General features: G+C 60.9%; 62 protein-coding genes and 3 tRNA genes (2 of these 65 only partly in view). 31 read left to right on the forward strand and 34 right to left on the reverse strand.

All coding sequences use genetic code 11. From position 1 onward, the window contains the following. The 4 genes from BLS27_RS10265 to BLS27_RS10280 form a co-directional block, all read right to left on the reverse strand. Positions 1 to 1,217: the 5' portion of an SLC13 family permease gene (locus BLS27_RS10265; protein WP_090344538.1), read on the reverse strand. It extends 613 nt beyond the left edge of the window; 1,217 of the gene's 1,830 nt are visible here — the first part of the coding sequence; it begins with the start codon at positions 1,215 to 1,217; the stop codon falls past the left edge of the window. Positions 1,218 to 1,358: 141 nt separating this feature from the next. After that, positions 1,359 to 1,751 carry a glycine zipper domain-containing protein gene (locus tag BLS27_RS10270; protein WP_043211693.1) on the reverse strand — a complete coding sequence of 131 codons (393 nt, stop codon included), beginning with the start codon at positions 1,749 to 1,751 and terminating at the stop codon, positions 1,359 to 1,361. 79 nt (positions 1,752 to 1,830) lie between these two features. Continuing rightward, positions 1,831 to 2,049 carry a hypothetical protein gene (locus BLS27_RS10275; RefSeq protein ID WP_232092072.1) on the reverse strand — a complete coding sequence of 73 codons (219 nt, stop codon included), beginning with the start codon at positions 2,047 to 2,049 and terminating at the stop codon, positions 1,831 to 1,833. 163 nt (positions 2,050 to 2,212) lie between these two features. Further along, on the reverse strand, positions 2,213 to 2,503 hold the full coding sequence (locus BLS27_RS10280) for an RcnB family protein (protein WP_090344541.1): 291 nt from the start codon (positions 2,501 to 2,503) through the stop codon (positions 2,213 to 2,215). A gap of 116 nt (positions 2,504 to 2,619) precedes the next feature. On the opposite strand from BLS27_RS10280, the gene BLS27_RS10285 reads away from it, so the two are divergent. Beyond that, the gene (locus BLS27_RS10285) at positions 2,620 to 2,970 is read left to right on the forward strand and encodes a hypothetical protein (RefSeq protein WP_090344543.1); all 351 of its coding nucleotides are present in this window, start codon (positions 2,620 to 2,622) and stop codon (positions 2,968 to 2,970) included. Here the strand turns inward: BLS27_RS10285 and BLS27_RS10290 are convergent, their stop codons facing one another. The 6 genes from BLS27_RS10290 to BLS27_RS10315 all read right to left on the reverse strand — a co-directional run bounded on the left by BLS27_RS10290 (position 2,971) and on the right by BLS27_RS10315 (position 8,026). Further along, positions 2,971 to 3,669 (reverse strand): YoaK family protein, encoded by a 699-nt coding sequence (locus BLS27_RS10290; protein ID WP_090344546.1) that lies wholly within the window; start codon positions 3,667 to 3,669, stop codon positions 2,971 to 2,973. It lies immediately after the preceding gene. 15 nt (positions 3,670 to 3,684) lie between these two features. Beyond that, a complete protein-coding gene (locus tag BLS27_RS10295) occupies positions 3,685 to 4,758 on the reverse strand; it encodes a helix-turn-helix domain-containing protein (protein WP_090344549.1) in 1,074 nt (357 codons plus the stop codon). A 132-nt stretch (positions 4,759 to 4,890) separates the two neighbouring features. After that, the gene (locus BLS27_RS10300; protein ID WP_043211707.1) at positions 4,891 to 5,658 is read right to left on the reverse strand and encodes an SDR family oxidoreductase; all 768 of its coding nucleotides are present in this window, start codon (positions 5,656 to 5,658) and stop codon (positions 4,891 to 4,893) included. Between the two features lie 18 nt (positions 5,659 to 5,676). Then, on the reverse strand, positions 5,677 to 6,744 hold the full coding sequence (locus BLS27_RS10305) for a phosphotransferase family protein (protein WP_090344551.1): 1,068 nt from the start codon (positions 6,742 to 6,744) through the stop codon (positions 5,677 to 5,679). 198 nt (positions 6,745 to 6,942) lie between these two features. Then, the gene (locus BLS27_RS10310) at positions 6,943 to 7,260 is read right to left on the reverse strand and encodes an SCP2 sterol-binding domain-containing protein (RefSeq protein ID WP_043211712.1); all 318 of its coding nucleotides are present in this window, start codon (positions 7,258 to 7,260) and stop codon (positions 6,943 to 6,945) included. Between the two features lie 55 nt (positions 7,261 to 7,315). Beyond that, positions 7,316 to 8,026: a histidine phosphatase family protein gene (locus BLS27_RS10315; RefSeq protein ID WP_090344552.1), complete on the reverse strand. Its 711-nt coding sequence runs from the start codon at positions 8,024 to 8,026 to the stop codon at positions 7,316 to 7,318. A 195-nt stretch (positions 8,027 to 8,221) separates the two neighbouring features. Between BLS27_RS10315 and sohB the strand changes: the two genes are divergently transcribed. Together sohB and BLS27_RS10325 are read left to right on the forward strand one after the other, a co-directional pair. Then, entirely contained in the window at positions 8,222 to 9,241 is a 1,020-nt protein-coding gene (gene sohB, locus BLS27_RS10320) for a protease SohB (protein ID WP_090344554.1), read from the forward strand. Positions 9,242 to 9,395: 154 nt separating this feature from the next. Continuing rightward, a tRNA-Cys gene (locus tag BLS27_RS10325) sits at positions 9,396 to 9,469 on the forward strand. A gap of 416 nt (positions 9,470 to 9,885) precedes the next feature. Here the strand turns inward: BLS27_RS10325 and BLS27_RS23980 are convergent. Beyond that, on the reverse strand, positions 9,886 to 10,863 hold the full coding sequence (locus tag BLS27_RS23980; protein ID WP_090344555.1) for a fimbrial protein: 978 nt from the start codon (positions 10,861 to 10,863) through the stop codon (positions 9,886 to 9,888). Between the two features lie 861 nt (positions 10,864 to 11,724). Between BLS27_RS23980 and BLS27_RS10340 the strand changes: the two genes are divergently transcribed. Continuing rightward, on the forward strand, positions 11,725 to 12,054 hold the full coding sequence (locus BLS27_RS10340) for a hypothetical protein (RefSeq protein ID WP_090344558.1): 330 nt from the start codon (positions 11,725 to 11,727) through the stop codon (positions 12,052 to 12,054). Positions 12,055 to 12,262: 208 nt separating this feature from the next. Here BLS27_RS10340 and BLS27_RS10345 read toward each other — a convergent pair whose 3' ends face one another. Continuing rightward, complete coding sequence (locus BLS27_RS10345; protein ID WP_139205749.1) at positions 12,263 to 12,853, reverse strand: hypothetical protein; 591 nt, start codon at positions 12,851 to 12,853, stop codon at positions 12,263 to 12,265. A gap of 305 nt (positions 12,854 to 13,158) precedes the next feature. Then, positions 13,159 to 13,833, reverse strand: coding sequence for a polysaccharide lyase family 7 protein (locus BLS27_RS10350; RefSeq protein WP_090344561.1), 675 nt, complete (start codon positions 13,831 to 13,833; stop codon positions 13,159 to 13,161). A gap of 249 nt (positions 13,834 to 14,082) precedes the next feature. Here BLS27_RS10350 and BLS27_RS10355 point away from each other — a divergent pair, with 249 nt between their 5' ends. Continuing rightward, positions 14,083 to 14,271: a hypothetical protein gene (locus BLS27_RS10355; RefSeq protein ID WP_043211724.1), complete on the forward strand. Its 189-nt coding sequence runs from the start codon at positions 14,083 to 14,085 to the stop codon at positions 14,269 to 14,271. 24 nt (positions 14,272 to 14,295) lie between these two features. On the opposite strand, the gene BLS27_RS10360 is transcribed toward BLS27_RS10355, so the two are convergent. The 3 genes from BLS27_RS10360 to BLS27_RS10370 form a co-directional block, all read right to left on the reverse strand. Next, the gene (locus tag BLS27_RS10360) at positions 14,296 to 14,709 is read right to left on the reverse strand and encodes a DoxX family protein (protein WP_043211726.1); all 414 of its coding nucleotides are present in this window, start codon (positions 14,707 to 14,709) and stop codon (positions 14,296 to 14,298) included. 101 nt (positions 14,710 to 14,810) lie between these two features. Beyond that, positions 14,811 to 14,895: transfer RNA gene (locus BLS27_RS10365), tRNA-Leu, on the reverse strand. Positions 14,896 to 15,002: 107 nt separating this feature from the next. Continuing rightward, the gene (locus tag BLS27_RS10370) at positions 15,003 to 15,215 is read right to left on the reverse strand and encodes a hypothetical protein (RefSeq protein WP_090344564.1); all 213 of its coding nucleotides are present in this window, start codon (positions 15,213 to 15,215) and stop codon (positions 15,003 to 15,005) included. 215 nt (positions 15,216 to 15,430) lie between these two features. Between BLS27_RS10370 and BLS27_RS10375 the strand changes: the two genes are divergently transcribed. From BLS27_RS10375 to BLS27_RS10385, 3 genes are read left to right on the forward strand one after another with little or no spacing between them, the layout of a single operon-like run. Further along, on the forward strand, positions 15,431 to 16,588 hold the full coding sequence (locus BLS27_RS10375) for a two-component system sensor histidine kinase NtrB (RefSeq protein ID WP_043211728.1): 1,158 nt from the start codon (positions 15,431 to 15,433) through the stop codon (positions 16,586 to 16,588). Between the two features lie 9 nt (positions 16,589 to 16,597). Continuing rightward, the gene (locus BLS27_RS10380) at positions 16,598 to 18,043 is read left to right on the forward strand and encodes an ATPase domain-containing protein (RefSeq protein WP_090344566.1); all 1,446 of its coding nucleotides are present in this window, start codon (positions 16,598 to 16,600) and stop codon (positions 18,041 to 18,043) included. A 12-nt stretch (positions 18,044 to 18,055) separates the two neighbouring features. Further along, positions 18,056 to 18,415: a response regulator gene (locus tag BLS27_RS10385; protein ID WP_043211733.1), complete on the forward strand. Its 360-nt coding sequence runs from the start codon at positions 18,056 to 18,058 to the stop codon at positions 18,413 to 18,415. A 66-nt stretch (positions 18,416 to 18,481) separates the two neighbouring features. Here BLS27_RS10385 and csrA read toward each other — a convergent pair whose 3' ends face one another. The 8 genes from csrA to BLS27_RS10425 form a co-directional block, all read right to left on the reverse strand. Then, positions 18,482 to 18,679, reverse strand: a complete 198-nt coding sequence (gene csrA, locus BLS27_RS10390; RefSeq protein ID WP_043211735.1) for a carbon storage regulator CsrA — start codon at positions 18,677 to 18,679, stop codon at positions 18,482 to 18,484. A 262-nt stretch (positions 18,680 to 18,941) separates the two neighbouring features. Beyond that, positions 18,942 to 19,952 (reverse strand): DNA topoisomerase IB, encoded by a 1,011-nt coding sequence (locus tag BLS27_RS10395; protein ID WP_043211737.1) that lies wholly within the window; start codon positions 19,950 to 19,952, stop codon positions 18,942 to 18,944. Positions 19,953 to 20,009: 57 nt separating this feature from the next. Further along, positions 20,010 to 21,101 carry a molybdenum ABC transporter ATP-binding protein gene (modC, locus tag BLS27_RS10400; RefSeq protein ID WP_090344570.1) on the reverse strand — a complete coding sequence of 364 codons (1,092 nt, stop codon included), beginning with the start codon at positions 21,099 to 21,101 and terminating at the stop codon, positions 20,010 to 20,012. Between the two features lies 1 nt (position 21,102). Further along, complete coding sequence (gene modB, locus BLS27_RS10405; protein WP_043211743.1) at positions 21,103 to 21,783, reverse strand: molybdate ABC transporter permease subunit; 681 nt, start codon at positions 21,781 to 21,783, stop codon at positions 21,103 to 21,105. Then, positions 21,783 to 22,541, reverse strand: a complete 759-nt coding sequence (gene modA / locus BLS27_RS10410; protein ID WP_043211745.1) for a molybdate ABC transporter substrate-binding protein — start codon at positions 22,539 to 22,541, stop codon at positions 21,783 to 21,785. The genes modB and modA overlap by 1 nt, the downstream gene beginning before the upstream one ends. Before the next feature lie 121 nt (positions 22,542 to 22,662). Next, entirely contained in the window at positions 22,663 to 23,736 is a 1,074-nt protein-coding gene (locus tag BLS27_RS10415; RefSeq protein ID WP_090344573.1) for an NAD(P)H-dependent flavin oxidoreductase, read from the reverse strand. 30 nt (positions 23,737 to 23,766) lie between these two features. Continuing rightward, entirely contained in the window at positions 23,767 to 23,937 is a 171-nt protein-coding gene (locus BLS27_RS23810; RefSeq protein ID WP_090344575.1) for a hypothetical protein, read from the reverse strand. Between the two features lie 8 nt (positions 23,938 to 23,945). Next, positions 23,946 to 24,248: a DUF1883 domain-containing protein gene (locus tag BLS27_RS10425; RefSeq protein ID WP_043211751.1), complete on the reverse strand. Its 303-nt coding sequence runs from the start codon at positions 24,246 to 24,248 to the stop codon at positions 23,946 to 23,948. A 163-nt stretch (positions 24,249 to 24,411) separates the two neighbouring features. On the opposite strand from BLS27_RS10425, the gene BLS27_RS10430 reads away from it, so the two are divergent. From BLS27_RS10430 to BLS27_RS10475, 10 genes are all read left to right on the forward strand, one after another. Next, complete coding sequence (locus BLS27_RS10430) at positions 24,412 to 24,771, forward strand: hypothetical protein (RefSeq protein ID WP_090344578.1); 360 nt, start codon at positions 24,412 to 24,414, stop codon at positions 24,769 to 24,771. A 129-nt stretch (positions 24,772 to 24,900) separates the two neighbouring features. Continuing rightward, the gene (locus tag BLS27_RS10435; RefSeq protein ID WP_090344580.1) at positions 24,901 to 25,566 is read left to right on the forward strand and encodes a c-type cytochrome; all 666 of its coding nucleotides are present in this window, start codon (positions 24,901 to 24,903) and stop codon (positions 25,564 to 25,566) included. Beyond that, complete coding sequence (locus BLS27_RS10440; RefSeq protein ID WP_090344582.1) at positions 25,563 to 26,477, forward strand: c-type cytochrome; 915 nt, start codon at positions 25,563 to 25,565, stop codon at positions 26,475 to 26,477. Before BLS27_RS10435 ends, BLS27_RS10440 begins: the two co-directional genes overlap by 4 nt. A gap of 94 nt (positions 26,478 to 26,571) precedes the next feature. Then, positions 26,572 to 27,933 (forward strand): UDP-glucose dehydrogenase family protein, encoded by a 1,362-nt coding sequence (locus BLS27_RS10445; RefSeq protein WP_090344853.1) that lies wholly within the window; start codon positions 26,572 to 26,574, stop codon positions 27,931 to 27,933. Between the two features lie 48 nt (positions 27,934 to 27,981). Then, on the forward strand, positions 27,982 to 28,821 hold the full coding sequence (galU, locus tag BLS27_RS10450; RefSeq protein WP_043211760.1) for a UTP--glucose-1-phosphate uridylyltransferase GalU: 840 nt from the start codon (positions 27,982 to 27,984) through the stop codon (positions 28,819 to 28,821). Positions 28,822 to 28,918: 97 nt separating this feature from the next. Further along, positions 28,919 to 30,274, forward strand: coding sequence for a glutathione-disulfide reductase (gene gorA, locus BLS27_RS10455; protein WP_090344584.1), 1,356 nt, complete (start codon positions 28,919 to 28,921; stop codon positions 30,272 to 30,274). Positions 30,275 to 30,472: 198 nt separating this feature from the next. Next, entirely contained in the window at positions 30,473 to 31,969 is a 1,497-nt protein-coding gene (locus tag BLS27_RS10460; protein WP_090344586.1) for a fimbria/pilus outer membrane usher protein, read from the forward strand. A gap of 138 nt (positions 31,970 to 32,107) precedes the next feature. Continuing rightward, positions 32,108 to 32,671 (forward strand): alkyl hydroperoxide reductase subunit C, encoded by a 564-nt coding sequence (gene ahpC / locus BLS27_RS10465; RefSeq protein ID WP_043211767.1) that lies wholly within the window; start codon positions 32,108 to 32,110, stop codon positions 32,669 to 32,671. A gap of 126 nt (positions 32,672 to 32,797) precedes the next feature. Next, positions 32,798 to 34,360: an alkyl hydroperoxide reductase subunit F gene (ahpF, locus tag BLS27_RS10470; RefSeq protein ID WP_043211770.1), complete on the forward strand. Its 1,563-nt coding sequence runs from the start codon at positions 32,798 to 32,800 to the stop codon at positions 34,358 to 34,360. Positions 34,361 to 34,531: 171 nt separating this feature from the next. Next, positions 34,532 to 34,723, forward strand: a complete 192-nt coding sequence (locus BLS27_RS10475) for a hypothetical protein (RefSeq protein ID WP_043211771.1) — start codon at positions 34,532 to 34,534, stop codon at positions 34,721 to 34,723. Between the two features lie 2 nt (positions 34,724 to 34,725). Here BLS27_RS10475 and BLS27_RS10480 read toward each other — a convergent pair whose 3' ends face one another. From BLS27_RS10480 to nhaR, 3 genes are all read right to left on the reverse strand, one after another. Next, a complete protein-coding gene (locus BLS27_RS10480; protein ID WP_043211773.1) occupies positions 34,726 to 35,373 on the reverse strand; it encodes a YceH family protein in 648 nt (215 codons plus the stop codon). 112 nt (positions 35,374 to 35,485) lie between these two features. Continuing rightward, complete coding sequence (gene sstT, locus BLS27_RS10485) at positions 35,486 to 36,697, reverse strand: serine/threonine transporter SstT (RefSeq protein ID WP_090344589.1); 1,212 nt, start codon at positions 36,695 to 36,697, stop codon at positions 35,486 to 35,488. Positions 36,698 to 36,842: 145 nt separating this feature from the next. Further along, positions 36,843 to 37,736, reverse strand: a complete 894-nt coding sequence (gene nhaR, locus BLS27_RS10490) for a transcriptional activator NhaR (RefSeq protein ID WP_043211779.1) — start codon at positions 37,734 to 37,736, stop codon at positions 36,843 to 36,845. A gap of 136 nt (positions 37,737 to 37,872) precedes the next feature. On the opposite strand from nhaR, the gene BLS27_RS10495 reads away from it, so the two are divergent. Together BLS27_RS10495 and BLS27_RS10500 are read left to right on the forward strand one after the other, a co-directional pair. After that, a complete protein-coding gene (locus BLS27_RS10495) occupies positions 37,873 to 38,112 on the forward strand; it encodes a hypothetical protein (protein ID WP_043211781.1) in 240 nt (79 codons plus the stop codon). A gap of 25 nt (positions 38,113 to 38,137) precedes the next feature. Further along, a complete protein-coding gene (locus BLS27_RS10500) occupies positions 38,138 to 38,890 on the forward strand; it encodes a TerC family protein (RefSeq protein WP_043211783.1) in 753 nt (250 codons plus the stop codon). A 120-nt stretch (positions 38,891 to 39,010) separates the two neighbouring features. Here the strand turns inward: BLS27_RS10500 and BLS27_RS23815 are convergent, their stop codons facing one another. Beyond that, positions 39,011 to 39,187, reverse strand: a complete 177-nt coding sequence (locus tag BLS27_RS23815; RefSeq protein WP_167358087.1) for a hypothetical protein — start codon at positions 39,185 to 39,187, stop codon at positions 39,011 to 39,013. Positions 39,188 to 39,344: 157 nt separating this feature from the next. On the opposite strand from BLS27_RS23815, the gene BLS27_RS10505 reads away from it, so the two are divergent. After that, a complete protein-coding gene (locus tag BLS27_RS10505) occupies positions 39,345 to 40,076 on the forward strand; it encodes a peptidase C39 family protein (protein WP_090344591.1) in 732 nt (243 codons plus the stop codon). Positions 40,077 to 40,177: 101 nt separating this feature from the next. On the opposite strand, the gene BLS27_RS10510 is transcribed toward BLS27_RS10505, so the two are convergent. Further along, complete coding sequence (locus BLS27_RS10510) at positions 40,178 to 41,461, reverse strand: NAD(P)/FAD-dependent oxidoreductase (RefSeq protein WP_043211788.1); 1,284 nt, start codon at positions 41,459 to 41,461, stop codon at positions 40,178 to 40,180. Positions 41,462 to 41,662: 201 nt separating this feature from the next. On the opposite strand from BLS27_RS10510, the gene BLS27_RS10515 reads away from it, so the two are divergent. From BLS27_RS10515 to BLS27_RS10525, 3 genes are all read left to right on the forward strand, one after another. Next, a tRNA-Val gene (locus tag BLS27_RS10515) sits at positions 41,663 to 41,739 on the forward strand. Between the two features lie 461 nt (positions 41,740 to 42,200). Beyond that, entirely contained in the window at positions 42,201 to 42,521 is a 321-nt protein-coding gene (locus BLS27_RS10520; RefSeq protein ID WP_090344593.1) for a hypothetical protein, read from the forward strand. Positions 42,522 to 42,523: 2 nt separating this feature from the next. Next, entirely contained in the window at positions 42,524 to 43,237 is a 714-nt protein-coding gene (locus BLS27_RS10525) for a DUF72 domain-containing protein (protein WP_090344595.1), read from the forward strand. 150 nt (positions 43,238 to 43,387) lie between these two features. Here BLS27_RS10525 and BLS27_RS10530 read toward each other — a convergent pair whose 3' ends face one another. Then, positions 43,388 to 44,218: an alpha/beta fold hydrolase gene (locus tag BLS27_RS10530; protein WP_090344597.1), complete on the reverse strand. Its 831-nt coding sequence runs from the start codon at positions 44,216 to 44,218 to the stop codon at positions 43,388 to 43,390. 92 nt (positions 44,219 to 44,310) lie between these two features. Between BLS27_RS10530 and BLS27_RS10535 the strand changes: the two genes are divergently transcribed. After that, entirely contained in the window at positions 44,311 to 44,748 is a 438-nt protein-coding gene (locus tag BLS27_RS10535) for a YeeE/YedE family protein (RefSeq protein WP_090344599.1), read from the forward strand. Between the two features lies 1 nt (position 44,749). Further along, a complete protein-coding gene (locus BLS27_RS10540) occupies positions 44,750 to 45,169 on the forward strand; it encodes a DUF6691 family protein (protein ID WP_090344601.1) in 420 nt (139 codons plus the stop codon). 103 nt (positions 45,170 to 45,272) lie between these two features. Here the strand turns inward: BLS27_RS10540 and BLS27_RS10545 are convergent, their stop codons facing one another. Both BLS27_RS10545 and BLS27_RS10550 read right to left on the reverse strand, forming a co-directional pair. Next, the gene (locus tag BLS27_RS10545; protein WP_090344603.1) at positions 45,273 to 46,073 is read right to left on the reverse strand and encodes a helix-turn-helix domain-containing protein; all 801 of its coding nucleotides are present in this window, start codon (positions 46,071 to 46,073) and stop codon (positions 45,273 to 45,275) included. Between the two features lies 1 nt (position 46,074). Further along, positions 46,075 to 46,323, reverse strand: a complete 249-nt coding sequence (locus BLS27_RS10550; RefSeq protein WP_043209053.1) for a hypothetical protein — start codon at positions 46,321 to 46,323, stop codon at positions 46,075 to 46,077. A gap of 275 nt (positions 46,324 to 46,598) precedes the next feature. Here BLS27_RS10550 and BLS27_RS10555 point away from each other — a divergent pair, with 275 nt between their 5' ends. Beyond that, the gene (locus BLS27_RS10555) at positions 46,599 to 47,522 is read left to right on the forward strand and encodes a universal stress protein (RefSeq protein WP_090344605.1); all 924 of its coding nucleotides are present in this window, start codon (positions 46,599 to 46,601) and stop codon (positions 47,520 to 47,522) included. Positions 47,523 to 47,548: 26 nt separating this feature from the next. Here BLS27_RS10555 and BLS27_RS10560 read toward each other — a convergent pair whose 3' ends face one another. Next, on the reverse strand, positions 47,549 to 48,097 hold the full coding sequence (locus BLS27_RS10560; protein WP_090344855.1) for a GNAT family N-acetyltransferase: 549 nt from the start codon (positions 48,095 to 48,097) through the stop codon (positions 47,549 to 47,551). 184 nt (positions 48,098 to 48,281) lie between these two features. Between BLS27_RS10560 and BLS27_RS10565 the strand changes: the two genes are divergently transcribed. The 4 genes from BLS27_RS10565 to BLS27_RS10580 are packed head-to-tail and all read left to right on the forward strand — an operon-like array spanning position 48,282 to position 51,959. Next, positions 48,282 to 49,208 carry a universal stress protein gene (locus BLS27_RS10565; protein WP_090344607.1) on the forward strand — a complete coding sequence of 309 codons (927 nt, stop codon included), beginning with the start codon at positions 48,282 to 48,284 and terminating at the stop codon, positions 49,206 to 49,208. Beyond that, positions 49,199 to 50,566, forward strand: a complete 1,368-nt coding sequence (locus tag BLS27_RS10570) for an MBL fold metallo-hydrolase RNA specificity domain-containing protein (RefSeq protein WP_090344609.1) — start codon at positions 49,199 to 49,201, stop codon at positions 50,564 to 50,566. The genes BLS27_RS10565 and BLS27_RS10570 overlap by 10 nt, the downstream gene beginning before the upstream one ends. A 19-nt stretch (positions 50,567 to 50,585) precedes the next feature. Continuing rightward, a complete protein-coding gene (locus BLS27_RS10575) occupies positions 50,586 to 51,230 on the forward strand; it encodes a hypothetical protein (RefSeq protein ID WP_232092077.1) in 645 nt (214 codons plus the stop codon). A gap of 54 nt (positions 51,231 to 51,284) precedes the next feature. Continuing rightward, on the forward strand, positions 51,285 to 51,959 hold the full coding sequence (locus tag BLS27_RS10580; protein WP_043209044.1) for a phosphoribosyltransferase: 675 nt from the start codon (positions 51,285 to 51,287) through the stop codon (positions 51,957 to 51,959). A gap of 110 nt (positions 51,960 to 52,069) precedes the next feature. Here the strand turns inward: BLS27_RS10580 and BLS27_RS10585 are convergent, their stop codons facing one another. Next, positions 52,070 to 52,567, reverse strand: the 3' portion of a protein-coding gene (locus BLS27_RS10585; RefSeq protein WP_043209041.1) for a GNAT family N-acetyltransferase. It continues 72 nt past the right edge of the window; only the last 498 of its 570 coding nucleotides appear in the window; its start codon lies beyond the right edge, outside the window; its stop codon occupies positions 52,070 to 52,072.

Genomic DNA, 52,567 nt, shown 5'->3' on the forward strand with positions numbered 1-52,567 from the left:
TCCGCAGGCAGGCTCAAGACCAGAAAGTCCTTGGGCTGGCTTTGCAGCTGGCGTATGGCCTTCCAAGGACCGACCACCAGCAGGGTGTCGCCCAGGCGCAGTTTCTCTTCCACCAGTTGCTCATCAATGGCGGTCTGCTCACGGCGCAGGCCGACGACATTCAGCCCAAAGCGGCTACGGAAGGCCAGCTCCAGGATGCTCTTGCCGAGCAATTGCGACCCGGGCGGCAGGGAAACTTCGGCCATGCCCAGGTCCTGGGACTGGTCGATGAAATAGGCAGCCTTGAAGTGCAAGGGCTCAAGTTGCATGGTCTGGCACAGGCTGCGCAAGTCATCGCGATTGGCGAACAGGTCGAGTAGCAGCACGTCACCTTGGTGCAGCACCGTGCTCGAATCGGCGACCATCACCCGGGTGGTGAACTTGTGCTGGCGCTCGATGCCGATCACGTTGGCGCCGTGGCGGGTGCGCAGCTCCAGCTCGCCCAAGGTGTGCCCGATCAGCGGAGAGTGAGCGCGGATGCGCAGACGGCGCTCGCGGCCGTTGAGTTTGTAGTCGAGCACCAGGTCAAGGAGGGTGCGGCGGGTTTCCACCCGGCCATCCTTGCGCACCTCGCCATTGAGCCAGCGGCGGGCGAACAGCATGTAGCCGATGCCGAGCACCAGCACCACCAAGCCGAACGGGGTGAAACTGAAGAAACTGAAACCCGCGCTGCCATGACGCACCAGTTCGCTGTGCACGACCACGTTGGGCGGTGTGGCCACCAGGCTGAGCATGCCACTGATCAGGCCGGCGAAGCTCAGCGGCATCATCAGCCGACTGGGCGACAGGCTAAGGCGCGCAGCGATGCTCAGCACCACGGGGATGAAGATCGCCACCACTCCCGTCGAACTCATGACCGAGCCCAGGCCGGCCACTGCAATCATCAGCAATACCAGCAGGCGTGCCTCGCTGTTGCCGGCCCGTTCGCTCATCCATTCACCGATGCGGTAGGCGATGCCTGTGCGTACCAGGCCTTCGCCGATCACGAACAGCGCTGCGATCAGCACCACGTTGGGGTCGCTGAAGCCTGCCAGCGCCTGCTCGATGGTGAGGATTCCCGAAAGCGGCAGGGCCAGGATCACTAGCAGGGCGATCACATCCATGCGCGGGCGGTTGATGACGAAAAGTGTGACGACGATGGCCAGCAGGCAGAGGACCCAGAGCAGCTCATGGTTCATGGGGAGGGGGTGTTCCTTCACTCAAGGGGCACGGTAGAGAGTAGCGCCGAGTGTGGCACCGTGCAGTGAAGGTGGTGTTGATATGTTGCAATGTTTGTTGACAAGAAGGGGCTGCAAGCAGCCCCTCAGGTGTAGCGGCAATCAGTGGCGGTGACGACGGTGATGCCTGTGGCCGCCGTCGTTGTCACCCATGTGATTGCCCAACGCGCCACCTGCTGCGCCACCCAGGCCCGCGCCAATGGTCGAACCGGTGGAACCGCCGACCGCGCGGCCCAGGATCGAGCCGCCCGCCGAACCCAGGCCACCGCCAATAGCGGCTTCGGTACGATTGCCCTTGCGTGCGCCAACCGCACTGCCGGCAGCGCCGCCCAGGCCTGCGCCGATGGCGGCACCGGTACCGCCGCCGATCTGTTGGCCAACAATGTTACCAAGGGCGCCACCCAGGCCGCCGCCGATGGCAGCGGTGCCGTCGCCGGCAAATGCGCCCTGGCAGAGCAGCAGGCCGAGGGCAAGGGAAGGCAGAGTCAGACGCATGATGTGAACCTCAAACGAATCATCAGGGTAAGGTGCCGCGGCACGGGCGGCGGGTCAGGGGAAAAAAGGCGTTGCAGTATCAGTCGTCGTCATCGTCGTCGCGGTCGCGATAACGGTGGTAGCGATCACGGCGGTCGCGGTCTCGATAGCGATAGCCGTCATCATCACGGTCACGGTAGTAGCGATGGTCCCGGTCACGATCCCGCCAGCCATCATCATCGTCGTGGTAGTGGTGGTAGCAGCCACTGAGGGTGAGCACGGTGGCAATCAACGCAAAACTCGCAATGCGCTTCATCACGATATAGGTCCTTGATCCGCAAAGATTTACGGGGTACCTCCTGAGACCGGAAGCGCTCGATTTGGTTTCTTGGGCGCGCAAAAATCTGCCGCTCCAGCGATGAGTGGCATGTCGGACGTATATTGATCCGGCCGCGCTTGGCGGCCGGCCTGTCCGCGCCTTGCTAGTTCGAGGCGGGCTCGATGGCGAGAATCACCCCATTGGTGGTCTGCACCAGTACGTAGTGGTCAGCCAGGCGTACCCAGTGACTTTCCTTTTCCGGAGGCTGCAGGCCCTTGGCCTGCCAATCGTGGATAACCAAGTCGTCGCGCTTGTACTGATCCGGGGCTTTATCGCCCACTTTAAGTTCGCGTTGGCTGTGCGGGGCGGTGACGCTCTGTTCTTTCGTGTCCGCTGCTGAGGCGGCCAGGGGGAGGGCGACAGTGAAAGCTAGGACATAGAGCAATGGCTTCATGGGGGCTCCTTGAAAACAGGACATGCCCTATCTGCGACCCTCGCCTGCGCGGGATAATTCATTTGTCGTCACTGCAATGCTAGAGTCGCGTTCTTTTTTGTCTCGAGGATGGAAAAATGCGAGCACTCGTGCCGATGGTCGCCGCTCTGGTGTTGGTCGGTTGCGCCTCAGCCACCATGGAAGCTGCACGTGGCAACGCGCCGACCGCGCAACTCGACTCGCACAAGGCGCCGGAGATCGTCGCCCAATGCATTCAGTTCAGCTGGCAGGAAGAAGCGGCGTTCGGGGTCGATGCCAGCGGTTATCTGGAGCCACGCAAGCAAGGTGGTTTCACGGTCTATACCCGCGAAGCCGAGTCGTTCGCCGATATCTATCCGCAATCTGGCGGCACTCGTGTGGATTACTACGCGCAGAACAACGACACCATGGCCCTGCGCCGCCGCGCCGCGGCAGCGACCTGCCTATGATCAACGGGGCATGTAGCGAAGCTGCCAGCGCCTAGGGATTTTCAGCGAAGCCAGGCCCAGCAAGGCTGCCAGCAGGGCGCTGGCGAGCAGGGCTAAGCGGTCGAATTGCTGTTCGAGCAGGACGCCCGCGATGGCGCCCAGGAGCATGCCACACCAGGGGATCAACTGCACCCGCCAACCCAGCTTGCGCTGGCCGAGCAGGGTGCGGCCCAGCCCACGCCCGAAGCGCGACAGGGCACCGGTGACATAGGTCAGGCCGATGGGCAGGCCGTTCACTTCCTCCACCACCGCATTGATCATGCCCATGGCCATGACTGCCGCCAGCAAGGCGGGCAGTTGAAGTAGCTCGGGCATCAGGCCGGCCAGGGCCAGCAAAGTGGCGATCAGGCTCAGCAAAGGCCAGGGACGACGGCCTGTCATTGCTGCAACGACCACGCCCAAGGCGTTGCCCAGAACGAACGCACCGATCACCAGCACCAGGCGCAGCACAGGGCCCAGCTCGGCGCTGCCCAGCGACACCGCCAGGCGTGTGGTGTTGCCACTCATGAACGAAACGAAATCGCCTGTGGCCATGAATCCGATCGCATCGGTCATGCCGGCCAGCACGGACAAGCCGGCGACGAAATAAAGGCCCACCGCGCCGCGGCGCTGCACGTTTCGATGGCAGTGACCATTAGCCGATTGGCTTTCTGGTAGCATCGTCGTTTCTCCGGTTCAGTTCAGGCGGGCTTGCAACCCGGCGATATGGGCTTGCAGGCGTTCGTGCTCGTCGCGTTCGGCTGTGATGTCTTCGAACACACTGATCAGATGCTCTGGTCGGCCGTCGGCGTGTCGCTGCAGCGAAGTGCGTGCGCGCACCCAGAGGTAGTGGCCTTCCTTGTGGCGCACGCGCTTTTCCACTTCGTAGCGGTTGATTTCGCCTGCCAGCATACGTTCGAGGAGCACCAGGTTGTCTGGCAGATCGTCGGGGTGCGTGAGCTGCTGGAAGGTCATGCCATACAGCTCCTGCTCGCTGTAGCCGAGCATTTCGCAGAAGGAGCTGTTGACCCGCTGCCAGCTGCCATCAGGGCCGATGTAGGCCAAGGCGCCCCAGGCCAGCTCGAAAATGGTGCGAAAGCGCTCCTCGCTCTGGCGCAGTTCCGCCTCGGCGACTTTGCGCTCGGTGTCGTCCATGCTGATGCCGACCATCTTCACCGAGCGCCCGGCGCTGTCCTGCAGCACGGTGGCGCGCGACGCGATCCAGCGTTGGCTGCCATCCGGGCGGGTAATGCGAAAATCGCACTCGCATGGAGTGCCGGTAGCCACCGCGCGGGTGTACATGGCATGCATCTGCTGGGCGTCTTCGGGCGCCACATGGGCCCAGAAGTCCTCGTTGCGCCGCACAGGCCAGCCATACACGGCCTCGACGTTGGGTGAATAGGTCACCTCATCGCTGACCAGGTTCCACTCCCAGGTGACAATTCGCGCGCCTTCCTGGGCCAGCTTCATACGCGTCTCGCTTTCCATGATTTCGGCGGTGTAGCGTCGGCGTAGATCGGTCATCGGCAGCTCCAGCACCTCGGCGTGCTGCACGCTTTGCAGCGCTTCTTCGCCATAGCGCAGCCAGATCCAATTGACGTTGAGGAAGTCCGCCAGCTTACGCAGGTTGTCGTAGTCGATCTCGCCGCCCCGGGTCCACTTGTGCACGGCTGTGCGAGAGATGCCCAACGCAGTGCCTACAGCCTGTAGCGTCAGTTTGTGGTGTTCGAGCAGTTCCTTGAGGCGAAAGGCGAAGCTGTTTTCCGTCATGTTCAGGGTCCTGGCAGAAGCGCGAGCTGCGAGTATACCTGAGCTGTCAACTTGAAGTTGACGAGGTGCAAGCGTGCGTTCGAGCTGAAGGGCGCCTGCCGCTGAGGTACAGGGCAGGCGCTCAAGCTCTGGTCAGGAAAGAAAACCGCCGTCCACGTTGAGTGCAGTGCCGGTGGTGTAACTGGAGGCGTCGCTGGCCAGGTACAGCACCGCGCCGGCCATTTCGCCGGGATCGGCCACGCGCTTGAGGGGGATTTGCTGCAAGGCGGCATTGCGGATGGCGTCGTTCTTGACCAATGCCGAGGCGAACTTGGTATCGGTCAAGCCTGGCAGCAATGCGTTGCAACGAATGCCGAACTGCGCACACTCCTTGGCGAACACCTTGGTCATGTTGATGACTGCGGCCTTGGTCACCGAATAGATGCCTTGGAACAATCCGGGCGATACGCCATTGATCGAGGCGACGTTGATGATGCTGCCGCCGCCGTGTTCACGCATCAGCTTGCCGGCCTCCACCGACATGAAGAAGTATCCGCGAATATTCACATCCACGGTTTTCTGGAAGGCGCCGAGGTCGGTGTCCAGCACATTGCAAAACTGCGGATTGGTGGCCGCATTGTTGACCAGGATGTCCAGGCGTCCGAACTGTTCACGGATACTGGCGAACACCTGCTGGATCTGCTCCATTTCACCGATGTGGCAAGCCATGGCAGTGGCCTTGCCGCCAGCGGCGGTGATGGCGTCGGCGACCGCTTGGCAGCCCTCGAGCCTGCGGCTCGAGACGATCACATGGGCGCCTTGCTGGGCTAGCAGATGGGCGATGGCCTCACCGATGCCGCGGCTGGCGCCGGAGACGAAGGCGATTTTGCCGTCGAGGTCGAACAGCGTGGTCTTGGACATGCCGGATTTTCCTTGTTATCAGAGTGAGGACTTATCGATCACTTGCAGGGCCATGTGTTCCAGCAGCCGGTTCATGTGGATGAACTGGGCAAAGCGTTTGTCCTGGGTCTGGCCATGGTGGAAGCGGTAGTAGATCTGCTGGACGATTCCGGCCAGACGGAACAGGCCGTAGCAATAGTAGTAATCGAAATTGTCCAGGTGGATACCGGCGCGTTCTGCGTAGTAATCGACGAACTGGCGACGGGTCAGCATCCCAGGGGCATTGCTCGGCTGACGCCGCATCAGTTGCACCGGTGGTGGGTCGTTGGCCTCGATCCAGTAGGCCAGGCTGTTGCCCAAGTCCATCAACGGATCGCCCAGGGTGGTCATCTCCCAGTCCAGTACACCAATGATGCGCATGGGGTTCTCGGCATCGAGGATGACGTTGTCGAAGCGGTAGTCGTTATGCACGATGCCTGGGCGTGGATGATCGGCGGGCATCTTGTCGTGCAGCCAGGCGATCACCTGTTTCCATAGCGGGGCATCCGGGGTCAGGGCTTTTTCGTAGCGGCTGGTCCAGCCTTCGATCTGACGCTGTACATACCCTTCTGGCTTGCCCAGGTCGGCCAGGCCGCATGCGGTGTAGTCGACCTGGTGCAATTCCACCAGGCGATCGATGAAACTTTTGCACAGCGCCTCTGTGCGGTTGGCATCCAGGCCCAGCGAAGGCGGAATGTCCGAACGCAGGATGACGCCCTTGACCCGCTCCATGACGTAGAACTCAGCGCCTATCAGCGACTCGTCTGTGCAGTGCACATAAGCTTTGGGGCAGTACGGGAAGCCATCGTTGAGCTGATTGAGGATGCGGAACTCCCGCCCCATGTCATGGGCGGACTTGGCCTTGTGGCCGAACGGCGGACGACGCAGGACAAGCTCTCGATCCGGGTAGGCGAGCAAATAGGTGAGATTCGACGCGCCGCCAGGGAACTGGCTGATCGAGGGCTTACCCTGCAAGCCTGCGATATGAGCTTTCAGATAGGGATCGATGACGGCCGCGTCGAGCTCTTCGCCGGGGCGTACCTGGGTGGATTGATCGGTGAGCGTCATGCGTTTTCCTTATTTTCCAGCGCAATAACTATTGGCTAATCTAATTTCGCTACGTCACTGGCACAAGCGTACCAAGGGGCTTATAGGCAAGGGTGTTGCCGCTCAATCACTCATCTTGATGGGCCTTGCATGGCCGCCGGCAAAAAAAAAACCGAAGCCAGTTGGCCTCGGTTTTTCATCGGCAATCGCTCAAGCCACTCAGGCGGGGAACAGCTCGCTGAGTTTCATCGACAGCATCATGTCGCCTTCGACGCGCAGCTTGCCGCTCATGAAGGCCTGCATGCCATCGGTGTCACCGCTGACGATGCCTTTGAGGGTTTCACTGTCCATGACCAGGGTGCAGTTGGCGTCCGGGTTTTCGCCTTCCTGCAGGTTGCAGGTACCGTCCTTGACGATGAGTGCATAGTGCTTGTCTTCGTCGGTGATGTTGAAACCGAACACCAGGTCCAGGCCGGCGGCAGCGGATGGGTTGAACTTCTCTTGCATCTTCTTGACGGCATCAGCTACGGAGGTCATGGCGCATTCCTTATAGAGTGATATTCACGTCCCCGGCGGGGACAACAGGCCGGGCTCATCGATAGGTGACAAGCTCCGGCGTCCTCAACAGCTGCACGTGGGCTTGGCTGTTGAAGGAAGCCAGTGTCACGTCGTTGCCCCGAAATTTCAGTTGGCTGAGCGACGTGTTGATGATCTGCCAGTTGAGCGCGAAGGCTTGGCCGGGCGTGATCCGAGTAACCAGGTGGAGCAAAGCGGCGATGGTTCCGCCGGACGTAAAGATGGCAATGTTGTCGCCTCGGCTTGCGCTTTGGAGCACTCGAGCAAGGCCGCCCTGGACTCGGGCAGTGAACGCCTGCCACGTCTCCAGGCCATCGCTTTGGTGTTCGCCATCGTGCCAGCGTTGCACCATCAGCGCGAACAGGCGCTGGAACTCGCTGCGATGGGTCGTGCCGTTGCGCAGGATATGCAGCGCGTCGGGCTCTTGCGGCAGCAGGTCGGGAAGCAATGCACGGATAACGCCATCGGCATCGAACTCGTTGAACGCCGCGTCGGTCTCAATGGCCGGCGTCGAGCAGCCTTGGGCCTGCATGGCCTCAAGCGTAAGGCGCGCAGTGTCTTGCTGGCGGCGCAGGTCGCCGGCCAGGCACCGATCCAGACGCAGACCGAGCTGGGCAAGATGCTCTCCCAACGCGTGGCTCTGGCGTGCGCCGACGGGTGAGAGGACGTCGTAGTCATCGGCACCGAAGGAGGCTTGGCCATGTCGGATCAGGTAGATATTGCCCACGGAGAGGTCCGGTCCAAGGGAGTTGCTGCGAGGTTAGGATGCGACAGACAGGCTGTCAACGAAAAAACATACAAGCGTTTGAAAAGGTTGTTTGAACTATGTTGCCAGCGTTTTCCCCAGCTGGCAGCGCCTGTGACGCAACGGTATGCTTGATGCAGTTCGCGCCTTCAGGCGCTGGTCTATCAAGGAGTCAATGTGGAGTTTCTTGCCGAATACGCAAGCTTTCTCGCCAAAACCGCCACCCTGGTGATCGCCATCCTGGTGGTCTTGTCGGCCATTGCCGGCTTGCGGGGCAAGGGGCGGCGTAAATCGGGCGGGCATTTGCAGGTCACCCGTCTCAACGAGTTCTACAAGGAGTTGCGCGAACGCCTCGAAGCAGGCGTGTTCGACAAGGCCCAGCTCAAGGCGCTACGCAAGCAACAAGCCAAGACGGAAAAACAGCAAAAGAAGAGTAAGGCCGAAGAGAAAAGCCGTGTGTATGTCCTCGATTTCGATGGGGACATCAAAGCATCCGCCACCGAAAGCCTGCGCAACGAAATCACCGCGCTGCTGAGCCTTGCCACCCCCCGTGACGAGGTCGTGTTGCGTCTTGAGAGTGGTGGTGGTCTGGTGCACAGCTATGGTCTGGCTGCGTCGCAGCTGGCGCGCATCCGTCAGGCCGGCATTCCGCTCACCGTGTGCATCGACAAGGTTGCCGCCAGCGGCGGCTACATGATGGCCTGCATCGGCGAAAAGATCGTCAGCGCCCCCTTTGCCGTGCTCGGTTCGATCGGCGTGGTGGCTCAGCTGCCCAACGTCAATCGCCTGTTGAAGAAGCACGATATCGATTATGAGGTGCTCACCGCCGGCGAGTACAAGCGCACGTTGACGGTGTTCGGCGAGAACACTGAAAAGGGCAGGGAGAAGTTCCAGGAAGACTTGGATATAACGCATCAGCTGTTCAAGGATTTCGTCTCCCGCTACCGCCCTCAGTTGCACATCGATGAGGTCGCCACAGGCGAAGTCTGGCTGGGTGTCGCCGCGCTGAACCGAAAACTGGTCGATGAGCTGCGCACCAGTGATGAATACCTGAGCGAGCGCGCCCGTGAAGCGAATCTGTTCCACTTGCGCTTTGCCGAGCGCAAGAGCTTGCAGGAGCGAATCGGCGTGGCGGCCAGCGGTACCGTAGAGAACACATTGGTCGGTCTCTGGAGTAAACTGAGCCGCCTGCGCTAACACCTTGAGCCCCTTGAATATTTTTTCTAATCAGGGGGGTTGCAAGGATCAACGAATGTAGACATAATGGCGTCCATCGAAACGCAGCAAGCTTTAAAAAGCGCTGAAGTTTCAAGGAGATAGCGACGCGAAAGCAGCTAATTCCGAACTTTGAGGCCGAGTAGCAAAGTGGTTATGCTCCGGATTGCAAATCCGTCTACGCCGGTTCGATTCCGACCTCGGCCTCCACCATTCAAAAGCCCCGCAGATTAACGTCTGCGGGGTTTTTATTTGCGCGCAAAAAATACCGAAGCCCTAGAAAAATCACATCAGTCCCAAACCTCCTCATTTGAAGGTTTGGCAATGGCCCGACGCTTCAACGTATCGACGGGTGTGCTGGCCAGCCAGGTACTCCGGGCGCATGGAAGCCTTGTTCCAGATTTCGTCTGCCGCATAGAAGTCGCGAGCCTTTTTCTGATTGCGACGCACTAACAGCGCGGCTTGTAGGTCGCAAAAGTCCATGGCGCTCCCCTTGGTTGATGCACGAGGGCGGGAACTAGGATGTCTTTATGTGCCCGAAGTCTGACGCTTAAGCCGTAGAACCCCGAGCAACTGCTCAGCCCTTGGCGTGATGTTTGCTGTTGGTGTTTCGTCCCAGGCAGTGATCACAAGTAGTTCATAATGAATGTGACCTCGCTGTTGGCGGAGCCGGCGCTCATCCCTTTATCATATTGACCAGCATCAGCATTCGGTAGTGTACGGATATATTTTGCATTCAAAGGTAAGGAAAAGCTTCCGCCGTCGCTTGAATATTCGTTAAACACATAGGTTGTGTCTAGTTGTATGGGGGTGTAGTGATCGTCTAGTAATTGAAGGGCAATGCCTTTGGCGGTAGAGCTGTTATTTAGCTTTATAATGCCGAGTGCGCTATTCACCGCCGGGGAATCTGCAGTGGCGGATAAGCTGTAGTTGACTTTCTGGATCCCGCTTGGGCAATTATTGAGTTTTATATAAAATTTTTTGGGCGGGGTGGAGTTTCCGTTGCTCGAGAAAGTGCTTAGATTGTGTTCGCCCATATCTACAGCAATGTTCGGTGTCTCGCATGATTGGAGTATGATGGATGAGCTTTTATCAGTAATCATTGCCAGGGGCCTTACAGTTGCTGACTCGACCTGAATAAAACCCAGGGTTCCGGCCGGTATGGTTGCGCCTGGTGATATACTGCCTGTTTTAATGATGCGTAGGGCATTTGTTGTGGTGTTGAATCCATATCCGCCCGGATTCCTAGTGCTTCCGCCGCCGAATCCTATATAGGGTGAGCCTTGGTATATCCATTGCCAGGACAGTCCTGTATTACCAATCGGGAAATAGGATGTCGTTGCGGAATCGCTTCCTACATTGTTTTTTATTCCTGTTGTGAATGTAGTGGAACATGTGTATGAGGCGTTTCCATAGAAGGTTTGCGGTGGGGACTCATAGATAATGGTGTTGTTTGCTGCGTCCCTGGGGATGGATAGGCTTGAAGGAATACTTATCGATATTTGTTTTTGCGAGTGCCCTTCAAAAAAGTTGCAGGCTGCAAATGAAGGCGGTGGTGCAATTATTAGTAAGGCCCAAGTGGCCAAGAGTCTGAGGAACTTCATTATTTGCCAAACCTCTCAGGGTGTTTTCAATTAAATGCTAGGTGCTCGGTTTTTAAGCGAAGGTAAAGCGTTCTTCAGCGCTGGGCTGATGAACTAGGTTGTATGGCGTACTCTAGGCGGCGTAGCAGGTTACAAAGCTTGCTTGGTTATTAAGCGTTGTATATTGGCTCGATGAATGAATCGTCTAAGTTATGCTGTGTCCGCCCTCAGCTTAATCAGACAATTCTGATAAAGCCGCTACTGTGTGTCGCCCGTGGCTTGCTCATCTATCTACGGTGCCGTTACCTGCGTGCTGCATGCCGCGTTGTAATGTGCTCGGGGCGTCGAATGGAAGGCGCTCCCGAGAGTTGGATGCGGCCCTGGCTGCGTTTGGCGCTACCGAATCGGAGAGATTGAGATGTTGGATCCGGAGCAGGCGAAGCTCTACCCAGGTGCGGGTTAGTCTGATTCTCCACTACGGAAATGATGTGTGGAGGTTATTTGATTAGTGATGAAGGGGAGGATGTGGCCACTGAGGCTGGTCGGTATCGCCTTCAGATGATCTAGGCCTGTCAGCTGATCGTAAGGCAACAAAAAGCCCGCTCCATGGCGGGCTCTCTGTGACGGGTGCTGATCCTTCAACTGCGTAGGATTGTAGGGCCAGTGGGTGACGGAATGCTAGAAAAAAGGCCCGCCGGAGCGGGCTGAATGTCCCAACATGAACAAAGTTGACTTTACAGTCAGCTTTGTGAAGAAATCGTGAAAGCGCGCGTTCAAACCATCCCCTTGGAAATCCGCTAGTCGTGCTGTGCTACCTTCGTGGATTGGTGTCCTTTCGATGTTGATTGCTAGAATCCCTTAGTCACTAGGGATCTATCGTAAATGTATCGACTTCCTGTCCTCGTTTGTTCCGCCGTGCTCGTTACGCTGGCTGGGTGCGCATCGCCAGGTCAGCCAACTGGCACCAAGCTAACCCGCAAAACCCCCGAGGTATACGCAGCATGCGTTCTGCCAAAATGGCAGGCCATGGCGCCGCTCACCACTCAAAAATCCATCTCCAATGGTTACCGCATCACAGCGCCCAGCGCAGTGACTTCCGATGATGTGCTTGAGATCGTCAAGTACCATGAGGGAAGCCGCGCAACGTTCTACAAAGGCAGTTTCCTGTCGACCGATAAGCTGCGCACAGCGGCACGAGAGTGTCTGGATTGATGCCCTAAGTCACAGCATTGTGCACCAATGCAAAACCCCGGCACTGCGCCGGGGTTTCGGTAGACGGGGCCAAGTCCCTTTGGCTCGATCGATAATGATCACGTTGCGTGACAAGGGTGTGACAGACTCCCCAGTGGTTACCAATGCATTGGTGGCTACTAACGCGCACCACCCTCGCCACCCATGTGGCGATGTCACGGCATCGGGTTCAAAGTTTGGATACGTCAGTTGTGGGCGCGTCGGCTGGTGTCTCGTCGGTGCTGACCACCTTTGTGGGCAGGGTGGAGAAGGTCACCGCATATTTGCCGAGGTCTTTTTCCTGACGCTGGAAATTGATCGACACTTTTTCGCCTTGCCACGAAAGCACTTCGGCCAAATAGGAGGCCCCGGAAGTCATCTTGATCCAATGGCTATCCTGCTTTGTGGGTTGGCCGAATTGCTCGGTCAGCAGGTCCGTTACCAGATTCAAGCTATTGGCATTGCCACTGAAGACCAGTTCCTGCACCCGGCCACCTGCCAACGTGGCGACCAGCTCGTAGCCTGGGGAAATGGGCAGGTATGGCAAGCCTCGGACCTCGAAGCGGTTCGGGTCGGCGGTAGCGACCCGGCAGGGTTTGTCTGGCCTGGCAACATCGGCGGGGCAGGGAGCAACTTGATTGAGGAAGTCGCCCTGAAGATCGATACCCAGAAACGAGGTCGGCTCCAGTTCCCATGCAGGGCTGTTCTGCTGTGCGTTCGTCCACAGAGGAAGCATGGCGAGCAGGCCCGCCGAAACAGTTAAAAGAGGTAGAGGCTTCATGGAGTCCATTCTTCGAAGAAGATTCAACAAGGGGTGTAGATTACCCACATGCACAGCACATTCAATGCTGTCAATAGGCCTGCTTCGCAGGTGCCCTGCGGAAAAGGAGCAAAACGTTTCTGAAAAGTTCCATACGAAGCGAAAGGGTGTGACGCAGGTCGCGTTTTAGGCGTGGTCGCGCGATGGATCAGAAAAAGAAAAACCCGCCAGGAAGGCGGGTTGAAAGAACGTACGAAGCGGTTTCAGTGTGCCCAGTCGATTGTCAGAAATTCGTGAAGCGCCTGTTCACAGACTGTCGATGACTCTCAAAAATGGGTCAGTTCAAGGCGACTGATCACGCAAACCGAGCCGTCTTCAGCGGGCGTTGAGTCGGTAAAGTCAATCTGGTTGTACACGCCGCCATGGAAGTTAAAGTTCCTTGCGTTCCATGTGCTCGCCAACTGAAGTGCTGGAGAGCGGCCTGTACGGCCATTGCAGGTTGCGCTGAGGATGACTACGCCGCTGGATGAAACTTCGATGATGATCTCGAACGGTGCTCCCAGCGGCACCTCGGTCAGAAAGGTGGTCGTGGGTGCGGTTGCCTGGTTGAATTCGGAGCGAAAGCCGTAAGTGAGCTTGCCTTTGTTCCAGAACACTTTGATGGGTGGGCTGTCATCGTCCTTTACGTGCAGTTGTGAAATCACCACTTTTTGTAACGAGTTGACCTTCTGCAGCGTGAACGTTTGGTGGTTACGGTGGGTAGCGGCGCTGCCCAAGCCCCAATAGACAGGTTCCTTCCATTCGCAACGGGTACGGTGTGTGCTTTTGCTGGCCGCGCCCTTGGTAGGGGCGTTCAGGCGAATGGAACCATCGGGCAATCGCGCGACAAACTCACTCAACGTAGCCAGGGCAACGGCACCGGTGACTTCCAGGGCCACGGGGTTGGTTTCTGATTTAGGGGCAGGCGTGGTGATGATCAGGTTGTCGATGTTCACAGTCATGCGGGTTCTCCTTGATGAAACACAGGTCCACATAGTTGCGAGCATCGAAGCAGGGCATATGGTTCCCACAAAGATTGCGCCGGGAGACCGAATGGGCAAAAAAAGCCCGCCAAGGTGGCGGGCAAGAACGTTTGAAGGGAGAGATTGGAGACTAGCGGTTGAGCGGTTAAGCCAGCGTTAAGCTGTCAACAATTGACCGCGACTGTTGATCGGCCTATACAGGCCTGTTTTGACCTTGGGAGCCCAGCCATGCACGACGAAGACGACCTGCACGAACCCGAGCACGATCATCTGCTCGACCACGAGTTTCTGGAGGAGGATGTCGATCCGGAAGCCGACGCTCATGGAGTACTGGACGAAGCCGAGGAAGATGAAGAGCTTCGGGATGACTTCGATGACGAGGAGCATCCCGCCTGGCACGACGACATCGACGATTGAGTCGTCGTGCCAGTGTTGTGGCCGTCAGCGACGGTCCAGGGAGAAGCGTCCTGCGCCGCTCACCGCCAGTAGTAACAGCCCGCCGACGATGCTCATGTTTTTAAGGAACTGGGTCATGTTGGCGCTGCGCTCCGGGTCGACCATGTTCCAGTATGGATGCCCGATCAATGCAGTGCCCAGAACGAACAACGCGAACAGGAAGGCCAGCGGGCGCGTATAGAAGCCCAGGATCAGCAGGATGCCAACGGCGAACTCCATGATCACTGCAATGGCCGCCGCGAGCATGGGCGCAGGGGCTCCGAGGGAGCTCATGTAATTGACCGTGCCTTCAAAGCCGGTCAGTTTGCTCCAACCGGACAAGATGAAAAGGATCATCAGCAATACGCGGGCGAGCAGGATGATGATGTCGCGTTGACCATCGAAGAGGGAGTAGCGCATGGTGGCATTCCAGTGAGCGGGGACATGTTCCACTGTAGCAGTCGGTACACGTTTTGCTGGGCATGAAAAAGGCGCCGCAAGGGCGCCTTTTCAGAAGGAGATGGTGCGAGTGGCGGGACTCGAACCCGCAAGGCTCACGCCGACAGATTTTAAGTCTGCTGTGTATACCAATTCCACCACACTCGCACGCTTGAAAGGGTCGTCACGACCGGCGCGCTTCAAGGCAGAAGGGCCTGACAATCAAGCGCGCTTTATAACCCACCGTTATAGACAAGTCAACCGCACCTGCCGTTTCAGGGGGTTAATGCGTGGGCGATCTGACGCAGCGTGCAGGCAGAGGATTTCAGGCCCTGGGTATGGCCATCCATTGCCTGGGCATCGTGTCCGTGCACACGATGGCGAAGGTACCGGGCGTGTCCGGAAAGCCCGCGGCAGACAACTTCCAATTCGTTGGCGGTGCGTTGGAGATCATCTTGCAGGCGCTGCATGCGCAAATTGACGAGCATCTTCGTTCCTGGCTTTGCAAAGGCCGGAGCACTATAGGCCAAGGGCTATCTTGCTGTCATTGAGCCTTGCAAGTCCGTGCTCAGGCCCAACGCGTTGCAACTCTTTGCTGGCCGAACGGGAACCATGACGCGTCCAGGCTTGTCTGTGGCTTACATGGGTGCCGGTCTTTTGACTACGCTCAGTGGATGGCCCTGGTAGTGCCTGCGGAGTCTGCATGGTTTCCAATGAGCGTTCCGATCAGCCGCAAATGCCGCCCAACCGTTATGAGCAGCTGGTTCAATCGGTGGTGGACTATGCCATCTATATGCTCGACCTGTCGGGCACGGTGGTGTCCTGGAACCCAGGCGCCGAACGTATCAAGGGCTACCGTGCCGAGGAAGTGATCGGCCAGCATTTTTCGCTGTTCTTCACCGACCAGGACCGGGCCGAAGGCCGTCCGGAGCATTTGTTGCACCAGGCTTTGGAACAGGGTGTGGCTCAGGATGAAGGCTGGCGCGTGCGCAAGGACGGCACGCAATTCTGGGCCCTGGCAGCACTGGATGTGGTAAGGGACGAAACGGGGCAGGTCATCGGACTGGCCAAAGTTACCCGGGACATCACCGACCGACGTGAGTCGGCCCTGCAATTGGATGCCATCCGCGCCCAGCTATTCCAAGCCCAGAAACTCGAGGCCCTGGGGCAACTCACCGGTGGCCTGGCCCATGACTTCAACAACCTGTTGACCATCATTCTCGGGGCCGCCCGGCTCGCCATGAGTAGCGATGATTTGCAGCGTATCCGCCGGCTGCTTGAACACGTTGTCGATGCCGGGGAACGGGGCACGCAATTGACCCGGCAACTGCTGACGTTCGCCCGTCATCGCCAATTGACCGCGGCGCGTATCGCCCCCGCTGAACTGATCGAGGCCACGCGTGGTCTTCTGCAGCATGGACTGACCCAAGGCATCGTGCTTGAGGAATACCTGCAGCCGGACCTGCCATCGATTGAAGCGGACGCGGGGCAACTGCAGATGGTCTTGCTCAACCTGTTGCTCAATGCCCGTGATGCCATTGACGGCGAGGGACGCATTCGTCTTGCCGTCACCTGTGTCGAGCTGTCCGGCGAGGTGGAGGGGCTGCGGGGACGTTTTGTGCGGTTCGATGTGCAGGACACAGGCCAAGGCATCGATCCGAAGGTGCTGCCGCGAATCTTCGAGCCTTTTTTCACCACCAAGCCCTTCGGCCGGGGCACTGGTCTGGGACTGAGCCAGGTCTATGGCTTTGCCAGGCAGTGCAACGGTGCTATCTGCGTGGACAGCCGGTTAGGCGAGGGTACCTGCATGAGTCTGTACCTGCCCGCATGCCCGGACGTCACCGACCCTGGGTCTCAATGAGTAACCACCATGGCAGAATCACTCAAGCGATTGGCGACAGGCATCGATGGACTGGACGTGCTCCTCAAAGGCGGCCTGATCGCCGGGGCCTCCTATATCGTCCAGGGACCGCCGGGTGCGGGCAAGACCATTCTGGCCAACCAGCTGGCATGCAATCATGTGCGCAGCGGCGGTCGCGTGTTGGTGGCGACCTTGCTCAGCGAGTCCCACGAGAGGTTGTTTCAATACTTGTCGACGCTGGACTTCTTCGATCCTGCGCTGGTCGGCGACCCAATCCAGTTCGTCAGTGCCTTCGATACCTTGGAGCAGGAAGGGCTCGATGCGGTGGTCAGGTTGTTACGCCAGGAGATCGCTCGTCAGCAGGCCAGCCTGCTCATCGTCGATGGGCTGCTCAACGCTCGGGTCCGTGCGGAAACCAGCCTCGATACCAAGAAGTTCGTCTCCGAACTGCAGGGGCACGCCGCCTTTGCCGGATGTACCGTGCTGTTGTTGACCAGCGCCCGACTGCAAGAGGGCAGTCCAGAGCACACCATGGTCGATGGGGTGATCGAGTTGGGCGAACAACTGCTAGGCAGCCGGGCGGTGCGCCAGGTCCAGTTGCGCAAGACGCGTGGCAGTGGCGCACTTTCCGGGCTGCATGAGTGCCTGATCGACCAGGCCGGTCTGCAGGTGTTTCCTCGCCTGGAAGCGCTATACAGCCACCCCAGCCAGACGGGAAGCGATACGCTGACGCGGGTCGGTACCGGTATCGCCACGTTGGACGAAATGCTCGGCGGTGGTGTGGCCAAGGGCTCGGTCAGCCTGGTCATGGGGCCTTCGGGGATCGGCAAGACATCGTTAGGCCTGGCGTTCCTCGGGCCCTGCACTCCCCAGGCCCCGGGCCTGCACTTTGGCTTCTACGAAACACCGGCCCGGCTGCGCCTGAAGGCCGCTGCGCTGGGGCATGACCTCGCCAAGCGTGAACGCGAAGGCAGCCTGGCGTTCTGTTGGCAAACCACCACCGAAGGGCTATTGGACCAGCTTGGCGGATACTTGCTCGAGCGTGTCGAGACACTGGGCGCCCAGCGGGTGGTGATCGACAGCCTGGGCGCGTTCAGTCGCCTGGCGTTCGACCCTGCCCGGCTCAATGCCTTCTTCCGTGCCCTGACCGGCGAGTTGCGTGCCCGTGACGTCAGCGTGCTGCTGACCTGGGAGATGCGCGATATCTTCGGCTCGGAGATCACTGCACCAGCGCCAGATCTTTCGAGCCTCGTCGACAACCTGCTCTTGATGCGTTTCGTCGAACTGGATTCGCAGCTGCGGCGCATGGTCTCGGTGCTCAAGGTGCGCGATAGCCATCATGACCCGGCGCTGCACGAGCTGTGCATCGGTCCTCAGGGAATTGTTTTGCGCAAGGCCTTCGAAGGTGCATGCGGCGTGTTGAGCGGCACGCCCGTGCCCCAGGGGAGCGACTGATGGAATAGGACGATGAACACGATCCTGATCGTCGACGATGAATACCTGATAGCCGATATCCTCGGATTCGCGTTGGAGGATGAAGGCTTTCTGGTGGAGAAGGCGAGCAATGGCCGCAAGGCTTTGGAGGCGCTCAAGGAAAAACGGGTAGAGTTGGTGATCACCGACTACATGATGCCGCTGCTCAACGGCGAGGAACTGGTCAAGGCGATCCGCGATGAACTGCAGCTACCTGACCTGCCAGTGATTCTCATGAGCGGCGCACAGGCCAACCAGGGACGCATTTGCCCCGAGTTGTTCGTTGCGGTTTTCGACAAACCCTTCGACATGGACAGGATGATCGCCAAGGTGCGGGAACTGCTAGACACCTGAGGCGTGGCCGCCCGCGTGAGCGGGCTGAACGGTCAAGCGCGTCCGTGCGACTTGAAGCAAGGTTGTTCAGTGCTGGTCGTCGTTCTTCTCCGGAGCAGGGTTGCCGGCCTGGATACGCTTGAAGATCTCTTCACGATGAACCTGTACATCCTTTGGCGCATCGATGCCGATCCTCACTTGCATCCCTTTGACTCCCAGAATGGTTACTTTGATGTCATCGTCGATGACGATGCTTTCGCCAACCTTGCGGGTGAGTATCAGCATGTAGTTCTCCTTGGTAATGATGAAATCCGCGCGGCCATTTACCGCGGCGGCGGGAGCGTGTCCCTCTTCCTTCTCATTAAAGACGCTTTCCGCGAAGAGTAATTCCCGCGCAGATAAATTCTGTTATCTGTCTTTAGTCGCAGGTGCCGAAACGACCAAGGCGGCCGATCAGCGAAGGTGCTCGCTGGCAAGGATAGGGGGCTTACGCCCAGATGGGAAATTTCTCTGTTTGATAGCGCAAATAGAAGCGAGTAATCACCGATTAATCCCCTAGTAATTGCAGGAAGCGAAGTAAGGCGGCTTCCTCCGCCTCCAGGCCTTGGCGCGCCCTGGCTTTGGGCAAGGTGGCCAGTCGGCCGAGCTGATAATGCTCCAGCACCGCCGGGTGGATATAGCAGCGTCGACACACCGCAGGTGTATTGCCCAGGCGCGTGGCCACCTGCCGGACGATAGCGGCAACCTGGCGGCGGGCCTCGCTTTCCGGTTGCCAGGCCAGGGGGCGCAACAGGTCCAGGGCAAGTGCGCTGCCAGCCCAAGTGCGGTAGTCCTTGGCGGTGAAGTCAGCACCCGTTAGCTGCTGCAGGAACTGATTGACCTCGCTCGAACCCACGGCATGTCGCTGGCCCTGTTCGTCCAAGTACTGGAACAAGGTCTGTCCCGGAAGCTCCAGGCAGCGCTTGATCAGCCGCGCCAGGCGTCGGTCGCGCAGGCTGACATCGTGTTCGACGCCCCGTTTGCCGCGAAACTGAAAGCGCACGGTACTGCCTTGGACCTGTACATGCCGGTTGCGCAAGGTGGTCAGGCCGTAGGAATTGTTTTCCCGCAGGTACTGGCGGTTGCCGATTCGGATCAGCGTGGTGTCGAGCAGGCTGACCACCAGGGCCATGACTTTTTCTCGGTCCAGGCCGGGTCGCGCCAGATGGCTATCCAGTTGCCGGCGCAGCCTGGGCAACGCTTGGGCAAAGGCCAGCATGCGATCGTACTTGTGCTGGTCGCGCAGTTCACGCCATTGGGCGTGGTAGCGATACTGCTTGCGTCCTCGGGCGTCGCGCCCGGTGGCTTGCAAATGGCCCTGGGGATCGGGGCAGATCCAGACGGCGGTATAGGCTGGCGGGATCGCCAGGGCGGCGATGCGGGCCAGCGTCTGGGCGTCGCGTATGCGTTTGCCATCGGTGTCGAAGTAGTGAAAGCGGTCGCGCCAGCGACGCCGAGTCAGCCCCGGTTGGCTGTCATCGACATAGTGCAGGGCTTGGGGCAGTGGGCAATCGAGCATGGGGCAATGTCCATCGACCAGTCACAGGACAATGGACAACGGCTGTCCGGTCAATGCTCAGCCCAGCAGCGCCACCGACTTGATCTGAGCCCACAGTGTCTGCCCGGGGTGCAACTCAAGCTGGTCCGCCGAATAGCGGGTGATACGCGCCAGCAGGGCATTGCCCGCCGCGTCCAGGCTCACCAGTACATGGGCCGGATTGTCGGCAGCGCGGCATTGAACGACCTGGACAGGCAGGCGGTTGAGAATGCTTGAGGTGCTGTCGGCGGCCAGCGCCAGGCTGACATCGCGTGCCTGTACCTTGAGCCTCAAGGTGCTGCCGATCACCAAGGCGGGATGGGCGATGCGCAGTGTGGGCGCGCAGTCGCCCATCAGGCGCAGATCGAACAGCCCATAGTGCGGGTCATGACCGGCGACCATTCCGTCGAGCACTACACCGGCATCCTCGCCTTGAGCCAAGGGCAGGTCGAGCCTTGCCAGGGTTTCGCTGATCGGGCCGCTGGCCAGTGCCTGGCCCTGTTCCAGTAGCACAAGATGGTCGGCCAGGCGCGCCACTTCATCCTGGGCATGACTGACGTACACCACGGGGATCTCCAGTTCATCGTGCAAACGCTCCAGGTACGGCAGGATCTCGCGTTTGCGCGCAGCGTCCAGGGCGGCCAGCGGCTCGTCCATCAGCAGCAGGCGTGGGCTGCTGAGTAGGGCGCGGGCGATGCCGACCCGTTGAGCCTCGCCTCCTGAGAGGGTCGCGGGACGGCGCTCGAGCAGAGCAGCGATGCCCAGCAGCTCGCAGGCATGAGCCAGGCTGACCTTGCGGTTGGCGCTGGGGACGCGTCGCCAGCCGAACTCCAGATTGCCGCGCACCGATAGATGAGGGAATAAGCTGGCCTCCTGGAACACGTAACCCACCGCTCGTTTGTGCGGTGCCAGGAAATAGCCTTTGGCGCTGTCTTCCCAGACTTCGCCGTTGACTTCGATGTAGGCGTGCTGGGCGCGCTCGAGGCCCGCCAAACAGCGCAGGCAGGATGTCTTGCCCGAGCCTGAATGGCCGAACAGGGCACTGACGCCGCGTCCAGGCAGATTCAGGTCGACGTTCAGGTTGAACTCGCCGCGCGCCAGGTCCAGGCGCGCCAGGATCGACGAAGGCATCTCAGCTCCAGCCTGCTCTTGCACGGCGACCTGCATAGAGCATCAGTAGCACCAGGAAGGAAAACACCAGCATGACGCCTGCCAGCCAATGCGCCTGCGGATAGGCCATGGCCTCGACATGATCGAAGATCTGCACCGAGACCACGCGGGTCTTGTCGGGGATGTTGCCGCCGATCATCAAGACCACGCCGAACTCACCGACAGTGTGGGCGAAACCAAGGACACTGGCGGTGACAAAACCGGGCCGGGCGAGCGGCAATACCACATGGACGAAGGTGTCCCAGGGGCTGGCGCGCAAGGTCGCGGCAACTTCCAGCGGACGCTGGCCGATGGCGGCGAAGGCATTTTGCAGCGGCTGGACCACGAAGGGCATGGAATACACCACTGAGCCGATCACCAACCCGCTGAAGCTGAATACCACGCTGCCCAACCCCAATGCCTGGGTAGCCTGGCCTAGCCAGCCGTGCGGGCCGAGGGCGATCAGTAGATAGAAGCCGATCACCGTGGGCGGCAGTACCAGCGGCAGGGCCACCACCGCACCGATAGGACCACGCAGCCATGAGCGTGTCCGCGCCAGCCACCAGGCGATGGGCGTGCCCAGCACCAACAGGATCAAGGTGGTCAGGCTGGCCAGTTTGATGGTCAGCCAGATCGCACCCAGGTCGCTGGCGTCCAGTGGCATCAGAGGTCATACCCGTAGGACTTGATCACCGCAGCCGCTTTCGGGCCCTTGAGGTAATCGAACAGGGCCTTGGCGGCCGGGTTGTCCTTGCCCTTTTCGAGAATCACCGCGTCCTGGCGGATCGGCTCGTGCAACGGCGCCGGCACGATCCAGGCCGAGCCGCTCTGCAACTTGCCATCCTTGTAGATCTGCGACAGGGCGACGAAGCCGAGCTCGGCATTGCCTGTGGAGACGAACTGGAAGGCCTGGGTGATGTTCTGGCCCTCGACCAGCTTGGCCTGGGTGGTTTCGGTCAAATTGAGCTTGTCCAGCACTTGGGTGGCGGCCAGGCCATAGGGGGCGGTCTTGGGGTTAGCGATGGCCAGGTGCTGAAAGGTGTTCTGCTTGAGGATCTCGCCTTTGTCATCCACATATCCAGGTTTGGCCGACCACAGAGCCAGGGTGCCGATGGCATAGGTGAAGCGCGAGCCGGGGACAATGGCCTTTTCCTGCTCGAGCTTGGCCGGCGTGCTGTCGTCGGCGGCGAGGAAGACGTCAAAGGGGGCGCCATTCTTGATCTGTGCATAGAACTGGCCGGTGGCGCCGGAGGCGACCACCAGCTTGTGGCCGGTGTCTTTCTCGAAATCCTTGGCGATGGCCTGGAGGGGCGCGGTGAAGTTGGCTGCGACGGCCACTTGGACTTCATCAGCCCAGGCGCTATTGAGCGTAATCAGGCCGGCCAGGACGCCAGCGGCCAAGGTGGACAGGCGGATGAGCATGCAGAGGGGCTCCTTGGGGGTATCGTTATGGTGCTGACTATATAGCGATAGGCCGCCGGACAGGAAGAGGCACGATGCAGGAGCGGGCTTTGCCTCGCGATGGCGTCAATCAGGGGGCAGTTCAGCGCCCGAGCTGCTCCAGCGCTTTGTTGGCGATCTCTAAGGTCAGCTCGCTGGCCGAGCGGTGCCGACCCAGGCGCAGTGCCTGGCCGGCCCACAGGTTGCTGAAATCGCTGTTGCCCTGTGGGTCACGGATCGCCCTGAGCGGCATCAAGGCGCCGCCGGCGAGTGGGAAGCGCGGCGCCAGCGGGCTCATCGGCCCCAGCTCGCGCATGATACGGTTGTTGATGCCTCGCGCTGGACGTCCGGTGAACAGGTTGGTCAGGGCTGTATCGCTGGCCGGCGCGTTGTCCAGCGCATGGCGATGGGCTGCTGATACCTTGGCTTCGGGGCAGAACAGGTAAGCGGTGCCGATTTGCACCGCCGAAGCGCCCAGTGCCAGGGCGGCGACCAGTCCGCGATGATCACCGATGCCGCCTGCCGCGATCACCGGGATGCGCACGGCATCCACCACTTGGGGCACCAACGCGAAGGTACCGATCTGGCTGGTGATGTCGTCGCTCAGGAACATGCCTCGATGCCCGCCGGCCTCGTAGCCCATGGCGATGATCGCATCGCAGCCATTGGCCTCCAGCCAGAGGGCTTCTTCCACCGTGGTGGCGCTAGACAATACCTTGGCACCGCTGGCCTTCACTCGTTGCAGCAGTTCGACCTGGGGCAGGCCGAAATGAAAGCTCACCACCTCAGGACGCAATTGCTCCACCCACTGGCAACTCTGCTCGTCGAATGGCGCCCGGTTGGATACCGGCGTCGGCGCCTCGAAATCCGCCCCGACCTCGTCGTAATAGGGCTTGAGCGCTTGTTTCCAGCGCGCGTCGCGCACCGGGTCAGGCATTGGCGGCTGATGGCAGAAGAAATTGAGATTCAGTGGCCCCTGGCAACTGGCACGAAAGGCTTGTACTTCGCCGTGGAGCTGCTCGGCGGTGAGCATGGCACAGGGCAGGGCGCCCAGCCCGCCGGCATTGCCGACGGCAATGGCCATGGGCGAGCCGCTGGCACCGGCCATGGGCGCTTGGAGTATGGGCAACTGGATGCCCAGTAGGTCGAGGATACGACGGTCGGGCCAGGTGCTCATGCGCTGCTCCTTGATGACGGTGGGGCGGGTTTACAGGGCCTTGCTGACTTGAATGTCGCTGATCTTCTCGGCATCGTCGCCGTGGATCTTGCGCAGCGCTTCGAGCGCCTGCTCATGGGAGGCGTCAGGCATCAGGGCAAAGTCCCAACGGCGCTCGCCGTCGAGCTTGTACTTGATCACGTATTTGATGGTTTGAGTCATGACGGGCCTTAGACGAGTTTGGACGACGAGCGGCGGATGATCTTGATCTTGTGGGTGAAGGTCGGCTTGCGTGTCACCGAGATCGGGCGCGGGCTCACGGTGTCGATGGTGATATTCCAGAAGCCGGTGCTGGGTACGGTGATCTTGGCTGGGAACTTGATGAAGTGGCCACCGTGGTAGGTGTGCCGGCCGCCGTTCTTGAAGCTGCGGAAGTTGGCGTCATTCATCAGGCGGATGTTGCAGCGCTGGGAGCACTCGATGACGACCACGTCGTCCTCGTTCAGGTGCTCGCGCTGGTGTACGAATTTCATGAGGTGCTCCGCAAGGTTTGGTTCTGCAAACATGAACGATACCACGATGTCAGGGTAGACTTGCGCGCGAGATGGTCGGGCCCAAGATAAATCTGCCAAAGCAGGGAGCAAATCAGCCCGACAGTGGTCGAAGCGTTTCTCGATGAAGGAAGGGGTAATGCGAATGAAGTGGTTGGTGCCCGCGATGCTGTTGGCATTGGGCGGCTGTGTCAGTGTTTCGGAGCTGGAGCAATCGCGCGAAACCTTGGATGTCATCTCCGGCAAGACGCCGCGCCAATACGCCGATTGCGTCAAGAGCAAACTGGCAGATAGCCGTGACCCACTGGTCGAAGAGGCGCGTGGCGAGGGCCTGCGCTTGATCGTTCCACAAAAAGTGCCGACAAGCGTCGGTCCTGCTGCCCTGGTGGACATCGACAAACGTGGCAGTGGCAGCAGCATCAAACTTCACGAGCGGCTGAACAATTTCCCGCTGCGCCTGGGCGATGTGCGCACCGCTGCGACCCAGTGCATCTCCGGAACTTGATCCAGCTCAGCAAATGAGCAGTTAGCAGGCGCAATGCCATTTTCTTGCCCGGTGATCGTTGTCGGTATCCGGGGATAGGCCTACTCTTCATGGGCTTATATCGTTTAAGCCTAAGCTTATAACAAGGAAATGGAGCGTCCCGTGAACACACCGTTGAGTCGCGTCGTGATCGGCAGTTTGCTGATCCTGGCCTGGCCTTCGGCGCATGCCGTCGATGGCCAGAAGATCTTCACCCAAGGTGGGCACAACCCCGCCGCCATGGCTTGCCTGGGCTGCCACGGACCGGATGGCAAAGGCATCGCCGCCGCAGGCTTTCCGCACCTGGCCGGCCTGCCAGCGAGTTATCTGAGCAAACAACTGGCCGATTTTCGCAGTGGTAGTCGCAAGCAAGCGGTCATGGAGCCGCTCGCCAAGGCGTTGGACGAAGACGAAATCACCGCCGTCAGCACCTACCTGGCCAGCTTGCCGGCCGACCCGGCCCCCGACTTTCGCCGCCAGCAGATCGCCAATGATCCAGTGTCCCGCCTGGCCCTGTATGGCGATTGGAGCCGGCAGATACCCGGTTGCGTGCAATGCCATGGGCCTGGTGGCGTTGGTGTCGGCGAGCACTTCCCGCCGCTGGCCGGACAACCGGCAGGCTACTTGACCGCACAGCTCAACGCCTGGCGCGACGGTAGTCGCAGCAACGACCCCAACCAATTGATGGTCGGCGTGGCCAAGGCCATGACCGAGGAGGAGGTCAAGGCCATCGCCGCGTTCTTCGCCCAGCCCGTCCGTCAGGAGGCCAAGCCATGAAGCCGATGATCCCGAGCCTGTTGCTGTTGGCCTTGGGCAGCGCCCAGGCTGCACCTATCGCGATGGAAGATCAGTCCCAGCTCAAGGTTCCAGGCAGCCACGCGCCTGCGATGTTCACCCCGCCGTCCGAAACTGATCTGCCGGACAACGCCTTTGGCAAGATGGTCCGTGAAGGCCACGCGCTATTCGTCGACACGCGCCGGCTGATGCCTGAAGCGGTCGGCAACGGCATGAACTGCAGTAACTGCCACCTGGACCAAGGGCGCCTGGCGTATTCCGCGCCGCTGTGGGGTGCGTATCCGATGTATCCGGCGTATCGCAAGAAGAACGACAAGGTCAACACTTTTGCCGAGCGTATCCAAGGCTGTTTCCAGTTCAGCATGAACGGCACGCCGCCGGCGGCCGACAGCCCACAGATGACAGCCCTCAGCGTCTACGCCTACTGGCTGTCGACCCAGGCGCCTACGGGTGTGGAAACACCGGGGCGCGGTTATCCCGAAGTAGCGCCACCGGCTGGCGGCTATGACTTCAAGCGTGGCGAGCAGGTCTACGGCGAGCAATGTGCGATCTGCCACGGTGACCAGGGCCAGGGGCAGAAAGTGGCAGGCGAGTATGTGATGCCACCGTTGTGGGGGCGCGATTCCTACAACTGGGGGGCCGGCATGCACCGGATCAATACGGCCGCTTCGTTCATCAAGCACAACATGCCCCTAGGCCGCCCCGGCAGCCTGAGCGATCAGCAGGCCTGGGACGTGGCAGCCTGGATCAACCGCCATGAGCGGCCACAGGATCCTCGGCTGGTGGAAGGCTCCATCGAGAAGACCCGGCTGAAGTTCCATGCCAACGATGGCGTGAACCTATATGGGCAAAAAGTCGATGGCGTGTTGATCGGGCAGGGCACCGGAGGCTGACGGCGGCTCTTGTCACACGCGTGACCCTGTGCTGTCACTGCCCTGCAACGGTGCCTGGTGTGCAATGGCCGCACTCTTCGACAAGGGTGCGGCCATGGAACTCTGTGTGATCGGGGCGGGGTATGTGGGGCTGGTCACGGCAGCCTGTTTCGCCGAAATGGGCAACCACGTGGTGTGTCTGGAGCGTGACCAGGTGCGCCTGGCGCAACTGCGTCAGGGCCAATGCCCGATCTACGAACCCGGCCTGCAAGCGCTGCTACAGGCCGGGCTGGAGAATGGGTCGTTGAGTTTCAGCGACCATTGGAGCCACGCTCTGGTGCGCGCCGAGGTAGTGTTCATCGCGGTCGGTACGCCCAGTCTGGAGGACGGCTCTGCTGACCTTGGACACGTGTTGGCAGTTGCCGACAGCCTCGCACGCCATCTTTCTCGCGCGTGTCTGGTGGTGAACAAGTCGACCGTCCCGGTGGGCACGGCCGAGCGGGTCGCTCGACACATCGCCAATGGCTTGCGCGAGCGCGGTGCGCGGTTCGCCGTGCAGGTGGCGAGCAATCCTGAATTTCTCAAGGAAGGCAGCGCCGTCGAGGACTTCATGCGACCGGACCGTGTCATCATCGGCAGCGACAGCGAACAGGCCAGCCAGTGCCTGCAGCGCCTCTACAGGCCGTTCGTGCGCAACCGCGAGCGCGTGTTGCTGATGTCGCCGCGTGCGGCCGAGTTCAGCAAATATGCGGCCAATGCCTTCCTTGCCACGCGTATCTCTTTCATCAACGAACTGGCCGGGCTTTGCACGCACCTGGACGTGGACATCGAGCAGGTACGTCGCGGCATCGGCAGCGATACGCGTATCGGCAGTCACTTCATCTATGCCGGCTGCGGCTATGGCGGCTCGTGCTTCCCCAAGGACGTGCGTGCACTGATCCATAGCGCCGAGCAGGCCGGATACCAGCCTGCCATCCTGCAGGCAGTGCAGGCGCGCAACGAGGTGCAGAAGACCGTGTTGTTCGAGGCGCTGCATCAGCACTTCGGTGGCTTTGTACGGGGGCGCACCGTAGCGATCTGGGGGTTGGCCTTCAAGCCCGGTACCGATGATGTGCGCGATGCGCCCAGCCTGGTGCTGCTCGAGGCGCTGTTGGCGGCAGGCGCGCATGTCCAGGCCTGCGACCCGGCAGCGACGGCGGGGGTCGCCGAGCGCTACCGGCACGCGACGGCCAGCGGCCAGCTGCGCCTTACGCAGGATCCCTACGTCTGTGTCGAAGGCGCGGACGCGTTGGTGCTGGTGACTGAATGGAAGCTGTTCCGCCAGCCGGATTTCCGCCGTGTGCGGGGGTTGATGCGCATGCCAGTGCTGTTCGATGGCCGCAATATTTACGATCCATCGGAACTATCTACACTGGGTTATCTCTATCATGGCATCGGTCGGCCAGGGGCGGGGCATTGTAAGGTGACCGCCGCCTGATTAGACTGCGCCGAACTCCACAGGCCCAGCCTTTGTTTAAGGATGTATATGATCAAAAAATGCTTGTTCCCGGCAGCCGGCTACGGCACCCGCTTCCTGCCTGCTACCAAAGCCATGCCCAAGGAAATGCTGCCGGTGGTCAACAAGCCACTGATCCAGTATGGCGTCGAAGAGGCGTTGGATGCAGGTCTGAGCGAGATCTCCATCGTCACCGGTCGCGGCAAGCGCGCCCTGGAAGACCACTTCGACATCAGCTACGAGCTGGAAAACCAGATCAAAGGCACCGACAAGGAAAAATACCTGGTCGGCATCCGTCGTTTGCTGGATGAGTGCTCCTTCTCCTACACCCGTCAGACCGAGATGAAAGGCCTGGGTCACGCCATTCTCACGGGTCGTCCACTGATCGGCGACGAGCCGTTCGCCGTGGTGCTGGCAGACGACCTGTGCGTCAACCCGGAAGGCGACGGCATCCTTACCCAGATGGTCAAGCTGTACAACCAGTTCCGTTGCTCGATCGTCGCCATCCAGGAAGTCGATCCGCAGGAAACCAACAAGTACGGCGTGATCGCTGGCGACATGATCCGCGATGACATCTATCGGGTGACCAACATGGTCGAGAAGCCCAAGCCGGAAGACGCCCCGTCGAACCTGGCGATCATCGGCCGCTATATCCTGACTCCGGATATCTTCGACATCATCCAGAACACCGAACCCGGCAAAGGCGGCGAGATCCAGATCACCGACGCGCTGATGAAGCAGGCCCAGGATGGCTGCGTACTGGCCTACAAGTTCAAGGGCAAGCGTTTCGACTGCGGTGGCGCCGAAGGCTACATCGAGGCGACCAATTTCTGCTTCGAGAATTACTACAAGACCGGCAAGGCGTACTGATTCGCCACTGTTGGTACGAAAGCCACCCTCGGGGTGGCTTTTTTGTTCCCGGCGGGTAACGGCGTTATGCTGGTCGCCAGCCAAGGAGACTGAATACATGGCCTACGATTTTGATCTGTTCGTGATTGGCGCCGGTTCCGGCGGTGTACGCGCGGCGCGTTTCGCCGCAGGCTTCGGTGCCAAGGTGGCGGTGGCCGAAAGCCGTTACCTGGGCGGCACCTGTGTCAACGTCGGTTGCGTGCCAAAAAAACTGCTGGTGTATGGCGCCCATGTGGCCGACGAGCTGGAGCAGGCCGCCGGTTTTGGCTGGACGCTGGAGGAAGGGCATTTCGACTGGGGCACCTTGATCGCCAACAAGAACCGTGAGATCGAGCGCCTCAACGGCATCTACCGCAACCTGCTGGTCAACAGCGGCGTGACCCTGCTGCAAGGGCATGCCCGTATCACCGGTGCCCACGAAGTCGAAGTCGAAGGCCAGCGCTACAGCGCCGAACACATTCTCATCGCCACTGGCGGCTGGCCACAGGTGCCGGATATTCCGGGCAAGGAGCTGGCGATCACCTCCAACGAGGCGTTCTACCTCAAAGAACTGCCGCGTCGTGTACTGGTGGTCGGTGGCGGCTACATCGCCGTCGAGTTCGCTGGCATCTTCCAGGGCCTGGGCGCCGATACCACGCTGTTGTACCGCGGTGACCTGTTCCTGCGCGGCTTCGATGGCTCGGTGCGTATCCACCTCAAGGAAGAACTGCAAAAGCGCGGTCTGGATCTTCAATTCAACGCCGATATCCAGCGTATCGACCAGCAGGCCGATGGCAGCCTCAAGGCAACCCTCAAAGATGGCCGCGAGCTGGTCGCCGATTGTGTGTTCTATGCAACCGGGCGGCGTCCGATGCTGGACAATCTGGGGCTGGAAAACACTGGTGTCGAGCTCGATGACCGCGGCTTTATCCGGGTGGACGATCAGTACCAGACCACCGAACCCTCGATCATCGCCATCGGTGATGTGATCGGTCGCGTCCAGCTCACACCGGTGGCCTTGGCCGAAGGCATGGCAGTGGCTCGTCGTCTGTTCAAGCCCGAGCAGTACCGCCCGGTGGACTATCAGAACATCCCCACTGCCGTGTTCAGCCAGCCGCCGATCGGCACCGTGGGCCTGACCGAGGAGCAGGCGCTGGAAGCCGGGCACAAGGTTCAGATCTTCGAAAGCCGCTTCCGCGCCATGAAACTGACCCTGACGGACATCCAGGAAAAGACCTTGATGAAGCTGGTCGTCGACGCTGAGACCGACAAGGTCTTGGGCTGCCACATGGTCGGGCCGGATGCCGGGGAAATCATCCAGGGCCTGGGTGTGGCCCTGAAGGCTGGCGCGACCAAGCAGCAGTTCGACGAAACCATTGGCGTGCACCCGACCGCTGCCGAAGAGTTCGTGACCATGCGCACCGCGACACGTTGATCCCGCCTTGTCAGCTCCTTCATGGCCTCGCTGCAACGGGGCCATGATTCTTACTTGCCTGCCGTGAATTTCACCTGCCTGGCTGGTAAGTCATCCGACATATTGTTCTTGAGACCTTCCTGATACTGCACCCACGTCCGGCAACCGGACAGCAGCCTGACACTTGCATGGCTGTCAATCAGCAATCAGAAGGTGATCATGAAAACACTCTATAAAGCCTTGTGCGCAGCCTGCGGCAGCGCGCTTCTCTATGCTGGTATCGCGCAGGCGGATCACGGCGAAATCAGCATCAGTGGTCAAGTGCTTGCGCCGACCTGCATCGTCAATGGCGGTAATGGCAACTTGCCGGTCAGTCTGCCTGACGTCAATGCGACCTTGCTGTCTCGGCCTGGACAGGTGGCCGGGCAAACGTCCTTCCAGCTGCGCTTGACCAACTGCGCCCCAACCGTAAGCCGGGTCTCGACCTACTTCGAGCCTGGCCCAACCATTAGCCCCGAGGGACGGCTCATCGTGGATGCCGGCGGTAGCCGCAATGTCCAGATTGAACTGCTCAATAGCAGCTTCGCACCAATGGACTTGTCGGCCGCCAAACGCAGCCAGCGCTCCCAGACCGTGCAGATCGTCGGTGGTAACGCCACGCTCGACTATCACGCGCGTTACTACGCGACCGGGGCCGCTACGCCAGGCCTGGTCTCCAACCGGCCGTTGGGCTCGCAAGGTGGTCGTCTGACGCTGATGGCGGGTTGGGGGCAGGGCGCAGAACGCCAAAGCAGTTACAGCCTGGGCTACAACAACCATCTGGGGAAACTCAACTATGGGATGCGGTTCGACCGTGAGCGGCGACCTTCTGGCCAGGCGCTCGACACATTCACGCTCACGGTCAGCCTGCCGCTTGGGGAGCGGCGTCGTGCTTCGTTGAGCAGTGGGATGACATGGGGGGCTCAGGGGCAGGGCCGTTCGAATGTGCGCTTGCGTGCAACGGCTGGGGAGCGTGGGCAATGGGGGTATGGGCTGGCTGCAGTGCGTCAGGAAGGGACGCGGGGCGGGGCAGGGCTGGATGCCCATCTGCTGCACCGTGGTTCGTTTGGCGAGCTGAACGCCTCGTTCGCCAATCGGCACACTCATCACCAAGCCTCAATGGGCGCCCAAGGGGCTCTGGTTGCCCATCCGGGGGGCTTGTCCATGGCCCCGCCGCTTGGGGAAAGCTTTGCGATTGTCCATGCACCGGGTGCGAGCGCGGCGCGGCTTCGCCAGCATCCTCAGATACGCCTGGATGAGCGTGGGTTCGCGGTGGTACCAGCATTGCTGCCGTATGGCCTGAACACGGTGGAGCTCGACCCCAAAGGCATGTCCAAGGATGTCGAGCTGCAACTCACTGGCCAGTCGGTAGTGCCGCGGTCAGGCGCGGCAAGTTGGTTGCACTATCCAACCCGTAGTGGTCATCCACTGATGCTGCACGCGCTCAAGGTGAGCGGACAGGCATTGCCCTTCGGTGCATTGGTACTGGATGAAGCGGGTAGTGAGCGAGGGATGGTCGGCCAGGGCAGCCGCCTGCATGTGCGTGGCGATGCGCAGCGAGGCCGGCTCAAGGTCATTTGGGGGGAGGCGGGTGATCAACAGTGCTGGCTGGACTATAGCGCCGGTCCCAGCGGGAGGCTCGAGGCATCGGCGTGTGTACAGGCCGACGCGTCTTAGGAATCAAAGCATCTATTGGGATTGGCGACTTATAGCCAAAACCAATCACAAGCATGAGGTTTGCCAATGAGCCTTTATCGGAGCCTGCGGTTAGGATTCTCTCCGTCAACTGATTTCAACCCATGAAGGAGCGTCTCCATGCCTATCATCAACAGCCAGGTCAAACCGTTCAACGCGACTGCCTACCACAAGGGCGAATTCGTCCAGGTCAGCGAAGCCGACCTCAAAGGCAAGTGGTCCGTCGTGTTCTTCTACCCAGCTGACTTCACCTTCGTTTGCCCGACCGAGCTGGGTGACCTTGCTGACAACTACGCCGAGTTCCAGAAGCTGGGCGTGGAAATCTACGGCGTGTCCACCGACACCCACTTCACTCACAAAGCCTGGCACGACACCTCGGAAACCATCGGCAAGATCCAGTACCCGCTGATCGGTGACCCGACCCACGTCATCGCCCGTAACTTCGACGTGCTGATCGAAGAAGCCGGTCTGGCGGATCGCGGTACTTTCGTGATCAACCCGGAAGGTCAGATCAAGATCGTCGAAATCAACGACGGCGGTGTAGGCCGCGATGCCAGCGAGCTGCTGCGCAAGGTCAAGGCTGCCCAGTACGTCGCCGCCCACCCAGGTGAAGTTTGCCCGGCCAAGTGGAAAGAAGGCGAAGCCACCCTGGCGCCATCGCTGGACCTGGTCGGCAAGATCTAAGCCGATGTGTAAGTCGCGGGCGGTAGCCAGTCGCCAAAGCTGAAGTAGCCACCGCCCCGTAAAAACGCCCGGGCGACCTCGCCTGGGCGTTTTTGTATCCAAGTTTTGAAAAAAGGAATCGCCCGTATGTTGGACGCCACGCTTAAATCGCAACTGAAAACCTACCTGGAGCGGGTCACCCAGCCGATCGAGATCGTTGCTTCCCTCGACGACGGCGCGAAATCCCGCGAATTGCATGACCTGCTGGTGGAAATCGCCAGCCTGTCGAACCTCATTACCCTGCGCGAGGACGGCTCCGACGCCCGGCGTCCCTCGTTCTCGCTCAATCGTCCGGGGGCTGACATCAGCCTGCGTTTCGCCGGCATCCCCATGGGCCACGAATTCACTTCTCTGGTACTCGCGCTGTTGCAGGTAGGCGGTCACCCGTCCAAGGCCAGCGCCGAAGTGATCGAGCAGATCCAGGCCCTGGAAGGTGAGTTCACCTTTGAAACCTATTTCTCGCTGTCGTGCCAGAACTGCCCGGATGTGGTCCAGGCCCTGAACTTGATGGCTGTGCTCAACCCCAATGTGCGCCATGTGGCTATCGACGGTGCGCTGTTCCAGGAAGAGGTCGAGTCGCGCAAGATCATGGCGGTGCCGAGCATCTACCTCAACGGCGAAGTCTTCGGCCAGGGCCGCATGGGCCTGGAGGAAATCCTCGGCAAGATCGACACCAATGCCGGAGCCCGTGAGGCCGAGAAGATCAACGCCAAGGATGCCTTCGATGTGCTGGTGGTCGGCGGTGGTCCCGCTGGCGCTTCGGCAGCCATCTACGCCGCGCGCAAAGGCATTCGTACAGGCGTTGCTGCCGAGCGTTTCGGTGGCCAGGTACTCGACACCCTGGCGATCGAGAACTTCATTTCGGTCCAGGAAACCGAAGGACCGAAACTGGCCAGGGCGCTGGAAGAACACGTCAAGCAGTACGATGTGGACATCATGAACCTGCAACGCGGCGAAGCGTTGATCCCAGGCGTCAATGGCGCGCTGCACGAAGTTCGCCTGGCCGGCGGCGCTTCGCTCAAGGCCAAGACCGTGATTCTCGCCACCGGCGCCCGCTGGCGCGAAATGAACGTCCCTGGCGAGCAGGAATACCGCGCCCGTGGCGTAGCCTACTGCCCGCACTGTGATGGCCCGCTGTTCAAGGGCAAGCGTGTGGCTGTGATCGGCGGAGGCAATTCCGGCGTGGAAGCGGCCATTGACCTGGCCGGTATCGTCGCACAAGTGACGTTGATCGAGTTCGACAGCCAATTGCGTGCCGATGCCGTGTTGCAACGCAAGCTGCACAGCCTGCCGAACGTTAAGGTCATCACCAGCGCCCTGACCACCGAAGTGCTGGGCAATGGCGAGAAGGTCACGGGCTTGCGCTACAAGGATCGCAACAGCGATGAGCTGCACGACCTGGCGCTCGAAGGTATCTTCGTGCAAATTGGCCTGCTGCCGAACACCGACTGGCTCAAGGGCACGGTCGAGCTGTCGCCACGTGGCGAGATCATCGTCGACGCCAAGGGGCAGACCAATATCCCCGGCGTGTTCGCTGCAGGTGATGTGACCACGGTGCCGTACAAGCAGATCGTCATCGCCGTGGGTGAAGGGGCCAAGGCTTCGTTGGCAGCCTTCGACCACCTGATCCGCACCTCGGCGCCGGCATAAGCCTGCACCACCCTCTTCGCGGGTAAACCCGCCCCCACAGGTATAGCGCTGGTCTCTGGTTCTGCGCCGTACTTCTGGGGACGGGTTTACCCGTGAATGCTTTTGCGCGTTGTCAAAGCCAAACCTGAAGGTGTCTATGATTTATTGCAGACACCCTCGGGAATCACACTCATGACCCTGATCAGCCGCGAACCCTGGTGGCTAGAGCCACCCAAGCCCGGACAGAAGGAGCAGGACCTGCACTGGGGCTATCTGGAGATCTATGCCGACGGGCGCACGGTCTTTGTCGACCAGCGTCCCACCGACCAAGAGCTGGCCGAGCGTAAGAGTTGCCGCAACTTTCCTGACGCCGATCAGCCCTAAGGTCAGCCCTCCAGTGCGGCAAGGCGCGCCTCAAGCGCTGCGACCCGGGCTTCCAGAGCCTCGATCCGCTCATCCGACACACTGGTGCCGCTATTGCTGCGCTCGGCGCCTTGCTGGCGTGCGGCGAGGATCTCCTCGATCTGCGCCGGGTCGCCAAGGGCGTGGGTGTAGCGGTCTTCGCGTTGGCCGGGCTGGCGTGGCAGGTGCAGCGCCAGGCCGCGTGAGACCAGACGCTCGAGCTGGTGCTGGATCTGCTCGACGTCTTCAAAGTCATGGAGGCGATTACTGCGGGTCAGCAGTTCGTTGAGGGTCTGCGGTCCGCGCAGGAACATCAGCCCCATCAGCACCAATTGAGCCGGCACCAACTCCAGTGCCTTGTCCACCCGGTGCTCCCAACGATCGGCGCGGCTGCCCATCTGCAGACGGGTCATTTCTTGCCCTTCGAGGGCACGCAGGGCCTGGCCGACCTGGCCGGCGGAGAGGTTCATCACCGGTTCACGGCTGGTCTTCTGGTTACAGGCCAGCACCAGGGCGTTAAGGGTCAGCGGGTAGGTTTCCGGGCTGGTGGCTTGTTTTTCGATCAGAGAACCGAGCACACGGATTTCGATGCTGTTGAAACGGCCTTCGCCTGCGGTTTCGTGTTCTGACATGGCCCTGTCTCATTGCGAGGAAAAGGCCACTAGCCTAGGTAATGCGGCAGGCTTAATCAATCAGACAATACTGCGGGGAAAACCCGCTCCGGTTGCCGGAGCGGGCTGTACCTCAGGCGTTGCGGCGCTCCTGCCCCAGGCAAGCCGCTGCAGTGAACAGCACGTCGGTCGAGGAGTTGAGCGCGGTCTCGGCCGAGTCCTGCAATACGCCGATGATGAAGCCGACCGCCACCACTTGCATGGCGATCTCGCTGGGGATCCCGAACAGACTGCAGGCCAGCGGAATCAGCAGCAGCGAGCCACCGGCCACGCCCGAAGCGCCACAGGCACACACGGCCGCCACGACACTGAGCAGCACGGCGGTCGGCAGGTCCACCGTAATGCCCAGGGTGTGTACGGCGGCCAGGGTCAGCACGGTGATGGTGATTGCTGCGCCCGCCATGTTGATGGTCGCGCCCAGCGGGATCGATACCGAATAGGTGTCCTCATGCAGTCCGAGCTTTTCCGACAGCGCCAAGTTGACCGGAATGTTGGCCGCCGAGCTGCGGGTGAAGAACGCCGTGATGCCGCTTTCGCGCAGGCACATGAATACCAGTGGGTACGGGTTGCGACGGATCTTCCAGAACACGATCAGCGGGTTGACCACCAATGCCACGAACAGCATGCAACCGATCAGTACCATCAGTAGGTGCAAGTAACCAAGCAGAGCGTCTAGGCCGGACTGGGCCAGCGTCGAGGCGACCAGGCCGAAGATCCCCAGGGGGGCGAAACGGATGACCACGCGTACGATCAGGGTCACGCCGTTGGACAGGTCTTCGACCACGGTGCGGGTGGTCTGCCCAGCATGGCGGATGGCGACGCCCAGGCCGATGGCCCACGTCAGAATGCCGATGAAGTTGGCGTTGAGCAGCGCATTGACCGGGTTGTCGACGGCGCTCAACAGCAGGCCTTGCAGCACTTCGCTGATGCCGCCGGGAGCGGTGAGCGAGGCATCGCCGGTGCTGAGCACCAAGTTGGACGGGAACGCCATGCTGGCGACCACGGCCACGACCGCGGCGGCGAAGGTGCCCAGCAGGTACAGCCAGAGGATCGGTCTGATGTGGGTTTCCTGGCCGTGACGGTGATTGGCGATCGACGCCATGACCAGGATGAACACCAGTACCGGTGCCACGGCTTTCAGCGCGCTGACGAACACTTTGCCTAGAAAGGCCAGGTCACGGGCCACGGCCGGGGCGAGCAGAGCGAGGGTGATGCCGGCCACCAGGCCGATGCAGATCTGCGTCACCAGACCGGTGCGGTTGATGAGACGAAGGACAGGGGTCATGTGCAGCGGAATCTCGTTTTTGTAAAACCGGCAACTCTAACACAGAGCTTTGCCGGCCTGGTCTGAGCTCGGACGTTCGGGTCGCTTCGCATATAGCCACGAGCTACATTTCCTGCTGACTAATCCGTATTTCCCGCAGCGTGGATCACCAATGAAACAGATCCCGGCGCGCCCCCTCGGTAATCGCCACGATCCCTGGATGGGTGACCTTGCGTTCCACCGAAATGGCATAGAACGACTCGTTCACCGCCTCGGTCTGCCCGATCAGCTCGACGCCATACTGACGGCACACTTCTTCGGCGATCACGCTGGGCGCCACGAAAATCCCGCTACCGGACTGCCCGAAGGCCTGCATCAAGGCGCTGTCATCGAATTCGCCGATGATCCGTGGATGCAGCTGCTGTTCGGCCAACCAGCGCAGCAACCGGCTGCGGACCACGGTTTCCTGGCCCGGGATCAACAGCGGTGCGTCGTCCAGGCAGGTCGGGAAGGGCAGGGCATGCTGGCGCGCCAGCGCCGGGGTGGCGAAGAAACTCAGGCCGCACTCGCCCAGTTTCTGGCTGTAGCCCTTGATATCCAGGTGGCTGGGCATCGGGCTGTCGGAGATCACTACATCAAGGCGCTGGATGGCAAGGTCGGCCAGCAGGCGTTCGAGTTTGTCTTCGCGGCAGTTGATGCGCAGGACGTTGTCCAACTCCATGGTCGGGGCCAGCAGTCGATAGACGATGGATTTGGGAACGACGTCGGCGACACCGACGCGAAACAGGATCTGTTCCTGAGGCCCTGCGCGCAGCAGGGCTTCCAGTTCACCGCCGATCTGGAACATCTGTTCGGCATAGCCCAGTGCCTGGCGGCCAGTCTCGGTCAGCTCCAACTGCCTGCCGACACGCTGGAACAGCTCCAGCCCGTAGGCTTGTTCGAACAGGCTGATCTGCCCGCTGATGGTCTGGGGCGTCAGGTTCAGTTGCTCGCTTGCGCGGGCGATGCTGCCGGTCTTGGCCACCACCCAGAAGTAGTGCAGCTGGCGATAATTGAGCATCCGACACTTTCCCGATTCGTAAAAACCGAAGTATAACCGCTAAAAATACGAATTTTCCTGATGTATGGCGTTCTCTAGAATGCCCACCCATAAGGCGCTGCATGCAGCGCCGGAAATTGGAAAAGCGAGGATTCCCATGTTGCAACTCAAATCCATCGGTACGCCCTTGGTGCTGGCCTTGGCCCTGTTCAGCCTGGCTGGCTGCGACCAGGCCGAGAAGTCCGCCCAGCAGATGCTCGATCAGGCCGCCGAGTCGGCCAAGCAGGCGATCGACAAGACCAACGAAGCTGCCCAACAGGCCCTGAGCGAGGCCATCGGCTCGGAGGGCGCCAAGCCCAAGGCCGCTGAAGAAAAAAGCGACACCCAAGACATCTGACCCGGACCCGATGCAGGACTAAATCATGGAATATTTGCTGGAACTCGCTGCAAGCCCCGCTGCCTGGGTCGCCCTGGCCACGCTGGTGGCCATGGAAATCGTGCTGGGCATCGACAACCTGATCTTCATTTCCATCCTGACCAACAAACTGCCTGAGGCCTACCGCTCCAAGGCGCGGCGTATCGGTATCAGCATGGCGCTGATCATGCGCTTGGCGTTGCTCTCGACCGTGGCCTGGATCGTCCAGTTGACCGAACCTGTGATCGATGTGTTCGGCCACAGCTTCTCTTGGAAGGACATGATCCTCATCGCCGGTGGCCTGTTCCTGCTATGGAAAGCCACCAAAGAGATCCACGAGAACGTCGATCCGCATGGCGCCAAGGAAGAAGCCAAGGCTGGATCCACCGTAACCCTGGGCTTTGCCGCTGCGATCGGCCAGATCCTGATGCTCGACATCGTCTTCTCGATCGATAGCATCATTACCGCTGTAGGCATGACCGAGCACTTGCCGATCATGATCATCGCCGTGATCAGCGCCGTGGTCGTGATGCTGGTAGCTGCCGACCCGCTGGCCAAGTTCATCAACGACAACCCGACCGTGGTGATGCTGGCACTGGGCTTCCTGATCATGATCGGCATGACCCTGATCGCCGAGGGCTTCGGTGCCCATGTGCCAAAAGGCTACGTGTACGCCGCAATGGCGTTCTCGACTGCGATCGAAGTGCTCAACATCATGGCGCGCCGAGCTCGGCTCAAGCGCGAAGCTGCCGAGGGCTGATCGCTCGAAGCACAAAGGAGGGGGCGCAGTGCGCCCCCTTCGCTTTTTCTGGATTCGGGGGCTGACGGGTAGGGGAGCGGTCTATCGTATGTGGGCCGCGTCGGCAGGCTGGGTTGAATGTCAGTGCGCCCCTGCGTGCCGCCGCGCACGACGCGCCGGCTGTGGTTTGGGCAACGTTTGCGGTGGCAGGTGATGGTGGGAATGCCTGCGCACGATGCGCAACACCCCCCACAGCATGGCGGCGGCGACGCTCACCCACATCCCCACCAGCATCAGTATCGCCATTGTCAGGCTCATGTGTGCCTCCTTCTCTCAGGCGCGCACGGGGCTCGCCTTCCAGACACTGCTTTAGTCTAGCCCGCCGGGCGGTGCGTTCCATTGACCGAAGGTCTATTCCCTTGGGCCGTTTCGTTCCAAGCCGGTGACGGGCTATACCCAAACACGCACCCAGCCTATGATCGGAGCCCAGGGCCGGGCGCTGCCTGCCTGGCGACGGAACAAGCGAGTGCCCATGTTGCAAGAAACCTTCACTTCATCGCGCCGGCTGCTGGCCGCGTGCCTGGTCGTGGCCAGCCTGGCCGGTTGCGCCAGTGGTCCATCGCCTGTGGCGAAGGGCCAGGCACAGCGGGTCGAGATCAGCAGCGTGCCGTTCTATCGCGGCAAGGCCAATCACAGCGGGGCCATGGCACTGGCGGCACTGCTGTCGCAACAGGGCGTGGTCATCACGCCGGGTTTGCTTGATAAACCCCTTAACCTGCCACAGGGCGCCGACGCGCTGGGCGCCGGCATTCCCAAGGTAGCGCGTGAATACGGCATGGTCGTCTACCCACTGGACAAGCGCCTTGAGGCCTTGCTGACCCAAGTGGCGGCAGGCAACCCGGTGCTAGTGCGTTACGAAGAAGGCTCGGCCTTTTGGAGTGAGCCACGCTATGCGGTGCTGATTGGCTATGACAGCTACAAAGGGCGGGTGCTGTTGCGTTCGGGGATGCAGCGTCGCCTGTTGATGGCGTTCGATGATTTCGAGGCTGCGTGGGCGAAGACGGGAAGTTGGGCTGTGCTGGTGCAGCCACCGAAACAGCTGCCGGCTCAGGTGGACCGTCAGCGTTGGCTGCAGGCCGCCGACGAGCTGGCCCGGGCAGGCCAGGAAATCGCGGCGAAGCAGGCGGTCCGCAGCCTGGGCCAGTAATGCAATCGCGGGCCAAACCCGCTCCTGCAGCCAGGAGCGGACTTGGCCCGCGATTGGGTCGACCATACCTGGGGCGACGCTTTCGTCGCCCCCGGCTCGTCTTAGATGCCCAGACGGTCGCGCAGGCTGTAGTACCAGGCGCCCAGGGCGCTGAACGGTACGCGCAGCAGCTGACCACCCGGGAACGGGTAGTGCGGCAGACCGGCAAAGGCGTCGAAGCGCTCGGCCTGGCCACGCAGGGCTTCGGCCAGTACCTTGCCCGCCAGGTGGGTGTAGGTCACGCCGTGACCGGAGCAGCCCTGGGAGTAGTAGATGTTGTCGCCGATACGACCCACCTGTGGCAGGCGCGACAGGGTCAGCAGGAAGTTGCCGGTCCAGGCGAAGTCGATCTTCACGTCCTTGAGCTGCGGGAAGGCCTTGAGCATCTTCGGACGGATGATTGCCTCGATGTTGGCCGGGTCGCGAGCACCGTAGACCACGCCACCACCGAAGATCAGACGCTTGTCGCTGGTCAGGCGGTAGTAGTCGAGCAGGTAGTTGCAGTCCTCGACGCAGTAGTCCTGCGGCAGCAGGGTGCGGGCCAGTTCCTCGCCCAGCGGCTCGGTGGTGATCACCTGGGTGCCGCATGGCATGGACTTGGCCGCCAGCTCCGGTACCAGGTTACCCAGGTAGGCGTTACCGGCAACGATGATGAACTTGGCGCGCACCTTGCCTTGCGGGGTGTGCACGACCGGGTTGGCACCGCGCTCGATGCGCACGGCCGGGGTCTGTTCATAAATCACGCCACCCAGCGACTCGACCGCGGCAGCTTCGCCCAAGGCCAGGTTAAGCGGGTGAATGTGGCCACCGCTCATGTCCAGCATGCCGCCGACATAGTTGTCGCAGGCGACCACTTCGCGGATGCGCTTCTGGTCCATCAGCTCCAGCTGGGTGTGGCCGAAACGCTCCCACAGACGCTTTTGCGACTCCAGGTGGCCCATCTGCTTGGCGCTCAGTGCAGCGAACACGCCGCCGTCCTTCAGGTCGCACTGGATGTTGTACTTGGCCACGCGCTCACGGATGATGCGTCCGCCTTCGAAGGCCATCTGACCCAGCAGTTGCGCCTGCTTGGGGCCGACGGTGCGCTCGATCACGTCGATGTCACGGCTGTAGCTGTTGACGATCTGGCCGCCGTTGCGGCCCGATGCGCCGAAGCCCACTTTGGCCGCCTCGACGATGCTCACTTTGAAGCCGTTTTCCAGCAGGAACAGGGCGCTGGACAGGCCGGTGTAACCGGCGCCGATGATGCAGATGTCAGTCTCCACCTCACCCTGCAGCGCCGGACGTGGCGGCACCGGGTTGGCCGAGGCGGCGTAGTAGGACTGGGGGTAGGGGGTATTGGCCATGCTCGGGGAACCTCGTGTTTTATATTTTTAACGAATGTACCGATGCTATCAATAATAATAAACACCCGCTAGTCGTCCGTTGAAAATCCTTTACTCCCCCCGTCGCTTCGGGTCAGGTAAATATTTTTAAGATTCAGTGAGTTAGCGTGAAAAAAACAGTTGACAGCGATTTTGGAGCGCGTAGAATGCGCCCTCATCGACAGGCACATAGCTCAGTTGGTTAGAGCACCACCTTGACATGGTGGGGGTCGTTGGTTCGAGTCCAATTGTGCCTACCAAACAAAAGCCCCGGGTTTCCGGGCACCGAAAAGGGCGATCCGAAAGGATCGCCCTTTTTGCGTTTGCACTACTCCGTGCGGCTTTGTTGAGCGTGCCGACCACTTGCAGATTCGGCCGGCATGTTACCCATCGAGTGGCAGAGCACGAGCCTTGCTCACACGGCACTCGACGAAGCACGGGCTGTCTGCGGGGGGTGAAAGCAGCGATATCCATCAGCTGCTGGGTGTCTTCATCACGCATCGCGGCATTTAGCCGAGCGTGTTCGCCCGTCAGAAGAGTGGGGCACTGTCTTTTCCTGGGTGATAAGTGGGGGCGAACGGGCACCAGTTTACCCTTTACTTCAAGGCGCTTGCTATGAACGACAGGATCGGCCAAGCCGGCTGTCCGGTGCCGCGAATTGATTTCGATCGGTTGGGCAAACCCGGTGCTCTATGTAAGACAACACAGCAAGGGGCATCCCATGAAAAAGAGAGGCGAGACGTACCGACAATGGTGCGATCCGATCCTGCATCATCAAACCCATGAGCAGACCCTCGACGATGGCACCTGCCTCGAGGTGCAGACGCGCTTGTCGCGCACCGGGGCGACACAGCTGTTCATCGGTGTCTACGACGCGGACGGCAATGTGGTGTGTGAACAGATATACGACCAGCGCCCCGGCGAGACCATGACTCGGGCCTTGATGTGGGGGGTGGGCCATGCCAGGCAGTTGGCCGTCCAAGGCGCGGAGGCGCAAGTGGGGCGGTCCGGCCTTGCAGCGAGGTCTAATACAGGAAGGTAGGAATGATTCATCTGGGGTGTGCGGGTTGGAGCTTGCCACGCGAGTACGCCGATGAGTTCGTGCAGTCTGGCAGCCACCTGCAGCGATACGCCGCGCGATTGAACGCAGTGGAAATCAACAGCTCGTTCTATCGCCCCCACCGGCCTGGCACATACGCACGCTGGGCATCGTCCGTGCCGGAAGACTTTCGCTTCGCGGTGAAACTTCCCAAGATCATCACTCATGACCTGCGCCTGCAAGGATGCACTGAGGTCCTCGATGAGTTCCTGGGGCAATGCGGGCAATTAGGCAGCCGCTTGGGTTGCTTGTTGGTGCAATTGCCGCCCTCGCTGAGGTACGACGTTGGCAGTGCCGGACGTTTCTTCGAAGCCTTGCGTGAGCGGTACAGCGGATCGATAGCGCTCGAGCCCAGGCACGTTAGCTGGCAGTTGGCACAGCCGCTGTTGATCGACCTGCAGATCGCGCAAGTAGCCGCCAATCCCTCACGCTTTGAGACCGATGCCCGCCCTGGTGGTTGGCCAGGGCTGGTCTATTGGCGCCTTCATGGTGAGCCGCGGATCTACCACAGCGAATATCCCACGGCCTACCTGCAAAGCTTGGCCGAACAGTTGCAGCGTAGCCGTGCAGCCGGGATACCTACCTGGTGCATATTCGACAACACCGCGTCGGGTGCGGCATTGAGCAATGCGCTGACGCTTCAGGGCTTTCTGTGCTGAGGCTTCAAGGTGCATGGCCGGGCTTCGGGCCACCCCGTACCTGTCGATGGAAATCCACCCGCGAAGCATGCGACTCGGTCGCTGGCACCGGTGTTGCCGAAGTTCGCGGGTGGAGTCGCTCCCACAGGGCGCAACGGAACATGCACCAGCCTAGCCGCGTATAAAGGCCAGCAGGTCAGCGTTGATCGTCTCGGCGTGGGTGGTCGGCATCCCATGAGGGTAGCCGGCATAGAGCTTCAGCGTACTGTTCTGCAGCAGCTTGGCCGAGAGCACGCCGGCGTTCTCATAGGGCACGATCTGGTCATCGTCACCGTGCATCACCAGAACGGGAAGGGTGATGCGCTTGAGGTCTTCGGTGAAATCGGTTTGCGAGAACGCAACGATGCCATCGTAGTGAGCTTTGGCGCCGCCCATCATGCCCTGGCGCCACCAGTTGAGGATGATGCCTTGCGAAGGCTTCGCGCCCGGTCGGTTGTAGCCGTAGAACGGGCCTGCGGGGACGTCGTGGTAGAACTGCGCGCGGTTGGCGGCAAGTTGGGCCTGCAGGTCGTCGAAGACCGATTTGGGCAGGCCGCCTGGGTTGGCGTCGGTCTTGACCATCAACGGCGGCACCGCGCTGATGATGACCGCCTTGGACACGCGATCCTGCCCATGGCGGGCAATATAGTGCACGACCTCGCCGCCACCTGTGGAGTGGCCGATATGAACGGCGCCATGGGTACCAAGGTGATCGACCACCGCAGCCACATCATCGGCATAGTGGTCCATGTCATGGCCATCCCATACCTGGCTCGAGCGACCATGGCCGCGGCGGTCGTGCGCCACCACACGAAACCCTTGGGCCAGGAAGAACAGCATCTGGGCATCCCAGTCATCGGCACTGAGCGGCCAGCCATGGTGGAAATGGATGACCTGCGCATCGCGGGGGCCCCAGTCCTTGTAGAAGATCTCAACGCCGTCTTTGGTTGTGACGTATCCCATGCTTGCATCTCCTGTGTAGGTGAAGTTCGGCACTGCCCATCAACTGTAGGATTAAAATTGAGATTGGGCTCGACTCGCTCGCGGAGGATGCGATGACAATTGATTGGATGGCCTTCACACCCTGGTCGGCCTTGGCCGGCGGCGCACTGATTGGGCTGGGGGCCGGCCTGTTCGTGGTCGCCAACGGACGCATTGCGGGAATCAGCGGTTTGCTCAGCTCGGTGTTTCAGCGTCGGGCTGAGGGGCGTGGCGAGAAATTCGCGTTTCTCCTGGGCCTGCTGGCGGCGCCGTTGTTATGGATGCTGTTCTCGACGCTGCCACCCGCGCACTTCGCTTCGGCCCCGTGGGTACTGGCAACGGCCGGCCTGCTGGTCGGCTTGGGCACGCGCTATGGCAGTGGCTGCACCAGTGGCCATGGTGTTTGCGGTATTTCTCGACTGTCACCCCGTTCACTGGTGGCCACGCTGTGCTTCATGGCAACGGGCTTTCTCACGGTCTTTGTCGTTCGACATCTTCTACAAGGAAGCTGACATGTCCCGTATCAGTGGCTTTATCGCAGGGGTTCTGTTCGGCATGGGGTTGTTACTGGCGGGTATGGCCAATCCTGCCAAGGTGCTGGGGTTTCTCGACCTTGCCGGGCAGTGGGATCCCTCCCTGGGATTGGTGATGGTGGGCGCTATCGGTGTGGCGCTGCTGCCCATGGCCTGGGCACGCCGGCATGGCGTGGCGGTGCTGGGCGGCAAGATGCAACTGCCAGACCGGCGCGATGTAGACCGCCGGCTGGTCGGGGGCAGTCTGCTGTTTGGCGTCGGATGGGGGCTGGCGGGTGTCTGCCCTGGGCCGGCGCTGGTCCTGCTACCGGCCGGGTATTGGCAGGCTTGGTTGTTCGTTGTCGCGATGCTCGCCGGTATGGCGCTGTTCCAATGGATCGAAACGCATCGTCGTCATTGATGGGCGGATTAAACCTGTACCTTGCCGCAGGCCTATCCATATCGTGTCGTGCGACAACGGCCAGAGCCATGTTCAGGTAGTCCAAGACGTAATGGCGAACGTCCTAGGTGATGGCAGGACGCTGGGCATCGCTGCAGCCCTGTTCCAGGGCCATCAGTGCTGGCATGTCCAGAATCTCGACGAGGCGGCCGTGCAAGTCGGCGATACCCAGGGCACGCAAGCGGGCGACCGACCGGCAGATCGTTTCCAGGCGCAGTCCCAGGTAGGAGGCCATGTCTTCCCGCGACATGCGTAGCATGAAGCCATGAGCGGAATAGCCCCGGCTGACGAAGCGCTTGGACAAGCCCAGCAGGAAACTGGCAAGCCGCTCCTCGGCACTGAGGTTGCACAGCATCAGCACACGTTCGTGCTCGCGTACGATTTCCCGGCTCATCAAGCGATTCAGGCTTTGCTGCAGGACGGGAAAGTTTCGAGCCAGCGATTGCAACCGCCGGTAGGGAATAGGGCAGACTTCGCTGTCTTCAAGGGCGATGGCGTCACACACATGAAATTCAGTGGCAATGGCGTCGAGCCCTAGCACATCGCCTGGCATCCAGAAATTGATCACCACACCCAAGCCTTCGGCATTGTTCAGGCTTGTCTTGAAACTGCCGCAACGCACGGCGTAGAGGGTATCCAACGGTGCATTGGCATTGAACAGCGCAGCGCCTTTCTTGATGCGTATGCGTGGGCCCACCAGGCTACCCAGGCAACTGCTGTCGCTTACCGGCAGGCCGGTCGGCAGGCACAGCCCGCTGACCCGGCATTGCTGGCACGGGGACGCCAGCGGCTTGAGATGGATGGGGGTCGCCTTGGCTGCGGGGATGGGCTGCTCGAGCACCCGGACCCTGATCTGACTGGTCATTTCAGGCCCCCTTCACGCATCGCCCGAGCGATGGCATTGCCTTGGCGGACAGCTGCGCATGCCTGCCCGCCATCTGGTTCCAGATTGGGCTGTCGGCGAGCATGTCCAGCGAATGGGGGGCGTTGAGCCGGGCGGTGAGTCGTTCGACGAACTGTTCGGCCTCATCCGGCGTTCTGAAGCCAACGTGCCATTGGTCCATGTGGACACACCAGCGGTGCTGATCGGCGTTTACCTCGATATAGACGTTCATCGGAACCTCCAGAGCGCGCGTGAGCAAGGACTTGCGTATCGATTCGTAGTGCGATGGCGTCCTGCCGACGGCCCTGAAGCCAGGGGGGCATTGCACGATTGCTGTGGCTGTGGGGTTAGCGTGCGCCGTAAATGCTTTGGAGCTTTGATCCGTGTCAAGTTCTTGGTTCGCCGTGGCAGCCGTTTGTCCGAGCCGTTCGAGTTGATAAACATCAAGTCGGGCAGGCGCCGGTAGCAGATGATCGAGGCACGCTTCCCCAACCGCAGAGGTGTGTCATGGACAATCAACGACTCTTGCTCATCGTGTCGCCCTTGATGCGTCGCACGCCGGTCTATGACCGAGCCGCCGCGCTGGCCAAGGCCAAGGGCATGCCCCTGCACATCGTGGCCTTCGACTATCTCGAAGGGCTTGCCACCGCGGGGATGGTCAACGACCAGGCCCTTGCCGTCATGCGCGATGGGTATGTGCGCCAACACCGTGAGTGGCTGGAAACCCAGGCACTGTCGATGCGGCGCAATGGCGTGACGGTCACCACCGAGGTGGTGTGGGTCCAGAATCCGCTGGACGAGATCCTGGTGCATCTGCGCGAGCAGAAATTCGCCATGCTCATCAAGGCGCTCGAGCACGAGCCGTGGTGGGTACGCGCGATGTTCACCTCGCTGGACATCCAGCTGCTGCGCGAAACCAGCATCCCCCTGCATCTGGTGAACAAGGCCAGTCATGCGTTGCCACGCAAGATACTGGCGGCGGTGGACCTGTCCCGGCCCGAAGATCAGGTCGAGGGGCTCAACGACCAGATCATCAGTGAAGCGCTCAAGCTGGCATTGCAATGCAACGCCCAGATCGACCTGCTGTACGTCTATGACCTGGGCTCGATGTATGTTGACGCCGGTGGTGGCCGCGAGCACTCGTTCCTCTTCGACTCGAGCCAGCTCAAGACCCTTCACGAAGCCCAGAGCGAGGCGTTCCAGGCGCTGGCCGAGCGCAATGGTATCGCCGCCGAGCACCGTCACATGCGCGTCGGCGATCCGGCCAAGGGCCTGGCGTTGTACATGCAGAACAACGACACCGACGTGCTGGTGATGGGCAGCTATCACCATCATGGTATTGGCTGGTTCATTGGCAGTACGGCAGAGCGGGTGCTGCACCGGCTCGATAGCAGCGTGCTGGTGATCTCGCCGGAGCGCTCCCGAGGCTGACATCCAAGGCCCGCAAGGGCCTTGTTTCAGGTTCTGAGATCCAGCTCGTGGAGGATCTCGCTGACATCGCCCCCCAGGTAACGTGAGGTGAAGCCCAGCGCCTTGGTCAGTCGGTGCATGGCATAGTTGTTTGCAAGGTCCCTGGACACCATGCAGTGATAGCCATTGCGCCGGGCCGCGTCGATCAGGTGCTTGAGCAGCAACCTGCCCAGGCCCTTGCGTTGCCATGGTTCGCTGACTGCGACTGCGCATTCGCAATTGTGGCTGCCGGGAATCCCTGCATAGCGGCTCACGCCGACCTGTCTGAGTTGGCCGTCCTCATGCGCAAGTGCCACGTATGCCATGCACCGGTGGTAGTCCACCGGCATCAGCCGTGCATCCAGGTTGGGCAAGCCGCTGCTGAGCCCGGCGATGAAGCGAAAGCGCCGTGACTCATAGGTGATCGTGCTGAGAAAGCGCTTGTCCCGTTCATGATCTTCATCGCGCAGTGGGCGGATCAGTACGACAGCGTCATCCGCAAGATGCTCCACCCAATGTTCCTCCACGTCCAGCTGCTTGACGGGTTGCTTGTTCATGTCGCCTCCGATGATCCGGTCGATACCCTGCGAACCGTTGTACCGCGGTGGGCCGGTCCGGTTCTGACAATCGTCAAGTTCATGCGGGACAAGCGGTTTTCTGATCTGCATCAAGCGGCGAGGGGGCTGATTACCGAAGATCAATTGCATCCCTACTCCTGCCGTGCAAGCCCGGAGGTCCGCCATGGGTCAGTATCGACAACTGCTGGTGCTGCTTACCGACATCGATCCGCATTCCTCAGCCCTGCGCAGGGCGCTTGCCTTGGCCCATGTCAGCGGTGCCAGCGTGCATGTACTGGGGCTGTTCGAACCCACTGAAGAGCACCTGCTGCGGGAGGAGCGACTGAACGAGGTGGATATCAAGCGCCAGTTCATCCACTACCGCGAGCGCCTCGCGCAGCTGGTCGACCGGCACCGGGCCAGCGGTGTCGCGCTGACGGTCGACAGCCTTCATGCCGAAGACATTCGCAGCCAGGCCATCGATTACCTGTGCGAAATGCAACCTGACATGGTCATCAAGGACAGCGAAGCGTTGCCGGCCCTGGCGCGGCTGTTCGGCACGCCGCTGGACTGCGCGCTGATGCGTGGGTTCAAGGGAATGGTGCTATTCGTGCCAACGGCGGCGGTGTCGCTGCCCAAACGCATCATGGTTGCCGTGGACACCGCCTTCAGCGATACCCCTGAGGCCCAGGCGCTGTTCAATCACGGGCTGGTCCAGGCCGCGCAAGCGCTGGCCCTGCAGTGCGATGCGCAGCTGCACCTGCTGTCGGCGTACAACCTGGCGGGGGTGTTTGCCTCGGACATGAATGTGACCCAGGCGTGGATCGACGAAATGCGCAGCGCCCTCCAAGAGCCTTTCGACACCCTGGCCGATGCCGAAGGCGTCCCCCAGGATCGTCGGCTTTTCAAGGAAGGTGGGCCTGTGCAGGTCATTCTCGAGCAGGTGGCCGTGCTGGATACGGACGTGGTGGTCATGGGCGTCGTGCAGCCCAAGGGATTGGACAAGCTGCTGGGCGATACCACTGAACGCATCGTCAGCCGACCGCCTTGCAGTGTGCTGGCGGTTCATCCCCATGTGATCCAGACCTGGGAGCCGCAGCCATGCAACTGACCTTCCTAGGCGGTACCGGCACCGTGACCGGCAGCAAATTCCTGTTGACCCGCGACAGCACCCGCGTGCTGATCGACTGCGGGCTGTTCCAGGGCTACAAGCAGTTGCGCCTGCGCAACTGGGAGCCTTTGCCCGCCCCCCTGCGTGCGCTCGATGCCGTGGTGCTGACCCACGCTCACCTCGATCACAGTGGGTACCTCCCGGTGTTGGCACGCGAAGGGTATTGCGGGCCGATCTATGCGACGCCGGCTACCTGCGCCTTGGCCGAAATCCTGCTGCTCGACAGCGCCCGGTTGCAAGAAGAGCAGGCCGAGCACGCCAACCGGCATGGCTATTCCAAGCACTCACCGGCGCGCCCGCTCTATACCGAGCAGGATGCCAAGCGCGTACTGGCGCTGTTTCGCCCGGTAGAGTTGCACCACAGTACCGTGGTTGCCGAGGGCATGGAGCTTCTGTTGCGTACGGCCGGGCATATCTTGGGCGCTGCGTCCGTGCAGATCACCGCCGACGGCCAGCGATTGCTGTTTTCCGGCGACCTGGGGCGCCCGCAGGACCCGATCATGCACGCGCCCGAACTGGTCAGGACGGCAGATGTACTGCTGGTGGAGTCCACCTACGGGGATCGCAAGCATCCTGACGAATCCACCGAGCAGTACCTGGCCCAGGTCATCAACCAGACGCTCCTGCGCCATGGCATCACCTTGGTGCCATCCTTCGCCGTGGGCCGAGCCCAGCTACTGATGTACTACCTGTACAAGCTCAAACGCGACGGGCTGATACCGGACATTCCGGTCTATCTCAACAGCCCGATGGCGACCGATGCCACCGTCCTGTACCAGCAGTTCAGGGGCGAGCACCGCCTGTCACCGGCGGAGTGCGCTGCGATGTGCAGGGGCACACACATCATCCGCACCGTCGATGAGTCTCGGCGCCTGGACCAGCTGCGCGAGCCGGCGGTGATCATTGCCGCCAGCGGCATGGCGACCGGCGGGCGGGTACTGCATCACCTCAAGGCGCTGGCGCCCAATCCCCGCAACAGCATCCTGTTTTCGGGCTTCCAGGCCGGTGGTACACGCGGCGCCGATATCGTCGCCGGCGCGCACAGCGTGCGCGTGCATGGCGAAGATGTGTCCATCAGGGCGCAGGTGTACGCGATGGAGAATCTTTCGGCGCATGCCGATGCTGACGAAATCATGGAGTGGTTGCGCGGGTTCGCCCGACCGCCTCGCCAGACCTATGTCATCCATGGCGAGCCGCACGCGGCCGACACCTTGCGCCGGCGTATCAGCCTCGAACTCGGATGGCAGGTCTGCGTACCCGAACATCAGGAAACCGTTGCCATAGACCCTGTGCGCTAGCCAGGCGCGGGAGGCTGTCATGGATACACAAGCAAGGGCAAAACTCAAGGCATGGATGCAGCGGCCCAAGGGTAGTCTGGGTTGGGTCATGGCCATCGTCACCTGGGTGGTGGCCGCCTCTGCCTACCAGGCGTTGGGCCCGTCCTGGCGCCTGCCGATGCGTGATCCCGCGGTCTTGTTGACGTTACTGGTCTTGAGTATCGCGGTGGGATGGGCCGTGCAGCGCGGCGTGAGGCGCACGGTGGGCAAAGCCATTTTCGAAGGGCAGACCACCGGCTGGCAGGCCAGGCTCGCCTTCATCCGGGCGGTAGCCCGGGAGTCGAATGTGCTGCTGGGCGTGCTGGTGCTCTTGGCTGTGCTCGGCGCCAGCACGCTCTGGCTGGCAGGCCGCTCCGTGGAGCGTATCGTGGATAGATGCCAGGCCAACTTGCAGGCCCAGGTGCAGGCGCCCGAGGACGAGCCCCTCGCCACTCTGGTGGGCAGGCCGGTGTGCTCATGCCTGGCGCAGACCTTTCTGGACCGCAATGGCGTGATCCGACTGGCGTTGTTCGAGACACCCTTGCAGCAAGCGAGCACCCTCAAAGCCTTGACGCCGGCGGATGAGCGGCGCTGTCTGGCGCAGTTCGACTTGCTGCCCGAAGAGGCCGCCGAGGCGATGCCCTAGAGGCGCGATAGGCGATCGAATCAACAGGCGTCCGTCGCGACGCAGGAGGCTCCCATGACTCAGGATCTTGCACGGCAGACTACCTTTGCGAACCGCACCGAAGCCGGTCGAGCCCTGGTGGAGCCGCTGCGTGAATACACCAACAGGCCTGATGCGATCGTGCTCGCATTGCCCCGTGGTGGTGTGCCAGTGGCGTATGAAGTTGCCACGGCCCTCGGGCTTCGCCTGGACCTGCTGGTGGTGCGCAAGCTCGGCCTGCCTTCGCATCCGGAGTACGCCATGGGCGCCATTGCCAGCGGGGGCATCCGCATTCTCAATGACGATGCGCTCCGGGCGTATCCCATCGACCGCACCCGTTTCCAAACTGTGCTGGACCAGGAAACCCAGGAACTGCTGCGACGGGAAAAGAAATACCGGGGCAATCGCCCACCGCTGCAGCTCAAGGACCAAGTGGTAATCCTTATCGACGACGGCCTGGCCACAGGCGCCTCGATGATGGCCGCCGTTCAAGCGGTGCGGGCACAGGCGCCTTCGCGCATCGTGGTTGCGGTGCCGGTCTCGCCCCCGGATACGCTCGACGCCCTGTGCACAAAGGTGGATCAGGTCATTTGCCCGCTGGTGCCGGAGCGGATGGTCTCAGTCGGCTATTGGTACCTGGATTTTCCCCAGACCACCGACGAAGAAGTCCTGGCGCTCATGCACAAGGCAAGCTTGCGTGAGTCAACGTGAGACTGCCGGTCGTAGAGTTTCTCCTGCAAGCTGTTCGAAGGTGCGTTCATCAACGTCATCCCCCAGATGGATAGCTGAGGGCGGCCCTGAAGGGCCGCCGCGACACCGTTTCAGACCAGCGAGAGGCGATGGATGACTTGGCTGGCGTCATCCGGATCCCGGGTCGTGGTGAACCCCGCCGCTTTAGCAAGATCACGCATCGCTACGTTAGAGGCGGCATCGATCGAATACATCGCTCGCAGGCCTCTGCTGCGGGCATGGTCGATCAGATGTTTGAGCAGCAGACGGCCCAGACCGTGATGCTGCCAGCTGTCGAGGACCGTTACCGCGCATTCGCACTCGTCGTCCTTCTCGCAGGCGGCATAGCGGGAAATGCCCACTTCCTGCAGTTCGCCATCGACGTGGGCAAGCGCGACATAGGCGGCGTGCCGGTCCTGGTCGACATCCATCAGTTGGTTGAGCATTGCCTCGCCAGGCTCTTTGAGCTGGCACAGGAAGCGGAAATGACGCGATTCTGGGGATAGCCGTTCGATAAAGGCCTTTTCGCGCTGGCGGTCCTTGGGTTGCAAGGGCCTGATCAGCACATGGGTGCCATTGTCGAGTGCTTC

Origin of the sequence: Pseudomonas guariconensis, assembly GCF_900102675.1 — a bacterium.
GTDB classification, from domain to species: Bacteria; Pseudomonadota; Gammaproteobacteria; order Pseudomonadales; family Pseudomonadaceae; genus Aquipseudomonas; species Aquipseudomonas guariconensis.

Excerpts from the sequence above, each read along its gene's own strand:
- BLS27_RS10435 (WP_090344580.1), top strand. The coding sequence starts at position 24,901 with ATGGAGCGTCCCGTGAACACACCGTTGAGTCGCGTCGTGATCGGCAGT.
- BLS27_RS10475 (WP_043211771.1), top strand. The coding sequence starts at position 34,532 with ATGACCCTGATCAGCCGCGAACCCTGGTGGCTAGAGCCACCCAAGCCC.
- BLS27_RS10445 (WP_090344853.1), top strand. The coding sequence starts at position 26,572 with ATGGAACTCTGTGTGATCGGGGCGGGGTATGTGGGGCTGGTCACGGCA.
- BLS27_RS10375 (WP_043211728.1), top strand. The coding sequence starts at position 15,431 with ATGGTTTCCAATGAGCGTTCCGATCAGCCGCAAATGCCGCCCAACCGT.
- BLS27_RS10270 (WP_043211693.1), bottom strand. The coding sequence starts at position 1,751 with ATGCGTCTGACTCTGCCTTCCCTTGCCCTCGGCCTGCTGCTCTGCCAG.
- BLS27_RS10520 (WP_090344593.1), top strand. The coding sequence starts at position 42,201 with ATGAAAAAGAGAGGCGAGACGTACCGACAATGGTGCGATCCGATCCTG.
- BLS27_RS10535 (WP_090344599.1), top strand. The coding sequence starts at position 44,311 with ATGACAATTGATTGGATGGCCTTCACACCCTGGTCGGCCTTGGCCGGC.
- BLS27_RS10385 (WP_043211733.1), top strand. The coding sequence starts at position 18,056 with ATGAACACGATCCTGATCGTCGACGATGAATACCTGATAGCCGATATC.
- BLS27_RS10300 (WP_043211707.1), bottom strand. The coding sequence starts at position 5,658 with ATGTCCAAGACCACGCTGTTCGACCTCGACGGCAAAATCGCCTTCGTC.
- ahpC (WP_043211767.1), top strand. The coding sequence starts at position 32,108 with ATGCCTATCATCAACAGCCAGGTCAAACCGTTCAACGCGACTGCCTAC.
- BLS27_RS10570 (WP_090344609.1), top strand. The coding sequence starts at position 49,199 with ATGCAACTGACCTTCCTAGGCGGTACCGGCACCGTGACCGGCAGCAAA.
- BLS27_RS10290 (WP_090344546.1), bottom strand. The coding sequence starts at position 3,669 with ATGCTACCAGAAAGCCAATCGGCTAATGGTCACTGCCATCGAAACGTG.
- BLS27_RS10525 (WP_090344595.1), top strand. The coding sequence starts at position 42,524 with ATGATTCATCTGGGGTGTGCGGGTTGGAGCTTGCCACGCGAGTACGCC.
- BLS27_RS10415 (WP_090344573.1), bottom strand. The coding sequence starts at position 23,736 with ATGAGCACCTGGCCCGACCGTCGTATCCTCGACCTACTGGGCATCCAG.
- BLS27_RS10340 (WP_090344558.1), top strand. The coding sequence starts at position 11,725 with ATGTATCGACTTCCTGTCCTCGTTTGTTCCGCCGTGCTCGTTACGCTG.
- BLS27_RS10425 (WP_043211751.1), bottom strand. The coding sequence starts at position 24,248 with ATGAAATTCGTACACCAGCGCGAGCACCTGAACGAGGACGACGTGGTC.
- BLS27_RS10575 (WP_232092077.1), top strand. The coding sequence starts at position 50,586 with ATGGATACACAAGCAAGGGCAAAACTCAAGGCATGGATGCAGCGGCCC.
- galU (WP_043211760.1), top strand. The coding sequence starts at position 27,982 with ATGATCAAAAAATGCTTGTTCCCGGCAGCCGGCTACGGCACCCGCTTC.
- BLS27_RS10285 (WP_090344543.1), top strand. The coding sequence starts at position 2,620 with ATGCGAGCACTCGTGCCGATGGTCGCCGCTCTGGTGTTGGTCGGTTGC.
- BLS27_RS10305 (WP_090344551.1), bottom strand. The coding sequence starts at position 6,744 with ATGACGCTCACCGATCAATCCACCCAGGTACGCCCCGGCGAAGAGCTC.
- nhaR (WP_043211779.1), bottom strand. The coding sequence starts at position 37,736 with ATGCTCAATTATCGCCAGCTGCACTACTTCTGGGTGGTGGCCAAGACC.
- BLS27_RS10510 (WP_043211788.1), bottom strand. The coding sequence starts at position 41,461 with ATGGCCAATACCCCCTACCCCCAGTCCTACTACGCCGCCTCGGCCAAC.
- csrA (WP_043211735.1), bottom strand. The coding sequence starts at position 18,679 with ATGCTGATACTCACCCGCAAGGTTGGCGAAAGCATCGTCATCGACGAT.
- BLS27_RS10480 (WP_043211773.1), bottom strand. The coding sequence starts at position 35,373 with ATGTCAGAACACGAAACCGCAGGCGAAGGCCGTTTCAACAGCATCGAA.
- BLS27_RS10345 (WP_139205749.1), bottom strand. The coding sequence starts at position 12,853 with ATGAAGCCTCTACCTCTTTTAACTGTTTCGGCGGGCCTGCTCGCCATG.
- BLS27_RS10310 (WP_043211712.1), bottom strand. The coding sequence starts at position 7,260 with ATGACCTCCGTAGCTGATGCCGTCAAGAAGATGCAAGAGAAGTTCAAC.
- BLS27_RS10355 (WP_043211724.1), top strand. The coding sequence starts at position 14,083 with ATGCACGACGAAGACGACCTGCACGAACCCGAGCACGATCATCTGCTC.
- BLS27_RS10540 (WP_090344601.1), top strand. The coding sequence starts at position 44,750 with ATGTCCCGTATCAGTGGCTTTATCGCAGGGGTTCTGTTCGGCATGGGG.
- BLS27_RS10500 (WP_043211783.1), top strand. The coding sequence starts at position 38,138 with ATGGAATATTTGCTGGAACTCGCTGCAAGCCCCGCTGCCTGGGTCGCC.
- BLS27_RS10460 (WP_090344586.1), top strand. The coding sequence starts at position 30,473 with ATGAAAACACTCTATAAAGCCTTGTGCGCAGCCTGCGGCAGCGCGCTT.
- BLS27_RS10360 (WP_043211726.1), bottom strand. The coding sequence starts at position 14,709 with ATGCGCTACTCCCTCTTCGATGGTCAACGCGACATCATCATCCTGCTC.
- gorA (WP_090344584.1), top strand. The coding sequence starts at position 28,919 with ATGGCCTACGATTTTGATCTGTTCGTGATTGGCGCCGGTTCCGGCGGT.
- BLS27_RS10495 (WP_043211781.1), top strand. The coding sequence starts at position 37,873 with ATGTTGCAACTCAAATCCATCGGTACGCCCTTGGTGCTGGCCTTGGCC.
- BLS27_RS10395 (WP_043211737.1), bottom strand. The coding sequence starts at position 19,952 with ATGCTCGATTGCCCACTGCCCCAAGCCCTGCACTATGTCGATGACAGC.
- modA (WP_043211745.1), bottom strand. The coding sequence starts at position 22,541 with ATGCTCATCCGCCTGTCCACCTTGGCCGCTGGCGTCCTGGCCGGCCTG.
- sstT (WP_090344589.1), bottom strand. The coding sequence starts at position 36,697 with ATGACCCCTGTCCTTCGTCTCATCAACCGCACCGGTCTGGTGACGCAG.
- BLS27_RS10380 (WP_090344566.1), top strand. The coding sequence starts at position 16,598 with ATGGCAGAATCACTCAAGCGATTGGCGACAGGCATCGATGGACTGGAC.
- BLS27_RS10430 (WP_090344578.1), top strand. The coding sequence starts at position 24,412 with ATGAAGTGGTTGGTGCCCGCGATGCTGTTGGCATTGGGCGGCTGTGTC.
- modC (WP_090344570.1), bottom strand. The coding sequence starts at position 21,101 with ATGCCTTCGTCGATCCTGGCGCGCCTGGACCTGGCGCGCGGCGAGTTC.
- BLS27_RS23815 (WP_167358087.1), bottom strand. The coding sequence starts at position 39,187 with ATGAGCCTGACAATGGCGATACTGATGCTGGTGGGGATGTGGGTGAGC.
- BLS27_RS10440 (WP_090344582.1), top strand. The coding sequence starts at position 25,563 with ATGAAGCCGATGATCCCGAGCCTGTTGCTGTTGGCCTTGGGCAGCGCC.
- BLS27_RS10530 (WP_090344597.1), bottom strand. The coding sequence starts at position 44,218 with ATGGGATACGTCACAACCAAAGACGGCGTTGAGATCTTCTACAAGGAC.
- BLS27_RS10580 (WP_043209044.1), top strand. The coding sequence starts at position 51,285 with ATGACTCAGGATCTTGCACGGCAGACTACCTTTGCGAACCGCACCGAA.
- modB (WP_043211743.1), bottom strand. The coding sequence starts at position 21,783 with ATGCCACTGGACGCCAGCGACCTGGGTGCGATCTGGCTGACCATCAAA.
- BLS27_RS10555 (WP_090344605.1), top strand. The coding sequence starts at position 46,599 with ATGGACAATCAACGACTCTTGCTCATCGTGTCGCCCTTGATGCGTCGC.
- BLS27_RS10505 (WP_090344591.1), top strand. The coding sequence starts at position 39,345 with ATGATCGGAGCCCAGGGCCGGGCGCTGCCTGCCTGGCGACGGAACAAG.
- BLS27_RS10545 (WP_090344603.1), bottom strand. The coding sequence starts at position 46,073 with ATGACCAGTCAGATCAGGGTCCGGGTGCTCGAGCAGCCCATCCCCGCA.
- BLS27_RS10370 (WP_090344564.1), bottom strand. The coding sequence starts at position 15,215 with ATGCTCGTCAATTTGCGCATGCAGCGCCTGCAAGATGATCTCCAACGC.
- BLS27_RS10350 (WP_090344561.1), bottom strand. The coding sequence starts at position 13,833 with ATGACTGTGAACATCGACAACCTGATCATCACCACGCCTGCCCCTAAA.
- BLS27_RS10550 (WP_043209053.1), bottom strand. The coding sequence starts at position 46,323 with ATGAACGTCTATATCGAGGTAAACGCCGATCAGCACCGCTGGTGTGTC.
- BLS27_RS10280 (WP_090344541.1), bottom strand. The coding sequence starts at position 2,503 with ATGAAGCCATTGCTCTATGTCCTAGCTTTCACTGTCGCCCTCCCCCTG.
- BLS27_RS23980 (WP_090344555.1), bottom strand. The coding sequence starts at position 10,863 with ATGAAGTTCCTCAGACTCTTGGCCACTTGGGCCTTACTAATAATTGCA.
- BLS27_RS10560 (WP_090344855.1), bottom strand. The coding sequence starts at position 48,097 with ATGAACAAGCAACCCGTCAAGCAGCTGGACGTGGAGGAACATTGGGTG.
- ahpF (WP_043211770.1), top strand. The coding sequence starts at position 32,798 with ATGTTGGACGCCACGCTTAAATCGCAACTGAAAACCTACCTGGAGCGG.
- BLS27_RS23810 (WP_090344575.1), bottom strand. The coding sequence starts at position 23,937 with ATGACTCAAACCATCAAATACGTGATCAAGTACAAGCTCGACGGCGAG.
- BLS27_RS10565 (WP_090344607.1), top strand. The coding sequence starts at position 48,282 with ATGGGTCAGTATCGACAACTGCTGGTGCTGCTTACCGACATCGATCCG.
- BLS27_RS10295 (WP_090344549.1), bottom strand. The coding sequence starts at position 4,758 with ATGACGGAAAACAGCTTCGCCTTTCGCCTCAAGGAACTGCTCGAACAC.